The following is a 56253-nucleotide window of genomic DNA, read 5'->3' on the forward strand; positions in this document are numbered from 1 at the left end:
CGGCTTCTCGATCAACGCCGACGCGATGGCCGATATGGTCCATGCGACCATCGTCGGCGAAGGCCCCGCGCCGCGCATCCCGCCGCTGCGCATCATGGGCGGCCTGGAAGCACAGTCCGAGCGGTTGAACGCCCGCATCGAAGTCGAGCACAGCTTCGAACAGGACCGGCTGGCGGCATTCGAGACGCAGACCGACGGCTTCACCTTCGTCAACGCGTCGGTTGCGTGGAGTCCCTGGGGGCCCCGGCACACCAGCTTCACCCTGTCGGCGAACAACCTCTTCGACGTGGAGGCGCGGCGCCATGCCAGCGTGCTGAAGGACTATGCCCCGCTGGCCGGCCGCGACATCCGGCTGACGGCGCGGCTGTCGCTCTAGGCGCCAGGGTGCGGCCGGGGCGCGTCACGAACGCCCCCGGCCCGCCGGACCTTATGGCCGGATGTCGGTCAGCTTGCGCTCCCAGGCCAGCGCATCCTTGACGATCCCGTCCAGGTCGGCGCGCTGCGGCCGCCACGGCAGCGTCGCGAGGATTCGGCTGTTGTCGGCGACGAGCGTGCCCGAATCCCCCGGACGGCGTTCGGCCAGGCGGCGCTCGATGTTCAGGTTGGTGACCCGGTCGACCGCGTCCAGCACTTCCAGCACCGAATAGCCGCGGCCATAGCCGGCGTTCAACGTGTGGCTGTCGCCCGGGCGATCGATCAGCAGGCTCAGCGCGTCGACATGCGCAGCCGCAAGGTCGCTGACATGGATATAGTCGCGAACCCCGGTGCCGTCGGGCGTGTCGTAATCGGTGCCGAAGACGGTGACGTGGTCGCGCTTGCCGATCGCCGCCTCGACCGCGATCTTGATCAGGTGCGTCGCGCCCGCGGTCGACTGGCCCGAACGGCCCTGCGGATCGGCGCCGGCGACGTTGAAGTAGCGCAGCGCGCAATAGTTGAAGTCGTGCGCCGCCGCGACGTCGCGCAGCATCATCTCGGTCATCAGCTTCGACGTGCCATACGGGTTGATCGGCAGCTTCGGCATGTCCTCCGCCACCGGCACGATCTCGGGCATGCCATAGGTCGCGGCGGTCGACGAGAAGATGAAATGCTTCACGCCGGTCGCAACCGCGCTCTCGATCAGCGAGCGGCTGGCGACGGTGTTGTTGCGATAATATTTGAGCGGATCGCTGACCGATTCCGGTACGATGATCGACCCTGCAAAATGCATGATCGCGACCACGCCGTGGTCGCGCAGCGTCGCGCGCATCCGCGCCTCGTCCTCGATCTCGCCCTGGACCAGCGTGGCGCGCGGATCGACCAGGAAGGTGAAGCCGGTCGACAGATTGTCGTACACCACGACACTCCATCCCGCATCGAGCAGCGCGAGTACCGCGTGGCTGCCGATATAGCCCGCACCGCCCGTGACCAGTACCGTACCGCCCTGCATCTTCCGCTCCCCTGTTGCTCCTGCGCCGCCCAACCCTATCTAGGCGGCATTGGCAAGGAGTAGCGCATGGCAATCGAGACCGCGACGCTGGCAGGCGGATGTTTCTGGTGCACCGAGGCGGTGTTCGAAGACGTGATCGGCGTCCAGTCGGTCGAGAGCGGCTATATCGGCGGCGGCAAGGAAAACCCGAGCTACAAGGAAGTGTGTTCGGGCAGCACCGGCCATGCCGAGGCGATCCGCGTCACCTTCGACACCGATCAGCTGAACTATGGCGAGCTGCTCGACATGTTCCTGGCGACGCATGACCCGACCCAGCTCAACCGCCAGGGCAATGATGTCGGCACCCAGTATCGCTCGGCGATCTTCCCGCATTCGGCCGAGCAGGAAGCCGAGGCGAAGGCGGCGATCGCGCGCGCCCAGCCCGACTGGCCCGCACCGATCGTCACGACGATCGAGCCGCTCGGCACCTGGTGGCCGGCCGAGGATTATCACCAGCAATATTGGGAAGGCGAAGGCCAGAGCAATCCCTACTGCCTGGCGGTCATCCCGCCCAAGCTGCAGAAGCTGCGCAAGAGCTTCGCCGCACGCAGCAAGCGCGCCGCCGAGGCGCAGGCCTGAACCGGGCCCGCCTCAGCGCGGGCTGGCGGCGCGGCGCAGACGGTCGTTGATCGCGATGCCGATCCCCTGCCGGGGGATCGGCGCCACCGCGATCGACGGCGCGCCGCTGGCATCGGCGCGGTGCAGCGCGTCGAACAGCCTCGCTGCCGCCTCGATCAGGTCGCCGGTCGCCGACAGCGTGTCGTCACCGGCGATCTCGCCAAAGCCGATCAGCCATTCGCCCCCGCGCGCCTGGACGGCATCCAGCCGCACCGGACTGGCCGGAGCGTAATGGCTTTCTAACTGTCCCGGCGCGATGATCTCGCCCGGCCGCTTCGCCTCCGGCAGGTGGACCGGCCGGTCTTCGTCCGGAAACAGCGTCTCCGCAGTCAGCGGACCCGGCCGCAGGATCTCGTGCTCGCGCACGATCGTCGATTCCAGTCCCGCGGGCGTCGGCCCGTCGTCGATCACCAGCGGGATCCTGCCCGACAGGCTTTTCGCCACATGTTCTGCCCGGGTCGGGCTGATCGACCCGCTGGCATTGGCCGACGGTGCGGCGAGCGGCCGTCCCGCGGCCACGAGCAGCGCCTGCATCGCCCGGTGGCGCGGCACGCGGATGGCCACCGTATCGAGCCCTGCTGTAACCAGCGCCGACAGGCCGGCATCGGCGCGCACCGGCAGGACCAGCGTCAGCGGCCCGGGCCAGAAGCGCAGCGCGAGGTCTCGTGAAATCTCGGAAAATTCCGCAAGCCGCTCGGCCGCGGCAATATCGGTCACATGGACGATCAGCGGGTTGAACGACGGGCGCCCCTTCGCCTGGTAGATTCCCGCGACCGCGCGCGACTCGGTCGCATCGGCGGCCAGGCCATAGACCGTCTCGGTCGGAACCGCGACGCATCCGCCCTCGGCGATCAGCCGCGCGGCTTCCTCGATCGCAGCCGTGCCGTAAGGTAAAATTCGAGGGTTTGTCGCGCTCACCGATCCGGGGCTATAGGGCCGGCGACACGCCGACAAGAGAGAGGACGCATGACCTTTACGCCCGCCATCGCCGAGCAGCGCTTCGTCCTCGAGCATATCGCCCGCATCGCCGAACTTTCCGACGAGGCGACGCCCGATCTGGTCGAAGCCGTGCTGGAGGGCGCCGGCCAGTTCGCGCAGGGCGAATGGGCGCCGCTCGAGCGGATCGGCGACACCGTCGGCGCGAAATGGACCGAGCAGGGCGTGGTGATGCCCGAGGGTTTCGCCGCCGCCTACAAGGCGTATGTCGAGGGCGGCTGGGGCACGATCGGATCGCCGGTCGCATTTGGCGGGCAGGGCCTGCCGGTAAGCCTGGCGACCGCGGTGATCGAGACTCTGGGCACCGCCAATATCGGCTTCGCGCTGGCACCGATGCTGACGGTCGGGGCGATCGAGTCGCTGGTGCATCATGGCAGCGAGGCGCAGCAACAGGCCTATCTGCCCCGGCTCGCGACCGGCGAGTGGACCGGCACGATGAACCTGACCGAGCCGCAGGCCGGATCCGACGTCGGCGCGCTGCGCAGCACCGCGACGCCGCGCGGCGACAGCACCTGGTCGATCAAGGGCACCAAGATCTTCATCTCGTTCGGCGACCACGACATGGCCGACAACATCGTCCACCTCGTGCTGGCGCGCACGCCGGGCGCACCGGCGGGGACCAAGGGCATCTCGCTGTTTCTCGTGCCCAAATACCGGCTGAATGCCGACGGAACCCCGGGCGAGGCCAATGACGTCCGCACCGTCTCGATCGAGCACAAGCTGGGCATCCATGCCTCGCCCACCTGCGTCCTGTCGTTCGGCGACCATGACGACTGCGTCGGCGAACTGATCGGCAAGGAGATGGGTGGGATCGTCGCGATGTTCACGATGATGAACAACGCCCGCCTCAATGTCGGCCTTCAGGGCGTCGAGGTCGCCGAGCGTGCCACCCAGCGCGCCGTCGCCTATGCCCGCGAGCGCGTCCAGTCGGCGCGCGCCGGCGCACCCAGCCGCAATCCGGTCGCGATCATCGAGCATCCCGATGTGCGCCGCATGCTGATTCGGATGAAGGCGCAGACCCAGGCCGCCCGCGCGCTGCTCTATTACGCCTTCGGCCAGCTCGACCGCGCCAACGCCGGCGATGCCGCCGCCAAGGCGCGCGTCGAGCTGCTGACCCCGCTGGCCAAGGCGCACGCGACCGATATCGGCAGCGAGGTCGCCAGCCTGGGCATCCAGGTCCATGGCGGCATGGGCTATATCGAGGAAACCGGCGCCGCGCAGCATTACCGCGACGCACGCATCTTCGCGATCTACGAGGGCACCAACGGCATCCAGGCCGCCGACCTGGTGGGGCGCAAGCTCAGCATGGACAATGGCGCGACGCTGCTCGCGCTGATCGCCGACATGCGCGGCGCCGCAGAGGACGCGAACCTCATCCGGCTGATCGATGCGTGCGAGGAAGTCGCGCAGCATCTGCTCACCGCCTCGACCGACGACCGCCTGGCAGCGAGCTACCCGTTCCTGACCATGCTCTCGACCGCGGTGTGTGGCTGGCTGATGGAGGAATCGGGCCGCATCGCCGCGCGGTCCGATGGCGACCCCGCCTTCCTGGCGATGAAGCAGGCCGCCGCCCGCTTCCATGTCGAGCAGATCGTGCCCGAGGCGCTGGGTCTCAAGGCGGCGGCGCTGGCCAGCGCCGAAGCCCTCTACGCGGTCGCGGCAGAAGCCTTCGCCGCATAGCGCGCCTGCGCTCGGACAGTCACCTCAGTCGTGCGCCGGCCGCAGGCTCAGTCCGGAGCGGCCGCTGCGCAGCGTCGAGACCCAGCTGATCGGGTTCAGCACCGATCCGCCGCCGTCATAGCTGTGGGTGATGAACTCGGCGCGGCCGCCAAGGCTCTCGACCGGCACCGGCCCGCCCAGCCCGCCGCGCGACAGCGGAAAGCGGCTGTCGGCCGACTCGTCGCGATTGTCGCCCATCAGGAACACATGGCCCGCGGGCACCGTCACCGGCGCATACATGTCGGCGACGCTGAAAAAGCCGCCGGGCAGGTCGCCGTCGCCCAGGTCGATCGTATCGTAGCTCGCCCCGCCGGGCAGCGTCTCGCGATAGGTCGGCACGCGGCACACCGCGGTGCCGTCCGCCCGCGCCGTGCGGAACGGTTCCAGCCGCCCCTCGCAGGGCAGGTTGGCGTCGACCGGCAGGTCAAGCATGCGCTTCGGCCCGCGCGGCACCGGCTTGCCGTTCAGGTAGAGGATGCTGTGGCGCACCTCGACCGTATCGCCGGGCAGACCGATCACCCGCTTGATCAGGTCCGCGCCGTCGCTCAGCCGGGCGACGGTGACGATGTCGCCGCGCTCCGGCATGCCGCCGAACAGCCGGCCCGGGATCGGCGTGGCGCCGTGGATCGAGGGCGAGGCATAGGACCAGCCATAGGGATATTTGCTCACCACCAGCCGGTCGCCGGTGCGCAGCGTCGGCATCATCGAGCTGGACGGAATGTAGAAGGGCTTCGCGGCGACGGTCTGGAAGGTGAACACCCCGACCACCAGCAGCACGACGAAGCGGATCGTCGAGGTCCAGGACTCGCCCTGAACCTTGTCCGGGGCTGGCGCTGCGGGCTGCACCGGGTCGCTCACCGCGTCAGGCCAGTTCGCGGTCCAGCAGTTCCTCGACGCTCAGCCCCAGCAGCGCGATGTGATCGCGCACGCGCGGCCAATAGCCGGTCAGGAACCGCTCGCGCTCGGCAACGCGCAACCGCTCGACCGCACCGGGAAGGATGAACATGCCCACGCCGCGGCGCACCTCGACATAATCCTCGTCCTGGAACGTCTGATAGGCCTTTGCCACGGTCAACGGGTTCGCGCCATGCTCGGCGGCAAGCGCGCGAACCGACGGCAGCTGATCCCCGGCGCGGTATTCGCCGCGCAGAATCGCCGCGGCGATCGTCGCGCGGAGCTTCAGATATACCGGGCTGTCGTCATGATCGAGCGCTGTCATGCCTCGATAATACACCGATTCGGATCGAGGTCTAGCCCCGCGGCGACCACACCCGTCCGATTTCGGACAGCGCCGGTCGCGGCCGTTCCTCGAGCGGTCGCGACGGCGTGCCGATGAACATGAATCCCGCGATCTTCTGAGGCGCCTCGCCGAACAGGTCGCGCACCGCATCCGAATAGGCGGCCCAGCCGGTCAGCCAGCCGCCCGCAAAGCCCATCGCATGGACGGCGTGGAGCAGGTTCATGCACGCAGCACCGGCCGACAATTCCTGTTCCCATAGCGGCACCTTGTGCCCGACCACCGGCGTGGACAGCACCACGACCAGCGCGGGGGCCTGGGTCGCGAACTGGCGCGCCGCCTCGACGTCGCGGGGACCGCAGCCTTCCTTCTCCGCCATCAGGATCTCGCCCAGCCGGTCGGCAAGCGCCTCGCGCGCTTCGGGTGGCACGATCACGAAGCGCCAGGGAAACAGCTTGCCATGGTCGGGCGTCCGCGCGGCGATCGCCACCATCTCGTGCAGCTGGTCCAGCGTCGGCCCCGGCCCGGCCAGGTCGCGCGGCTTGCCCGAACGGCGCGTGCGCAGCAGGTCGAGCGGGGTGGTGCGGTCGTTGAAGCTCATGCCCCCCAGCTAGGTCGCCCGGCGCCATTCCACAATGCGCTTGGCATGACGGATTCCCGCGTTAGGGTCCGTCGCCATTCACGGATCCGTCATCGAACGGGCCGACATGCATTTGAGAGGAAGGTCCTTTGAGGACAGAAGACATCATCGCGATGCTGGCGGGCATCGTCCTGCTGGCATTCCTTGGCGGTGGGGCCGCCATCGCTGCCAGCAGCAAGCCCGAGTTCGCCGGGCATCCCAAGGGCCTGTACGTCCTGTTCTTTGCCGAGATGTGGGAACGCTTCTCCTATTACGGCATGCGCGCCCTGCTCATCTTCTACCTGACCAAGCACTGGCTGTTCGGTGATGGACAGTCCAACCTGATCTACGGTGCCTATACGAGCCTGGTGTACATCACCCCCGTGCTCGGCGGCTATCTCGCCGACCGCTATCTGGGCCAGCGCAAGGCCGTGCTGTTCGGCGCGGTCCTGCTGACGCTGGGCCATGTGCTGATGGCGGTGGAGGGCGGCGGCGGCCAGTCCGACCCCGCAATCAACGTCTTCTGGATGGCGCTGTCGCTGATCATCGTCGGATCGGGCTTTTTGAAGGCCAATATCTCGGTGATCGTGGGTCAGCTCTACCCGCTCACCGACGTGCGCCGCGACGGCGCCTATACGATCTTCTACATGGGCATCAACGTCGGCGCCGCGATCGGCACGATCCTGGCCGGCTGGCTCGGTGAAACCTATGGCTGGGCCTATGGGTTCGGCGCAGCGGGCGTCGGCATGCTGCTCGGGCTCGTTGTATTCATCCTGGGCAAACCGCTGCTGCTGGGCAAGGGCGAGGCGCCCGATCCGGCCCGCCTCGCGCGCCCGGTGCTGGGCATCAAGTTCGAATATCTGCTCTACGCACTCGGCTTCGCTTCCGCGTTCGTGATCTGGGCTCTGATCCAGTATCAGGACGTGATCCAGTGGCTGCTGATCGTGGCAGGCGTGGCGATGCTGCTCTATGTGCTGTTCGTCGCCTTCCGCCTCGAGCCGCATGCGCGCGACCGTCTGCTCGTCGTTCTGTTCCTGATCGCGCTGAACCCGGTTTTCTGGGGCCTGTTCGAGCAGGCGGGCGGCAGCCTCAACCTCTACACCGATCGCTTCGTCGACCGCGCCGGGGTACCCGCATCGCTGTTCCAGTCGATCAACCCGATCTACATCGTCCTGCTCGGTCCGATCTTCGCCGGCCTGTGGGTCTGGCTGGGCAAACGCGGGCTGGAACCCTCCGCACCCGCCAAATTCGGCCTCGCGCTGGCGCAGGTCGGCCTGTCGTTCCTGGTCTTCGTCTGGGGGGCGCAAATGGTCGGACCCGAGGTCATGACCCCGGTCATCTTCGTGTTCCTCATCTACTTCCTGCAGACCACCGGCGAACTCTGCCTGTCTCCCGTCGGCCTGTCGGCAATGAACCGGCTGGCGCCTAAGCACCTCGCCAGCCTGATCATGGGCGCGTGGTTCTACATGACCGCAGTCGGCAATTTCGTCGCCGGCAAGATCGGCGAAGCGACCGGTGGCGGCCATGACGGCGAAATGACCAAGGAAGGCACGCTGCAGGTCTACTCGACCATCGGATGGTGGACGATCGGTATCGCCGTCGGCGTCCTGGTCCTTGCGCCCCTGGTCAAGCGGCTGATGCACCTCGACACGTTGAAGGACGAGGAACTCGCCGGTCAGGCCGAACTGGCCGAGCCGCAGGCCGCGGGCCTGAAGCCCGGCGCCGAGACGCGCTGAACGACCGAAAGAGCTGGGCGGCGGGACTCTCCTGCCGCCGGACATGAACGGCGGCCCTGCCACATGGCAGGGCCGCCTTTTCTTTGGCGGCTTCATGGTTAGAAATCGCGCTGAGACACGGAGACGCTGAGAAGTCCCGCCCGGTCTCCACGTCCCCGCGCGAACCAATCTGCGCACCCACGCACAGCTCTCGCGGATTTGTCACCCCGGCCGAAGTGCCGGGTTCCACCCTTCCTCCATCCCGGACGATAGGCGGGCGCCCACGCCGCCTGGAAGCGCGTCCGACACGACGTCGCGAGGCACCCTCGGCTCCGGGATGTGCTGCCCGGTAGATCCCGGCACTTCGGCCGGGATGACGGGTTCATGGGGCAGCGTTGCGGGCCCAACGCGCCGGCCACAAAAGCACCGCCCGTGTCTCCGCCCGCCGCGAGGCCCGATCGTCTCCTGCTCCCACAAATGAAAAACCCCGGCGCGGATCGCTCCGCGCCGGGGCTTTCGAACGCACGCCGTAGAGCGCGTTACCAGATGCGGACGCGCTGTTCCGGCGGCAGGTACAGCTTGTCGCCCGGCTTCACGTTGAACGCGGCGTACCAGGCGTCGACATTGCGGACGATGCCGTTGACCCGGTACTTGGCCGGGCTGTGCGGATCGCTCAGCAGCTGCTGGCGCTGGGCGCCCTCGCGCGCCTTGGACTGCCACGCCTGGGCATAGGACAGGAAGAAGCGCTGGTCGCCGGTCAGGCCGTTGATGACCTTCGCCTTGCCATGCTTCGCCTGATAGCGCTGATAGGCGCCATAGGCCGCTTCGACGCCGCCCAGGTCGCCGATATTCTCGCCCATCGTCAGCGCGCCCTGGATCTTCGTGCCCGGGATCGGCTCATAGCCGTCGAACTGCGCACCCAGTGCCGCGGTCTGCTTCTTGAAAGCCGCCTGCGACGCCTCGGTCCACCAGTTCTCGAACTTGCCGGTCGGCCCGAACTGGCTGCCCTGGTCGTCGAAGCCATGACCCATTTCATGACCGATGATCGCGCCGATCGCGCCATAGTTCACTGCCGGATCCGCGCTGGGATCGAAATAGGGCGGCTGCAGGATCGCGGCGGGGAAAGTGATCTGGTTGGCCAGCGGGTTGTAATAGGCGTTCACTTCCTGCGGGTTCATTTCCCACAGGCTGCGATCGACCGGCTTGGGGAAACGCGTCAGCTGCAGCTGATGCTGGAACTCGGCCGCGCGCATCATGTTGCCGAGCAGGTCGCCCCGATCCACCTTCATCGAGCCATAGTCGATATAGCTGGTCGGATGGCCGATCCGCGGCTCGAACGCGGCAAGCTTCTTCAGCGCCGCCTGGCGCGTCGGCTCGTCCATCCACGACGCCTTGCTGATCCGCTCCTGATAGGAACCGCGCAGATTCTCGATCAGCTCGGTCATCTGCGTCTGGGCCGCCGGCGGGAAGTGCCGCGCGACATAGATCTCGCCGACCGCCTCGCCCATCGATCCGTTGATCAGCTGCACGCCGCGCTTCCAGCGCTCGCGCTGGGTCTTGGTGCCCGACAGCGTCTGCGAATAGAAGCCGAAGCGCGCCTGGTCGAACGCCTTAGGCAGATAGGCGGCATTGTCGCTGATGAAGTGGAAGGCGAGATAGTCCTTCCAGGTCTGCACCGGCGTCGCGGTGAAGATCTTGCCCGACGCGGTCAGCGCGGTGTTGTTCGCCATCAGCACGGTGCGCGACCCGTCGAGTCCCGCGGTCTTCAGCATCAGCGGCCAGTCGAAATCGGGCGCCTTTGCGGTCAGCCCGGCGACCGTCTGCGGATCGTTCAGCTTGGCGATGTCGCGGCTCTGCGCCGGGGTCCAGTGAACCTTGGCGAGCGAGGTTTCGAGCGCGAAGATCGCATCGGCCTTGGCCGGGGCGTCGGCGATGCCGCCCAGCTCCAGCATCTGCTGGATATAGGCGCGATAGGCCTTGCGGATGCCGTCATACTTCTCGCCCTCGAGAAGATAATAGTCGCTGGCCATGCCCAGCCCGCCCTGGCCGGCGATCGCGGTATAGCGCGTCGGATCGGCGAGATCGGGGATCACGCCCAGGCCGACCGGCGAGGCATAGCCGGTGCTGGCGAACAGCGTCTGCAGCGCCGTCTTGTCATTGGCGGCGTCGATGCGCGCCAGATAGGGCTTCAGCGGTGCGGTGCCGCGCGCCTCGATCCCGGCCTCGTCCATCCAGCTGGCATAGAAATCGCCCAGCTGCTTGCCCTTGGGGCCGAACTGCGCCGGGTTCTTGGCCATGTCGTCCAGGATCTTGCGGACGTTGACCTCGGCCTCCTCGACCAGGACCCAGCCATAGCCGGTCGATGCGCGGTCGTCGGGAATCGCCGTCCGCTTGTCCCAGCCGCCATTCACATAGGTCCAGAAATCGTCGCCCGGCTTCACGCTCTTGTCGAGCGTGGTCAGGTCGACGCCGAACGCGCCGTAGCGCGGGTCGCCGGCAACGACATTCGTCAACGCAGGCGCCGCCACCGCCAGCAGCGCGGCGCCGACTGACAGCCGCACCAAGGTCTTGATCTTCATAAGAGAAATGCCCCCGATCTAGTGTATTATGCGAGCATATCGGGTTGGGTTGCGCCGAGCAACGGGATTCGCTGGGAGAGGAGGTGAATTTACCATCGCTCTCCTCCCCGGGAGCCTGCGGCTCCGGGGGAGGGGGACCGCGCCCGAAGGGCGTGGTGGAGGGGGCTGCAACAGACGTGGTGGACCCCCTCCACCATTCGCTGCGCGAATGGTTCCCCTCCCCCGGATGCGCAGCATCCGGGGGAGGAAAGGAGCGGCGTCAAACGGCGCCGAACCGATCCTGCGCCAACGCCTCGACATAGGCCCGGGTCACCTCGTCGCCGAAGGTCGAGAAGATCACCGACAGCTCCGGATCCACTGCCACCGCAGCACGCGCCTCATCCACGGCGATCCGCGTCGCCGCCGCAACCGGATAGCGATAGACGCCGCAACTGATCGCCGGGAAGGCCAGCGTCTCGAAGCCCTGTTCGCGCGCGATCCGGAAGCAGCTGCGATAACAGCTGGCCAGCAATTCGGGCTCTCCCTTGCCGCCGCCTTGCCATACCGGGCCAACCGTATGGATGATGTGCCGCGCCGGCAGCCGATATCCGCCCGTCAGCTTCGCATCGCCCGTCTTGCACCCGCCAAGGCTGCGCAGCTTGCGGCACTCCTCGAGCAGGCCCGGACCGGCGGCGCGATGAATCGCGCCGTCCACCCCGCCGCCGCCCAGCAACGACGAGTTCGCCGCGTTGACGATCGCGTCCACGTCCAGCCGGGTGATGTCGCCCGGCACCAGCTGGATGCGCACCTCGCTCACCCCACCCGGTTCTTCACCAGATCATCGACCACCGACGGATCGGCCAGCGTCGATGTGTCGCCCAGGCTGCCGACATCGTTCTCCGCGATCTTGCGCAGGATGCGGCGCATGATCTTGCCCGATCGGGTCTTGGGCAGGCCCGGCGCGAACTGCAGCGCGTCGGGCGTGGCGATCGGGCCGATCTCCTTGCGCACCCAGTTGCGCAATTCCTGCCGCAGATCCTCGTCGGCGACGCAGTTCGCGTTCAGCGTGACATAGGCATAGATGCCCTGCCCCTTGATGTCGTGCGGCATGCCGACCACCGCCGCCTCGGCCACCTTGGGGTGGAGCACCAGCGCGCTTTCGACCTCGGCGGTGCCCATCCGGTGGCCCGACACGTTGATCACGTCATCGACCCTGCCGGTGATCCAGTAATAGCCGTCCTCGTCGCGGCGGCAGCCGTCGCCGGTGAAATATTTGCCCGGATAGGTGGTGAAATACGTCTGGAAGAACCGCTCGTGATCGCCCCAGACGGTGCGCATCTGTCCCGGCCAGCTGCGTGCGATGCACAGATTGCCTTCGGTCGGGCCGGTCAGCACCTTGCCGTCGGCATCGACGATCTGGGGATCGACGCCGGGAAGCGGGCGCGTCGCGCTGCCCGGCTTGAGCTGGGTCGCTCCGGGAAGCGGCGAGATCAGCATGCCGCCGGTCTCGGTCTGCCACCAAGTATCGACGATCGGGCAGCGCCCCTCGCCGACCACATCATGATACCAGCGCCACGCCTCGGGGTTGATCGGCTCGCCAACCGATCCCAGCAGCCGGAGCGACGCGCGCGACGTGGCGGAGACGTAGGAATCGCCCTCGCGCATCAGCGAGCGCAGCGCGGTCGGCGCGGTGTAGAGGATCTCGACCTTGTGCCGGTCGACGACCTGCCAGATGCGGCTGGCGTCGGGCCAATTGGGCACACCCTCGAACATCAGGGTCGTCGCGCCATTCGCCAGCGGACCATAGACGATATAGCTGTGCCCGGTGACCCAACCGATATCGGCGGCGCACCAATAGATCTCGGCCGGGCGGTAATCGAACACCAGCTCATGGGTATAGCTGGCCCAGAGCAGATAGCCGGCGCTGCTGTGCAGCACGCCCTTGGGCTTGCCGGTCGACCCCGAGGTATAGAGGATGAACAGCGGATCCTCGGCCGCCATCGGCTCGGCCGGGCAGTCGCCGGCGACGGTTTCGGCAGCCTCGTGATACCAGAGGTCGCGCCCGGCCTTCATCTCGACCGCGCCGCCGGTCGCCTGGACGACGATCACCGTCTCCAGGCTCGGCGCATGGGCGGCGGCCATATCGACATTGGCCTTCAGCGGGACCTTCTTGCCCCCGCGACGCCCCTCGTCGGCGGTGATGACGACGCTGCTGTCGCAATCGACGATCCGTCCGGCCAGCGCCTCGGGCGAGAAACCGCCGAACACCACCGAATGCACCGCGCCGATCCGCGCACAGGCAAGCACCGCGAATGCCGCCTCGGGGATCATCGGCATGTAGATGGTGACGCGGTCGCCCTTGGCCACGCCCTGCGCCTTCAGAACATTGGCGAAGCGACACACCTCGGCATGGAGCTGGCGATAGGTGTAGCGGCGCGGTTCCTCCGACGGCTCGTCGGGTTCCCAGAGGATCGCGATCTGATCGCCCCGCGACGCAAGGTGGCGGTCGACGCAGTTGGCGGCCACGTTCAGCTTGCCGTCGGCGAACCAGCTGATGTGGAAATCGGCCTCGTCGAACGACCAGTCGCCCGCCAGTTCGGGACGCTTGACCCAGTCGAGCCGCCGCGCCTGTTCCAGCCAGAAGCTGCCGGGATCCGCCAGCGAGCGGCCATGGAGCTGCTCATATCCTTCCTCGGTCACGCGCGCGCGTCGCGCCCATGCCTCGGGGACGGGATAGACGCTCTCACTCATGCTCTTGCCTCCAGATCGGACCGGTCGGGAATTGCGGCCCTTCTGGTCAAGCGGAGCGACTGGCGCAAGCCACGGTTTCCGTTACGGTGCCGCTCCGATCCCCAATTGTCCCGGAGCTGCGACAAATTGCGACATAGTTTCTCTGGCGCCGCCATGGGCGGGCAGCCATCTTGGCGACCATGATCAACCGTCCGATCGCCTTGCTCCTGATGAGCGCGCTGCCCCTGGCCGCGTGCAGCGTCGGCCCGGACTATCGGCCGAAGGCGGCAGCCGAGCTGGGCGTTCCCGATCGCTACTCGGTCCCCAATCCTGCCGCCGGCGCGCGCGAGGATCTCGGCCGCTGGTGGGACCGGTTCGATGATCCGCTGCTGACGCGCTATGTCGAGCAGGGCCGAACCGCCAATCTCGACGTCGCGCTCGCCACCACGCGCCTGCGCCAGGCCCGCGAGTCGCTGGTCCAGTCGCGCGCGCAATTGCTGCCCCAGCTGAGCGGGTCGGCGGGCTATTCTCGCAACCTCACCATCGCGGGACAGAATTTCAACGTCGGTGGCCAGAACGACAATTTCTCCGCCGGTGCCGACGCCAGCTATCAGGTCGACCTGTTCGGCGGGATCCGGCGCGGCGTCCAGGCGTCGCAGGCCGATCTCGAGGCGACCGGCTACAGCCTCGCCAATGTCCTGATCTCGGTCCAGGCCGAGATTGCCCGCAACTATGTCCTCGCGCGGCTGGCCCAGCTTCAGCTCGCCAATGCCCGCGCCAGCCTGGCGATCCAGGACGACAATCTCGAAATCGCCGGCTTCCGGGTCCAGGCCGGGCTGGTCTCGTCGCTCGACGCCGAACAGGCGCGGGCGTCGCGGGCGCAGACCGCCGCGACGATCCCGACGATCGAGGCGAGCTATAACGGCTTCGTATCGCGCCTCGGCGTGCTGCTCGGCCAGGCGCCGGGCGCGCTCAAGGCGGAGATGGAGGCGGTCAAGCCGATCCCCAAGGGGCCGGAAAGCGTCGCCACCGGCATCCCGGCGGAGACGCTGCGCCAGCGCCCGGATGTCCGCGCCGCCGAACGCGGTCTTGCCGCGGCAACCGCGCGCATCGGCGTCGCCCAGGCGCAGCTCTATCCGGCGCTGTCGATCGGCGGCAGCCTCAGCTCGGGCGGCGGCGTACTGCAGAACGTGTTCGACGCGATCAGCGGCCGGCTGTTCGCCGGCCTGACCCAGGTGATCTTCGACGGCGGCCGGCTGCGCAGCCAGGTCCGTGCCAATGAGGCCGCGGCGGAGGGTGCGTTCGTCACCTATCGCCAGACGATCCTGACCAGTCTCGAGGATGTCGAGAATGCGATCGTGTCGCTCGATGCGGCAAAGCAGCGAGCCCGGCAATTCGCCATCGCGCTCGAGGCGGCGAACAACAGCGCGCTGCTCGCGCGGCTGCAATATCGCAGCGGCCTGACCGACTTCACCACGCTCAACACCACCGAGGCGCAGCTCCTGTCCGCCCGCAACGGGCTGGCACAGGCGCAGGCCGACCAGTCGACCGCGCTGATCCAGCTCTATCTGGCGCTGGGCGGCGGCTGGGACGCGACCTCCATCCCCGAACTGGGCAACGATAATGGCTGATCAGACTCTCGACGACTTCCTGGGCCAGCCCAAGACCGCTGCGTGGCGCCGCTATGTGAAATGGATCGTCGGCGCCGTCGTCATCGTCCTGCTCATCCTGCTCGCGACCCGTCTGTTCGGCGGGAGCGACAAGGTTCAATATGCCACGCAGGAGGTTCAGCGCGGCAACCTGGCGGTGACCGTCTCCGCTACCGGCAAGCTTGCCCCGACCAACCAGGTCGATGTCGGCTCCGAACTCTCGGGCCTGGTCACCACCGTCTATGTCGAGGTCAATGACCGCGTCACCAAGGGCCAGGCACTCGCGCTGATCGATACCGCCCGGCTGGACGACGCCATCGCCCAGAGCCGCGCGGCCTTGGGCGCGGCGCAGGCAACAGTCCAGCAGAACGAGGCGACCGTCGAACAGTCGCGCGCCAACCTGACGCGATTCCGCGAGGTCAGCCGCCTGTCGGGCGGCCGCGTGCCCGCCAAGGTCGAGATGGACCAGGCAGAGGCGGATCTTGCCCGCGCCATCGCCAATCTGCGCGCGGCGCAGGCGAATGTCGTGTCGCAGCGCGCCCAGCTGTCGTCCAACCAGACGCAGCGCGACCGCGCCGTCATCCGGTCGCCCGTGAACGGCGTCGTCCTCGCGCGCCAGATTGATGCCGGCCAGACGGTTGCCGCCTCGTTCAACACGCCCACCCTGTTCGTGATCGCCGAGGATCTGACGAACATGGAGCTCCAGGTCGCGATCGACGAGGCCGATGTGGGCGCGGTCAAGGACGGGCAGCCGGCGACCTTCACCGTCGATGCATTTCCCGGCCAGACCTTCCCGGCCCGCATCACCCGTGTCGATCTGGGCTCGAACCTGTCGGCGCAGACCACGAGCAGCACCAGCACGTCGACGACCCAGTCGCAGGTCGTGTCCTATGCCGCGATCCTCAGCGTCTCGAACCCGGATCAGCAACTGCGTCCGGGCATGACCGCGACCGCGGAGATCACCACCAAGGCGCGCGACAACGTCCTGCTGGTCCCCAATGCGGCGCTGCGTTTCACGCCCGCCGCGACCGATGCGTCTGCCGGCAAGGCGAATGACAAGGGTATCGCCGGCGCGCTGGTCCCGACGCGGCCGCGCCGCGGCGGCGGCGGCGCGGAAAAGAGCGCGACCCGGGGCCGCGGCGCGCAGCAGCAGGTCTATGTGCTGGGCGCCGACGGAACGCCCCAGGCGGTCGCCGTCACCACCGGCGAGACCGACGGCAGCGTGACCGAGGTCACCGGCGGCGATCTGAAGCCGGGCATGAAGGTGATCACCGGCCAGATGGCCAGCGGCGAGGCCGGCAAGAGCAGCCAGGGCGGCGGCCAGCGTCGTCAGGGCAGCGGCGGCGGCCAGCGGCAGGGCGGAGCACCCAGCGGTGGCTGATCCCGATGTGCCGCTGATCCGGCTGCGCGGCGTCACCAAGACCTATGGCGAGGGCGCGACCGCGTTCCAGGCGTTGAAGGGAGTCGATGTCGACATCCAGGCCGGCGACTTCGTCGCGGTGATGGGCCCGTCGGGATCGGGCAAGTCGACCACGATGAACATCCTCGGCTGTCTCGACGTGCCCTCGGGCGGCGAATTCCTGTTCAAGGGCATTCATGTCGAGAGCCTGGGCCGCGACCAGCGCGCGCTGTTGCGGCGCAAATATCTCGGCTTCGTGTTCCAGGGCTTCAACCTGCTCGCCCGCACCAGCGCGCTGGAGAATGTCGAGCTTCCGCTGCTGTATCGCGGCGACGCGAAGCAGGCCCGGCGCGACGCGGCCATGGCTGCGCTCGACAAGGTCGGGCTCAAGAAATGGTGGGACCATACCCCCGCCGAGCTGTCCGGCGGGCAACAGCAGCGCGTCGCGATCGCCCGCGCGATCGTCACCCATCCCGATGTGCTGCTGGCCGACGAACCGACCGGCAATCTCGATTCGGAACGGTCGGTGGAGATCATGGAATTGCTCACCGACCTGAACCGGAACAGCAACATCACCGTTCTGATGGTCACGCACGAGCCTGAAATGGCTGCGTTCGCCCGCACCATCATCCACTTCAAGGACGGACTGGTCGAACGGATCGAACAGGGCCTGGCCGGAGCGCACGCCTGATGTTCGGCACCACCTTCGTCCTCGCCGTCCGGTCGATCTCCCGGCACAAGCTGCGCTCGTTCCTGACGACGCTGGGCATCATCATCGGCGTCGCCGCGGTGGTCACCATGGTGACGCTGGGCAAGGCGACCACCGCCGCGGTCCAGCAGTCGATCTCTGCGCTGGGCACCAACATCCTCCAGATCCGCCCGGGCCAGGGCTTCGGCCGGGGCGGCGGCGGGCCGCGTCCCCCCGATTTCGAACAGAGCGACGTCGATGCGATCGCCGAGCAGATCGAGGGCGTCACCGCGGTCGCGCCGCAGGCGCAGACGACGGCAACGGTCATCTACGAAGGCGCCAACTGGTCGACCACGATCAACGGCACCACCAACGCCTTTTTCGAGGTCCAGCCCTGGACCCTGGTCGAGGGTCGCTACTGGACGCTGGCCGAGGAACAGGCCGGCAAGGGCGTGTGCATCATCGGCAACACGATCCGCACCAACCTGTTTCGCGGCGGCCGGGCAGAGGGGCACCGGCTGCGCGTCAACGGCATCTCGTGCGACGTGATCGGCGTGCTGTCGACCCGGGGCCAGGCGGGCTTCGGCGGCGACCAGGACGACGTGATCATCATGCCGATCAAGCAGGTGCAGCGCCGCTTCACCGGCAATCAGGACATCCGCCTGATGCTGGTCGGGACCGATCCCGCCTATGACAGCGACCAGGTCCAGAACTCGATCAGCGACCTGCTGCGCGAGCGGCGGCGGATCACCGGCGGCAAGCAGGACGACTTCAACATCTTCGACACCGCGCAGATCAGCGCGACGCTGACCAGCACCACGACCCTGCTGACCCAGATCGTCACCGCGGTGGCGGCGATCAGCCTGATCGTCGGCGGCATCGGGATCATGAACATCATGCTGGTGTCGGTGACCGAGCGAACGCGCGAGATCGGGATCCGCCTGGCGATCGGCGCGGTCGCCAGCGAGGTGCTGATGCAGTTCCTGGTCGAAGCGGTGGTGCTGTCGATGCTGGGCGGGGTGATCGGCCTGCTGGTGGGACAGCTTGCCATCGCCGGCCTCTCCTATGCCGGCGGCCTGCCCTTCATCTTCGATCCGCAGATCAACCTCGTCGCGTTCCTCATCTCGGCGGCGATCGGCGTCGTGTTCGGCTATTTCCCTGCGCGGCGCGCCGCCGGGCTCAACCCGATCGACGCGCTGCGCCACGAATAGGGGTCAGTCGCCCGACGGGCTGGCGCCTGTGGCGCCCGCCGCCCCGGCGGGATCGATCGGAAAGCGCGGCGTGACATGGTCGGTCTTCAGCCCGAACGTCTCGCGCAGGTCGCGCAGGTCGTCCTGCGTGTCGATGTCGATCAGTTCGGCGGGACTGGTCACGACATGCTTGCCCCCGCGGATCAGGTCGCGCGCGCCCTGGTCACCGTCCAGCGCCAGCAGTTCCTCGAACCTGCCCTTGCCGAACAGCGCCGGCGGCATCGGCTGCACGCCGTCGCTGGAGGCGACGACCGAGTCGTCGCCAACAAATGCGTCGAACAGGCGATAGACATGGCCCGCCGTGACCCGCGGCATGTCGGCAAGCGCGATCAGCACCGCCTGCGCGCCGCGTTCCTTCGCCCGCTTGACGCCGTGGCACACCGATCGTGCCTGGCCCAGCGTGGGGTCCGGATTTTCGACGACCTCATAGCCGAGTTCGGCGAAGTCGAGCACCGTGTCGGACACGATCGCGATGCGCGTCATGAACGGGATCGCCTCCAATGCGGTGACGACATGATAGGCCAGCGGCTTGTCGAGAAACGGCTCGGCCAGCTTGTCGACCTCGCCGAAGCGATGCGAATGGCCGGCCGCCAGCAGCACGAGCGCGACCTGTTCGGGATCAATCATGAAAACGCCTCACCATGGATGCCGCGATCGACAGGGCGATCTCGGAAGAGCCGATCGCGCCGATCGACAGGCCGGCAGGCCCCTCGATCCGGGCGAGATCGTCATAGGAAATTTCCTGCGCCGCCAGCCGCTCCAGCCGGGCGGCATGGCTGCGCCGCGACCCCAGCGCGGCGATATAGCCGGTCGGGTGTGCCAGCCCGGCGACCAGCGCCGGATCGTCGATCTTGATGTCGTGACTGAGCGTCACCAGCGCGGTCGCGCGGTCGGGTTTCAGGGCGGTCACGGCGTCGTCGGGCCAGCGGTCGTCGAGTGTCACCCCGGGGAAACGCTCGGGCGTCAAAAATCTCCCTCGCGGATCGATCACGACGGTCGAAATGCCCAGTTCGCGCGCCAGTCCGGCCAGCGACTGGGCGATCTGGACCGCACCGACGATCAGCAGCCGGCGCGGCGGGTCGTAGCGGTTGACGAACCCGCCCCCGGCACCGCTGAGCCCCGTCGCCAGGTCGGTCGCCACCTCGAACGGCTCTCCGCGGCTCCGCGCAGCGGCGATCGCGTCGAACAGTTCGGGCGGGAACCCCTGCGGGCCGACCGGCTGGACCAGCACCTCGATCGTGCCGCCACAGGGCAGGCCGACTTCCCAGGCGGAGGCATCGGCGACGCCGTAGGATTTCACGACCGCGGGCGCGCCCGCGACGACCTCGGCGGCGGTTGCCAGGATGTCGTTCTCGACACAGCCGCCCGAGACCGATCCCTCGAACCGGCCGTCCTCGTGCACCAGCATGTGGCTGCCGCGCGGCCGGGGTGCCGATCCCCAGGTCGAGACCACCGTCGCCAGCGCCATGCGAGCGCCCCGCCACGCGGAGGCAGCTGCCAGCACGCCGTCATTCTCCGCCACGCCTCGCTCCTGTCATATCGCGCTTCTATCGGGTTGCTACAGGGAGGTGCCCCGGATGGCGAGACGATTGCTGTTCCCGATCCTATTGTTGATGGCTAGTTGTACGACCGTACAGGATGTGACCATGACTCAAGCTGCCCCTCCCGCCGGAGCGCCGAGCGTCCTGCTGATCGCGCATCGCGGCGCCAGCGGCGAGCGGCCCGAACATACGCTGCTGTCCTATCAGCTGGCGATCGACCAGGGCGCGGACGTGATCGAGCCCGATCTGGTGCCGACGAAGGACGGGCATCTGGTCGCGCGGCACGAGAACAACATCGCCGAGACGACCGACGTCGTCGCACATCCCGAATTCGCCGATCGCAGGACGACGAAGACGATCGACGGCGCGACGATGACCGGCTGGTTCACCGAGGACTTCACCCTGGCGGAACTGAAGACGCTGCGCGCGAAGGAGCGGCTGCCGCAGCTGCGCCCGGGCAATACCGCCTATGACGGCCAGGCGACCATCCCCACGCTGGACGAAGTGATCGCGCTGGCGAAGGCGGCGAGCGAGAAGACCGGGCGGACTATCGGAATCTATCCCGAGACCAAGCACCCCAGCTATTTCGCCTCGATCGGCCTCCCGCTGGAGAAGCGGCTGGTCGACGCGCTGCAGGCCGCCGGCTGGGACAGTGCCGAGGCGCCGGTGTTCATCCAGTCGTTCGAGGTCGAGAATCTCAAGGCGATGCATGCGATGACCCGCATCCGCCTGATCCAGCTGGTCGCGGGAAGCGGCGCACCCGCGGACCATGCCGCGCCCAGCTATGCCGCGATGATGACGCCCGAGGGGCTGAAGGCGATCGCCGCCTATGCCTATGGCATCGGCCCCGAACGCACGATGATCCTGCCCGCGTCGGGCACGCCGACATCGCTGGTCGCCGACGCCCATGCCGCAGGGCTGCGCGTCCACCCCTGGACCTTCCGCGCCGAGAATTTCTTCCTGCTGCCCGCCTGGCGCCGCGGCACCGATCCGGCCGCGCATGGCGATCTCGCTGCCGAAATCCGGACATTCATCGACCTTGGTGTCGACGGATTCTTCACCGATTTCCCGGCGATCGGCTATGAAGCCCGGGAGACGGCCCGGCCGGCCGCGCGGTGAGGAAGTGAGATGCGCCTGATCCTGTTGCCCCTGCTCGCCGTCACGACACTGACGACCGGCGGCTGCGTCGCCAAGACCGCGTTCGATGTCGTGACGCTGCCGGTGAAGGCTGGATCGAAGGCGGTCGACCTGGCGACGACCAGCCAGAGCGAGGCCGATCGCAATTACGGCAAGAAGATGCGCAAGGCCGAGGAGCGCGAAGGTCGCGAGCGGCGCGACTATGAGAAGAAGTGCCGCCGCGACCCCGATTGCGGTCCCTATACCGGGTTCGTCGCCCATCCGGAGGGCGGCAACCGCTATCGCTGATCGGGCGCCTGCCCCGCCAGCACATCTGCGATGGCGAGCAACGTCTCCGGCTTGAGCTGGACGCCCATATGGCTGGAATGGATCTCGATCGCGCGGCAGCTGTCGTCGCGGCAGATCAGCCCGTTCACCAGCCCGTCGCTGCGGCTCCACAGCGCGGTGCTCGGCACCGGCAGCGGCAGCGCCGCCTCGGCGAGCCTCGCCTTCACTGATTCATCGCCGATCTTCTCGCCGGTCAGCAGCTCGAACGCCTTCCACACATTGGTCGCGGTCGGGGAGCCGGCATAGGGCGCGCTGATGGTAATGATCTCGCGCACCAGGTCGGGACGGCGGTGCGCGACGATTCGCGCCATGATCCCGCCCAGCGACACGCCGATCATCGTCACCGTCTCGCCGGTCTCGTCGCGGATCGCCTCGACCCGCTCGATCAGCCGCTCCGCCTCCGCGCCCACCGCTCGGACGCCGAAATTCCTGCCCAGTTCCCAGCCGAAAACGCGGTAGCCCAGCTTCCCGAGAAAGCCGTGCATCACGAAGTTCGAGCGGTCCGAGTTGAACAGCCCGGGCAGCAGCATGATCGGCCGGTCGTCGCCGCGCGGCGCCGCCTTCAGCTGCTGCTGCGACAGCATCAGCTCGGCGACATTCCATGCGGCGCGCGCCGGCTCGGCCATCGCTGCCAGCGGGTGCGGTGCCCGGATCCGTTCGCTGCTTTCCATACCCATCGCATCACTCCGAAGGCGGACCGCGTCCATGCGCGATCCTGAGCCGACCTGATTCAGCGCGCGGCCGGTCCATTGGTTGCACGTGTCCGGTCACGCAGCCGTTTCGCCCCGCAACGCCCGCATGCTATGCCGAAGTCATGGCACAAGAAACGCACGTACTGGATCGTCCGCCCGAGGGGGCATCCGCCGACTGGACGATTCCGCAGAACTGGGACGCCTACACGCCCGAGGAGCATGCGACCTGGGACACGCTGTTCGCCCGCCAGGCGAAGCTGCTCCCCGGGCGCGCGTCGAACGCGTATCTCAAGGGCCTCGAGGCGCTGCGCCTGTCCGAGTCGGGCATTCCGAATTTCGAGGAATTGTCAGAACGGCTGATGAAGCTGACCGGGTGGCAGGTGATCGCGGTGCCGGGGCTGGTCCCCGACGACGTGTTCTTCGACCATATGGCCAATCGCCGCTTCGTCGCCGGCAACTTCATCCGCCGGCCCGACCAGCTCGACTATATCCAGGAGCCTGACGTCTTCCATGACGTGTTCGGCCATGTGCCGATGCTGGCCGACCCGGTGTTCGCCGACTATCTCGAGGCCTATGGCCGCGGCGGCAACCGCGCGCTGGAGCTTGGCGCGCTCAAGCATCTCGGCCGCCTCTACTGGTACACGGTCGAGTTCGGCCTGATCGCCGAGCCCGAGGGGCTGCGCATCTACGGATCGGGCATCGTGTCGAGCAGCGCGGAGAGCATCTTCGCGCTCGACGACCCCAGCCCCAACCGCATCGGCTTCGATCTGAAGCGGGTGATGCGCACCGATTACCGGATCGACGATTTCCAGCAGAATTACTTCGTCATCCCCAGCTTCGAGGCGCTGCTGCGCGCGACGGTCGAGACCGATTTCGCCCCGCTCTACGGAGAGATCATGGCACAGCCGGACATCCCGATCGCCGAGATCCTGCCGACCGACACGGTCATTACCCGCGGCACCCAGGCCTATGCGAGGTCGAAGGGCTGAGAAACCGTTTGAGAATACGCCTGTCGGGCATTGCGGCGCCTGAAAATCGCTCTACCGCGATTTTTCAAATGGTCTCTGAGCGCGTCCCGGCCGCGGCCGGGACGGTTCACCAGCTGCCGAAGCCCGGCGCCTCGCCGACGCCGCCCGGTCCCGGGCGGGTGACGCGATCGGCGCCGTAGCGGGCGCGCTTGACCAGCCGCAGCGCCGGCCAGGCGCCATTGTCGATCCGGCCGGCCAGCCGCAGCCCCTGCCGCCGATAGGCGCGCGCGACGGTATCGGCCTGGTCCTGCAGCAACCCGGCAAGGACCAGGGTCCCGCCCTCGGCCAGCGCCATGCTGACCGTCGGCGCCAGTTCGACCAGCGGCCCGGCCAGGATGTTGGCGATGATCAGGTCATAGGGCGCGCGGCCGATCAGCAGCGGATGCTGCATCCCCGGCGCGACCGCGAGGGCAAGCTGGCCCATGCCTTCGCCCAGCGCGACGTGGTTGAGCCCGGCATTTTCCGCGGTCACCTCGATCGAACGCGGATCGATGTCGGACGCGGTCGCATAGGCGCCGGGCCACAGGTGCAGCGCGGCGAAGGCGAGCAGCCCGGTGCCGGTGCCGAGATCGAGCAGGTTGCGCACCCGCTTGCCCGAGACCTTCAGCTCGTCGAGCGTCCGCAGGCATCCCGCCGTGGTCTCGTGCGTGCCGGTCCCGAAAGCGAGGCCCGCATCGATGCGGAAGGCGCGCGCGCCGGGCGGGACGATTCCGCGATTATGCTCGGTATGGACATAGAAGCGACCGGCGTGGACAGGCTCGATCCCCGCCTGGCTCATCGTCACCCAATCCTCGTCGCGCAGCTTTTCCAGCGCCGGGCGGACGCCGTCGCTGCTCGGGGCCAGCGCCTGCACCGCGGCGATCGCGGCGCTGTTCGGCTTTCCGTCGAAATAGGCCTCGAGCTGCCAGCTGGCAGGATCGTCGGGGATCGTCTCGCTGGTGAGCAGCACCGGCGCGGGATCGATGTCGAGCAGCGCCGCGCCTTCGAAGTCGATCGCCTCGGCTTCGTCGCGGGTGCAGGGGAAGGTGACTTTCCAGCTTGCCATCAGTCTATCGCCACAGGGTGTTGCGCGACGATCTTCAGATCGGGGATCTCGATCGCGCGATAATGAAGCTTGCGGCCCTGGCGCATCAGCACGCCCATCCGCGTCGCGCTCTGCATCCAGACCCGCTCGACGCCGTCGATACCCTTCAGCAGGATCGCCTGCCGCCCGGTGTTCAGATCGCCCACCAGCACGTCCTGCGACTTCGCGTCCGCGGCCTGGACCCGGATGACATAATAAGCGAGCGGCGGCTTGGGCGTCGCGGCGGTCTCGACCGCATAGCCCTCGTCGTTCGTCTCGCCGTCACGCCCCGCCACTGCCGGCAGATAGTCGCGCCCGACGATCCGGCGCGTGTTGTCGGGCAACAGCTTGCGACTCGTTCCGCTGGTCGAATCGAGCAGGATCACATTGCGTTCGTCGGCTTCCTTGCCGCGCGAGGAATAGGAAGCGCTGCCGCCATCCCCCGCATCGCCCCTGGCGATCACGATCTCGTCGAAACGGGTGCCGCGCAGCGGCGTGATCGCGCCGACGCTGAAGATCTCCGTCGCATCGGCACCCGCCTGCACCGGAGCTGCCTCGCGGCGTTCCCGATGTTCCCACCCCAGGACGGTGACGGCGAGGAAGATCACCGCCGCGGCGGCCAGCAGGCCGATCCCCGCGAACACCCCCAGCAGGATGCGGCCGGGAATGCGCGATGCCAGGGGCGTCGCAGGTCTATCGGACATAGCTGGCACCATTCACGTCGAGCACCGCGCCGGTCATCGACGCCGGCGCCTCCAGCGCGCAGAATTTCGCCATCGTCGCCACCTCCTCCGGCATCGCCACCCGCCCAAGCGGGATGTCGGCGAGCAGCTTGTCGCCGCCGCGGCTCGCCAGATAGTCCTCGGCCATCCCGGTCATGGTGAAGCCGGGGCAGATGGCGAAGGCCAGAACCTCCTGAGCCGCATAGCCGCGGGCGATCGACTTGGTCATGCCGACCATGCCCGCCTTCGACGCGGCATAATGCCAGTGCGCCGGGCTGTCGCCGCGATAGGCGGCGCGGCTGGCGATGTTGACGATCCGGCCGCCGCGCGATCCCGCCTGCCAATGCCGGACGGCGAAGCGGCAGAGCTGCGCCGAGGCGGTGAGATTGACCTGCATCGTGCGGCCCCAGGCCTCTGCCCAGTCATCGTCGTCGAGGTCGATCGGCGCCGCCTCGAAGATTCCGGCATTGTTGACCAGCACGTCGATCCGCCCGTCGAGCTGGTCGAGCGCCGCGTCCCACAGCGCACGGGGCGCCATGGGATCGGTGAAGTCGGCGGCGATGCCCGAACGGGTACCCTGGCCGACGACGCGCGCGCCTGCAGCGGTCAGCGCGTCGAGAATCGCAGCACCGATGCCGCGGCTCGATCCGGTGACGAGAATATGGGGAACGGTCATCCGCCCCCACTAGCCGCTGTCGGGTCAGGCCGCCACCAAGGAAGAGAAATTCTCGGCCGCGTCGCGAAGCTGGTGCAGGCGATCATCGACCTGGGTGACGTCGCGCTGCAACTCGTCGATCTCGCTGGTGACCGACCGGCTGTCCTCGCGGATCGCGCCGATCGTCGCCGACATCGAATCCGCCGCCAGCGCGGTCTCGTCGACCGCGGCCGTGATCGCGGTGACGGTCTGCGCCTGGCGTTCCATCGCACTGCGGATCCGGTCGGCGCTCGCCTGGACCTCGCTGACGGTGTCGCGGATCGACGCATTGGTCTCGACGGTCGATCGGGTGGCCGACTGGATCGCCGCGATCTTCGAGGCGATGTCGTCGGTCGCGCGTGCGGTCTGGCTGGCGAGGCTCTTCACTTCCTGCGCCACCACCGCGAAGCCGCGCCCCGCATCGCCGGCGCGCGCCGCCTCGATCGTCGCATTGAGCGCAAGCAAGTTGGTCTGCCCGGCAATGTCACGGATCAGGCCCAGGATCGATTCGATCGACTTGGCATGGTCGGACAGCATCTCCGACATGCCGACGGCAGCGCCCGCCTGGCTGGAGGCGCGGTTGGCGATCTCCGCCGCTGCCTCGACCTCGCCGCGCGCATCCTCGATCGCGCGGGTCAGGCCGGCGGCGGTGTACGCCGCCTCGCGCATCACGACCGCGGACTGCTCGGCAGCAGCCGCAACCTCGCTGGTCTTGCCCAGCATGCCGCGTGCCGAGGTCGAGGCACCCTGCGCCTGGATGCAAATGCGGTTGCCGAGTTCGGCCGCACCGCCGATCGTGCCTGCGATCGCATCGCGGAAATGGGTGCTGCGTTCGCGCCGCTCGGTCCGGGCGACGTCCTGTTCCAGTTCGGAGGTGCGCGCGAACAACAGGTCGGACTCGGCCAGCGCCAGACGCTGGACCGTATCGCCCAGCATCACCAGCTTCGCCGCGTCGCCCGCGAAATGTTCGGCGATCACCTGGACCGTGGCCTGATGCGAGCAGGACAGGGCCGCGAGCTGGGCAGAGAGCGAAATGCCGGACTGATAGGCCTTTTCGGCATGGCTGCAGGCCATGCGCATCCATTCGGGATCGAGCGGCCGGCTGAACTTGGCGCAGGCATAGCGTGCGCTCCTGGCGATCTGGCGCGTGCGGCGCTCGTCGGTGACGTCGGCGCGCAGATGGGCGAAGGCAGGATCGTCGAGATAGCGATCCCAGAACACGGTCGCGAGATGCTCGTACTTGCCCTCGAGGGCGGCGGCAATCTCCGTCGCCCCCGCCGCAAGCTGGCCGTCCCAGTCATAGCGCGCCAGCAATTCCGACGAGACGTCCTGCACGCTCCGCTTCATCATCCTCTCCATTCGATCGTCATGCGGCGACCTTGGCGATGAAGTCGCCGGCGCTGGTCTTGAGCGTGCCGAGCTGGCCGTCGAGCGCGGCAAAGCCCTGCCCGACCCGGTCGATCTCGCTCGCCACCGCCTCGGTATCCTCGCGGATCGCCCCGATCGTCGCCGACATCGAATCCGCCGCCAGCGCGGTCTCGTCGACCGCGGCCGTGATCGCGGTGACGGTCTGCGCCTGGATTTCCATCGCGCCGCGAATGCGGTTGGCGCTGTCCTGAACCTCGCTGACGGTGTCGCGAATCGACGCATTGGTCTCGACGGTCGATCGGGTGGCCGACTGGATCGCCGCGATCTTCGAGGCGATGTCGTCGGTCGCGCGTGCGGTCTGGCTTGCAAGGCTCTTCACTTCCTGCGCCACCACCGCGAAGCCGCGCCCCGCATCGCCGGCGCGCGCCGCCTCGATCGTCGCATTGAGCGCAAGCAAGTTGGTTTGCCCGGCAATGTCGCGGATCAGGCCCAGGATCGATTCGATCGACTTGGCATGGTCGGACAGCATCTCCGACATGCCGACGGCAGCGCCCGCCTGGCTGGAGGCGCGGTTGGCGATCTCCGCCGCTGCCTCGACCTCGCCGCGCGCATCCTCGATCGCGCGGATCAGGCCGGCCGCGGTCTGCGCCGCCTCGCGCATCGCGACCGCCGACTGCTCCGCAGCGGCGGCGACCTCGCTGGCCTTGCCCAGCATGCCGCGCGCCGACGCCGAGGTATGGACCGCCTGGACGCGCAGCTGGTCGCCCTCGCGCGACGCACGCTCGACCGTCGAGCCGATCGAATCGCGGAAATCGGTCGCGAGCCGGTCGCGCGCGACCTGTGCGCTGTGCTCGCGGCACATGTTGTAGAGCTCGACCATGATGTCGCCCTCCAGCGCCGACAGCCGCATCAGCGTGTCGATCAGCTTGGGCAGGCGAGGATCGTCGGCCCCGACCCGACGCATCAACGCGTCGAGCGCAGCCCGGTCGCTGGCGTTGATCATCGACAGCAGCGCCAGCGGCGGCACCTCTGCGGCATAGGCAGCGGCAACCGACCGCTCGATCGAGTCGATCCAGGCATGGCCGGCCGTGTCGAGAAAGCGATTGCGCAGGAACACGATGCCGACATCGACCATCTTCTGCGTTTCCTGCGGCGCCCAGGCGCGCTGGTCGGCGAAGCAGCGCAGCCATTGCTGCCAATAGGCATCGCTGACCTGGCGCATCTCGGGCTCGAGCACGTCCCAGACCTCGCGCGCGGATGCCACCAGCGAGTTGTCGAAATCGAAGATCGCGAGTCGCGCGCGGACGTCGATGCGGGCGGCCAGCGTTCCCGGTGCGGGCAAGGATGCGATGTTCGCAGGCGTGGTCACGGACTGGTTTCCCCATGGCTGCGGCGGATGCGCCGCGATCATGCGCCCTTGTCGTCCGAAACCTTTAAGGCTCGGTTAGCCATCGGCGAGCGTCGTGGCGCACAAGCGATGCGGCTTGCATCATCGGCAGGCCGGACTAAGGGATGCCCCATTGACTCTTGGGGAGCCCGACTTGGCCAACGTCCGCAACAAGGAGCGTCCGCTCTCGCCGCACCTCGGCATCTGGAAATGGGGACCGGGGATGCTCGTGTCGATCGTCCACCGCGCCACCGGCAGCGGGATGGCGACGGTCGGGGCCGCATTGCTGGTCTGGTGGCTGGTCGCGCTGGCGGCGGGCGAAAAGGCCTATGAGCGCTTCGTCGACACCTTCACGGTCTCGTCCGGCGCGCTCAACATCGCCGGCTATGTGGTCGGCATCGGCCTGACCTTCGCGCTGTTCCAGCACATGGCCAGCGGCGTGCGCCACCTCTTCCTCGACGTCGGCGCCAATTTCGAACTCAAGTCGAACAAGACCAGCGCGACCCTGACCTTCCTCTTCTCGGTCGTCGCCACCATCGGGTTCTGGTTCGTCATCCTGGAGACGATCTGATGACTAGCGGCACTGCCATCGGCCGGGTCCGCGGCCTGGGCCCCTCGAACGAGGGCACCCATCACTGGCTGCACCAGCGGATCACCGCGGGCTCGAACCTGGCGCTGATGCTATGGTTCATGGTCAGCATCGCGCTGCTGCCGGGCTACAGCCTCGAGATCGCGCGCGACTGGATCGCCTCGACCTGGGTCGCGGTGCCGCTGATCCTGCTGATCATCTCGGTCGTCTATCATTTCCGCCTGGGGCTCCAGGTGGTGATCGAGGATTATCAGCAGGGCGAAAGCCGCGTCATCCTGCTGGTGCTGCTGAACTATTTCTCGGCCGCAGTCGCCGTGACCGCCATCTTCTCGATCCTCAAGATCGCCTTCACTCCCGGGGCCGCATAATGCCTGCTGCTTACAAGATCATCGATCACACCTATGACGCCGTCGTCGTCGGCGCCGGCGGTTCGGGCCTGCGCGCGACGATGGGCATCGCCGAGAGCGGCCTGAAGACCGCCTGCATCACCAAGGTGTTCCCGACGCGCAGCCACACCGTCGCGGCGCAGGGCGGCATCGCCGCCAGCCTGGGCAACATGGGTCCGGATCACTGGACCTGGCACATGTTCGACACGGTCAAGGGGTCCGACTGGCTCGGCGACCAGGACGCGATCGAATATATGGTGCGCGAGGCGCCGGCCGCGGTCTACGAGCTGGAACATGCCGGCGTGCCGTTCAGCCGCACCGAGGAAGGCAAGATCTACCAGCGGCCGTTCGGCGGCCATATGCAGAATATGGGCGCGGGCCCGCCCGTGCAGCGCACCTGCGCCGCGGCGGACCGTACCGGCCATGCCATGCTGCACGCGCTGTACCAGCAGAGCCTGAAGTATGACGCCGACTTCTATGTCGAGTATTTCGCGCTCGACCTGATCATGGAAAATGGCGCGTGCCGCGGCGTGATCGCGCTGTGCATGGAAGACGGATCGATCCACCGCTTCCGCAGCCATGCCGTGGTGCTCGCCACCGGCGGCGGCGGCCGCGTCTATCAGTCGGCCACCTCGGCGCACACCTGCACCGGCGACGGCAACGGCATGGCGCTGCGCGCCGGCCTGGCGCTGCAGGACATGGAGTTCGTCCAGTTCCACCCGACCGGCATCTATGGCGCCGGCGTGCTGATCACCGAGGGCGCGCGCGGCGAAGGCGGCTACCTGACCAACGCCGAGGGCGAGCGCTTCATGGAGCGCTATGCGCCCAGCGCGAAGGACCTGGCCAGCCGCGACGTGGTCGCCCGGTCGATGGCGATGGAAATCCGCGAGGGCCGCGGCGTGGGCAAGGAGAAGGACCATATCTTCCTTCACCTGAACCATATCGACCCCGCGGTTCTGGCCGAGCGGCTTCCCGGCATCACCGAGACCGGCAAGATCTTCGCCGGCGTAGACCTGACCCGCCAGCCGCTGCCGGTGGTGCCGACGGTCCATTACAATATGGGCGGCATCCCGACCAATTATCACGGCGAGGTCGTCTTCCCGAAGGACGGTGATCCCGACGCGAAGGTCCCCGGCCTGTTCGCGGTCGGCGAAGCGGCCTGCGTGTCGGTGCACGGCGCCAACCGCCTGGGCTCCAACTCGCTGATCGACCTGGTGGTGTTCGGCCGCGCAACCGGCCTGCGCCTGAAGGAAACGCTGAAGCCGAATACGCCGCACAACCCGCTGCCGGCGAATTCGGAGGAGTATGCGCTCACCCGGCTCGACCATTTCCGCAATGCCAAGGGCGGCACGACGACGGCGCAGATCCGCGCCGACATGCAGAAGACGATGCAGCGCCACTGCGCCGTGTTCCGCGACAGCGCGCTGCTGGCTGAGGGCGTCGGCCATATGGACCAGGTCTATCAGGGCTTCCAGGACGTGGGCGTGACCGATCGCTCGCTGATCTGGAACACCGATCTGGTCGAGACGCTGGAACTCGACAATCTGATCGGCCAGGCGCTGGTGACGATCAAGGGCGCCGAGAACCGCAAGGAAAGCCGCGGCGCGCACATGCACGAGGACTTCCCCGATCGCGACGACGCGAACTGGATGAAGCACACCATCGCCACCTTCGAGGGCTGGGGCGGCAAGGGCGGCAAGACCGACCTGAGCTTCCGCCCGGTTCACGAATATACGCTGACGGATGACGTAGAGTATATCGAGCCGAAGAAGCGAGTGTACTGAGACGAGCAATGCGGCCCGGAAGCTGACGCTTCCGGGCCGTTTTATTTTGGTGAGCCGGGACGGTCGTGCCAACGCTTTTCTATCATGCATTGATCTCGGAACGACCGCCCAAACCACCCGTCACCCCGGCCGCAGTGCCGAGGTCCACCCCTTATCCTCCCGAACGTTGAGGCTGCCTCAGCGATCGCCCCACTGCTGGCTGGGTTCCAATCGCGCGCATGACCTCATCTCCGGGATGTGCCGCACCGTGGCCCCCGGCACTGCGGCCGGGGTGACGATGTGGGTGCGGTGATGTAAGCTCCCCTCCCGGGATGAGCTGCAGACGCGCCCCGCTTGACTTCCCATCTCCTGCAGCGAGACTGTCGCCTCACCGTTTAGGGGGGCGTGCATGCGTTTGGCCGGTTTCGCGTGGATCGTTGGGCTGGCTGCCGCGGCCATCGGTGCCCCACTTGCCTCGGCCCAGCCCTACCAGGCACCGCAGCATGTCTCCGGCTGGCCTGGCATGGTTTCGGGTCAGACGCCCGAGGAAAACACCGCCAGCCTCGACCAGGGCCCCGAGCTGCAGCGCGGGCGGCCGCCGCGCTGGTCGCTGGCCGAGCATCGCCGGCTCGACCGGGCGCTCGCCGCGATCCAGCCGCAGCGCAAGGGGGTGGTCGACGTCTATGTCGTCGCGGTCGCGCTCGACAGCGATCCCGTCTTCGGGCGCGAAACGCGCGAGGCGGGCAAGGTGCTCGAGCGGCGCTATGGCGCGAAGGGTCGGTCTATCGTGCTGGCGGGGTCGACCGGCAAGGCGCCTAGCGAGCTTCCGGTCGGCAGCCTGAGTTCGCTGACGCTGGCGCTGGCGCGGATCGCCGAGGTGATGGACCCGGCCGAGGACGTGCTGGTGCTCTATTCGACCAGCCACGGCGCGAAGATCGGGCTTGCCTATCACGACGGCGACGAAGGGTTCGGGCTGCTGACGCCGCGACGATTCGCCGGGCTGCTGGACGACCTCGGGATCCGGCGGCGGGTGCTGGTCCTGTCGGCCTGTTATTCGGGCATCTTCGTGCCTGCCCTCGCCAGCCCGGACACCGCGCTGTTCACCGCGGCGTCGGACAGCCGCCCGTCCTTCGGATGCATGGCGGAGAATGACTGGACCTTCTTCGGCGACGCGATGATCAATCACGCGCTTCGCAAGCCGCAGCCGCTGGGCAGCGCCGCGACCGAGGCGCACGCGCTGATCGGCCGGTGGGAATCGGGGGCGAACCTTCAGCCGTCGGATCCCCAGATCAGCATCGGTGCGAATGTCGCAAGCTGGTTGAATCCGATCGAGGCGAAGATGCCGAAACAGGCAACCGAGCCTGTCGGCAGGCCGGCGACGGCCGCGTTGAACCAATAGGGTCAGGGAACCACAGCCGGGCGTGGCGGTTTCGCCCGCAATGACCGACGCACCGATCGACCCGACGACGTCCGCACTCGAACCGATTGCGGAACACGACCAGAACCGCGCCATCCGCTACCCGTTGCTGTGCCAGCCGCATGTCCTGCTGTCCGGAACGGTCGACCACGCGATGTACCGCAGCTTCCGCGAACAGCTTGCCGCCGCGCCTGCGACGGGCACGCTGGTGATCGCGATCTCGACGCTGGGGGGCGATCCCGAGGTCGCGCGACTGATGGCCGACGACGTCCGGCTGATGCGCCACTATGACGACCGCGAGATCCTGTTCCTGGGCAAGGTGGCGGTCTATTCGGCGGGGGCGACATTCATGGCAGCCTTTGCCGCCGACAAGCGCTTCCTGACGCGCGGCACGCGGATCATGATCCATGAGCGGATCCTGACCAAGACGGTCGAACTCTCGGGTCCCTTGGCGAGCTGCACGGCCGGATTGAAGGCGGTGCTGCACGAGATCGAGGAGTCGATGCGGATCGAGGAGGAAGGGTTTCGCGGCCTGATCGCGGGCACCCGGATCGCGCTGGACGAGGTGCGGCGGCGCGCGCCGGAGAACTGGTATGTCGAGGCCGAGGAGGCGCGTTCGCTGGGCCTGGTGCTCGACGTGATCTGAACGCCTGAGCGGATTCGGCACGCGCGGGGTTGCGCTGCGGGTGCGAAAGGCATAGCCCGCCCGGGCGCACCCCCAGGCTTCGGTGCGCGCGCAAGGGACGAGTGGAATGGCCGAATTTCGCCTGCCGAAGAACAGTCGCATCGACAGCAAGCAGGGCACGACCCACAAGGCGCCGGGCGGCGCCAAGCGGGTGAAGAAGTTCAAGATCTACCGCTACGATCCCGACAGCGGCCAGAACCCCTATTATGATTCGTTCGAGCTCGACCTGGACGATTGCGGTCCGATGGTCCTCGACGCCCTGCTGAAGATCAAGAACGAGGTGGACAGCACCCTCACCTTCCGCCGCTCGTGCCGCGAGGGCATCTGCGGATCGTGTTCGATGAACATGGACGGCCGCAACGGCCTGGCCTGCACGACCGCGATCGAGGACATCAAGGGCGATATCCGCATCACGCCCCTGCCGCACATGGACGTGATCAAGGACCTGGTCCCCGACTTCACCCATTTCTATGCACAATATTCGTCGATCAAGCCGTGGCTGCAGACGGTGTCGACCACCCCTTCGGGCAAGGAGCGGCTCCAGTCGCCGGAACAGCGCGCGAAGCTGGACGGACTGTACGAGTGCATCCTGTGCGCCTGCTGCTCGACCTCGTGCCCCAGCTATTGGTGGAATTCGGACAAGTTCCTGGGTCCGGCGATCCTGCTCCAGGCCTATCGCTGGCTGGCCGACAGCCGCGACGAGATGACCGGCGAGCGGCTGGATGCGCTGGAGGATCCGTTCCGCCTGTATCGCTGCCACACGATCATGAACTGCGCGAACGTGTGCCCCAAGGGCCTGTCGCCGGCCAAGGCGATCGCTGAGATCAAGATCATGGAAGCCGAGCGCACGCTGTAATGCGGTCGGGCGGAGCGACGGTAGCACCGGGCCGCCGCGCGGCATGAAGGACGGCCTCTTTGTCTACGAGGACGATCCCGATGCGCCCGGCTGGAAACGCTATGCGCTGCGTGAAAGCGGGCGATTCAACGATTTTCTGGGCCCGCTGCGCATCCGGGTCGAGGACGGCGTCGCCCGGATCCGGATGCAGCCGCTCGCGCAGCATTCGAACCTGAAGGACAATGTCCATGGCGGCGTGGTGCTGGGGTTCATCGACCTGGCGCTGTTCGCCGCGGCGCGCGCGTTCGAGATCCTGAACGGCCCGGCACTGACGCTGGACCTGTCGACCCAGTTCATCGGCGGCAGCCGGATCGACGAACCGCTGGAGGCGCGGGTCGAATTGCTGCGCGAGACCGGCCGGCTGATCTTCCTGCGGGGGCTGATCGTGCAGGAGCCAGAGGCGCTGGTCGCCAGCTTCAGCGGGACGATCCGCAAGCCGAGCGCGCCCGCGACATGAGCCGGGTCCTCGAACGCTACCGCGCGCTGGTCGACGCGGGCGAGCTGCGCGCCGATCCCGAACAGGGTGCGGCGGCCGAGCGTCTCGACCTGCTGGCGCAGGCGCTGGAGGCGGTGCCGAAAAAGGGCAGCATCCTGTGGCGGGCGCTGGGCCGACGCCCCGAGCCGCCACGCGGCGTCTATCTGTGGGGCGGTGTCGGGCGCGGCAAGTCGATGCTGATGGACCTGTTCTTCGACAGCCTGGCGATCCGCCGCAAACGCCGCGTCCATTTCCACGAATTCATGCTCGAAGTGCATGAGCGGCTGGAGGTCGAGCGGCGCAAGGACACGCGCGATCCCGTCGTGGCGGTGGCGGCGTCGATGGTCGAGGATGTCCGCCTGCTGGCGTTCGACGAGATGGTGGTGAACAATCCGCCCGACGCGATGATCCTGTCGCGGCTGTTCACCGAGATGATGCGCCACGGCGTGACGATGGTCGCGACGTCGAACCGCGCGCCGGACGAGCTCTACAAGGACGGGCTCAACCGCCAGCTGTTCCTGCCGTTCATCGCGCTGATCGAGGAGCAGATGGACGTCCTGGCGCTGAACGGCCCCGTCGATTACCGGCGCGACCGGCTGGGCCAGGTCGATACGTGGCTGGTGCCCAACGGCGACGAGTCGACACGGGCGCTGTCCGCGGCCTTTTTCCGCCTGACCGATTACCCGCCCGAGGATCGCGAGCATGTCCCCGGATGCGACATCGCGGTGCAGGGCGGGCGCGAACTCCATGTGCCCAAATGCCTGAAGGGCGTGGCGGTGTTCTCGTTCAAGCGGCTGTGCGGCGAGGCGCGCGGCGCGGCCGACTATCTGGCGATCGCGCGGCGCTTCCACACCGTGATCCTGGTCGGCATTCCCAAGCTGGGTCCCGACAACCGTAACGAAGCGGCGCGCTTCGTGACGCTGGTCGATGCGCTGTACGAGCACAAGGTGAAGCTGCTGGCCGCCGCCGATGCCGAGCCCGAGCATCTCTATGAGGCCGGCGATGGCCGCTTCGAGTTCGACCGGACGATCAGCCGGCTGATGGAGATGCGGTCGGACGACTATCTGGCGCAGGGCCACGGCGAGGTCTGAGCCCGCGCTTTTCGGGCGACACGCGCTCGAGATGCGGTAGATTCCCTGTCCGAAGCGGCGCGCGACTCCGCCGGATCGAGGGGATGAGGATGCGGCCGGACCTGTGGCTCGTTGCGATACTCTGCGCGCTGCTGCCGGTTGCCGCCGCCGCGCAGCCCGACCGCAGGGCGATGCTGACCGGCGCCGAACTGCGGCCGGCGCAGAGCCTGGACGGGGCGTGGCACTGGTCGATCGATCCCTATCGCGACGGGATCGCCGGCTTTCATGGCGGCCCGCCCAATGCGAGCACGCGGCGTTGGAGCGACGTGATCGTCGCCGAGGTAGCGGAGCGCGATCCCGCCGCACTGTTCGAATTCGACATGCAGCGCTCGCCGGTCACCCACCTGCCCGGCAGCTGGATCGGCCATGCGCCGGAGATGCGGCTGTACCAGGGACTGGTCTGGTATCAGCGCGACTTCGATTTCACGTCTGCCGGTCCGGGCAGGCGTACCTATCTGCGCTTCGGCGCGGTGGATTACCGCGCCGACGTCTATCTGAACGGCAAGCTAGTGGGATCGCATGAAGGCGGCTTCACCCCCTTCGCCTTCGACGTGACCGACCTGCTCCGACCGGGCCGCAACCAGATCACGGTCGGCGCCGACTCGGCGCGAACCAACGACGATGTTCCGCCGCCGGTGACCGACTGGGAAACCTATGGCGGCATCACCCGATTGGTGTCGCTGATCTCCGTACCCGAAACGCATATCGAGGATTATTGGGTACGCCTGACCCGCGACGGACGGATCGCGGCGACGATACGCGTGGCCGGCGGCGGCGCGGACGCGCCCCGCGTGCGCATTCCGGCGTTGGGCACCACCATCCTCCTGCGTTGCGACGCGCAGGCGTGCACCGGCAGCATCGCCGCGCCCCGCCGGCTGAAGCGCTGGTCGCCCGAGACCCCGACGCTGTACGCGGTCGAGATCGAGGCCGGTGGCGACGTCATCCACGAGCGGATCGGCTTCCGCACGATCGAGGTACGCGGCACCGACATCCTGCTGAACGGCAAGCCGATCTTCCTGCGCGGCATCTCGATGCACGAGGAGGAACTGGGCAGCGATCCAGTGCGAGCGATGACACCCGCCGCGGCCCGCGCGCTGCTGACCGAGATCCGCGACGGGCTGAACGGCAATTTCGTCCGGCTCGCCCATTATCCGCACAGCGAGGTGACGACCCGCATGGCCGACGAACTGGGCCTGCTCGTGTGGAGCGAGGTGCAGGTTTATTGGCGGGTGAACTGGTCCAATCCCGCCACGCTGGCCACCGCCCAGGCGATGATGACCGAGACGATCCAGCGCGACCGCAACCGGGCGTCGATCATCCTGTGGAGCGTCGCCAACGAGACGCCGGTGAGCGAGGCCCGCAACGCCTTCCTGCGCGCGCTGATCGGTACCGTCCGGGCGCAGGACGATACGAGGCTGGTCACCGCCGCGCTGCTGAGCAAACGCGAGGGCAAGGTCTCGACGATCGACGACCCGCTGGCCGGAGACCTCGATGTGCTTGCGATCAACACCTATAATGGCTGGTATTCGGGCGATCCGCTGGCGAGCCTTCCGTCGCTCGAATGGCGGTCCGAGTCGGGCAAGCCGATGATCTTCTCCGAATTCGGCGCCGATGCGCAGGCGGGCTATCACGACGCCGCACCGAGTCCCCACAAGTTCAGCGAGGACTATCAGGCCGACTATTACCGCCAGACGCTGGCGATGGCGCGGCGCGTGCCGTTCCTGCGCGGAATGAGCCCGTGGATCCTCAAGGACTTCCGCTCGCCGCGGCGCCAGCACCCGGTCTATCAGCAGGGCTGGAACCGCAAGGGCCTGCTCTCGCCGACCGGTGAGCGCAAACAGGCGTTCGAGGTGCTGGCGCAGGAATATGCCCGGATCCGCGACTCGCGCTGATCCTCAGCCCGCCATCGCCCCCGCCAGGTCCTGCCCCCTGCCGGTGAGCGCATAGAGCGGCAACGGCGGGAAGCGATCCTCCAGCCGCCGCGCGATCAGGTCGTGGCCGATCATCGTCTGCAGCGTGAGCGACAGCGCGCGCGGCGTGACCGGCGCCAACCGGGACTGCAGCGCGCCGAACCGGGTCCAGTCTTCCCCAATGCCGGCCACCACCGGCAGCCCCCAACGGGGCAGATCGCCCGCTGCCAGTCCGAGTCGCGCACGCGCAGCCATGATCCGCTCGCACGCCCAGCCGACCACCCTGCCGGCATCGGTCAGCACATATTCGGGACGTAGCGGATGCCCGTGGCCGGGATTGGGAACAACCCAGCCGGCATCGCGCAGATGCTGAAGACAGCGGGTCAGGCTGTGGCTCGACAGACCGAACCGCGCCGCGATCATCGCGAAGCGCGCGCCCGACCGCTCGCTCAGCAGCGCCAGTACCGGCAGCGCCCAGCGAGTCGCGGTCAGCAGGCGGAGCGTTTCGGGATCGAGCACTGGTTGACAGCTAGTCCAAATTGATATCGACTATATAAACGGAACCATAGAGTCGGGAACCCCGCATGACAAGCATCGCCCAGCCCCATCCGGTCGCAAAGACGGCGGTATCGCCCATTCCCTATGACGGCGGCCTCGCCTGCGCGCTCTCGGTCACCGACCTCGACGCATCGCTCGCCTGGTACCGCGACGTGCTGGGCATGGCGCTGCTCTATCGCCGCAACGACATCGCGTGGTGCGAGTTCGCGACCAGCGTGGCGCGCGTGACGGTCGGACTGTCGCAAACCGAAACCGCCGGCGGGCCGGGCGGCGCCACGCTGACCTTCGGTGTCACTGATATCGACGCGGCCAAGGCGGCGCTCGACGCTGCCGGCGTGCGTCAGGACGGTGGGATCGACGAAGTTCCCGACATGGTCCGGTTGCTGACCTTCTATGATCCCGACGGCAATGCGCTGATGTTCTATCAGGACCTCTCCGCAACGTGATGCGTTAGGAACGGGACGCTCCAGCTTCCAGGCGTGGCGCCCGAATGGCCGCCCTGCGGGGAGCCGGCCGACCCCAGCTATTGCACTTGCGAATTACTTGCAAAGATAATGGCCTGCCCGGGACTCCTTTGGGTTGCGGCACGCGAGCAATGCGCCTAAGCGACGCTCGTTTTTCCGCGGTTTCGCGCCACAGTCGCGCACTCTACAGACCCAAGGAGTTTCCATGGCCCGCAAGAAGATCGCCCTTATCGGCGCAGGCAATATCGGCGGCACGCTCGCCCATCTCGCCGCGCTCAAGGGCCTTGGCGATATCGTGTTGTTCGACGTGGTCGAGGGCGTGCCCCAGGGCAAGGCGCTGGACCTGAGCCAGTGCGGCCCGGTCGAGGGCTTCGACGCGAAGATCACCGGTTCGAACGACTATGCCGACATTGCAGGCGCGGACGTCATCATCGTCACCGCCGGCGTCGCCCGCAAGCCGGGCATGAGCCGCGACGACCTGCTGGGCATCAACCTGAAGGTCATGAAGGCCGTCGGCGAGGGCATCGCCGCCAACGCACCCGATGCGTTCGTCATCTGCATCACCAACCCGCTCGACGCGATGGTGTGGGCGCTGCGCGAATTCTCGGGCCTGCCGCACCAGAAGGTCGTCGGCATGGCCGGCGTGCTCGACTCGGCACGCTTCAGCCACTTCCTCGCCGAGGAATTCAACGTCTCGGTCAAGGACGTCACCAGCTTCGTGCTGGGCGGACACGGCGACACGATGGTGCCGGTGATCGAATATTCGACCGTTTCGGGCATCCCCGTTCCCGACCTGATCGAGATGGGCTTCTCGACCCAGGAGCGCATCGACGAGATCGTCAAGCGCACCCGCGGCGGCGGCGGCGAGATCGTCGCGCTGCTGAAGACCGGTTCGGCCTTCTACGCACCCGCCACCAGTGCGATCGCGATGGCGGAGAGCTATCTGTACGACCAGAAGCGCCTGCTTCCGGCGGCGGTCCACCTGACCGGCCAGTACGGCATCGACGACCTGTATGTCGGCGTGCCGGTGATCATCGGCGCCGGCGGCGCCGAGAAGGTCGTCGAGATCAAGCTGACCGACGAAGCCAAGGCCAACCTCACCGTGTCGGTCGACGCGGTCAAGGAACTGCTGGTCGCCTGCAAGGGCATCGACAGCTCGCTGGTCTGATGTCCGCGCTGGCCGCCTTGCTGCTGATCGGCAGCGCCTCGCCCGAGGCGCCGCTGCTCGACGCATTCAAGGCGGCCTGCACGCGGATCGACGATTTCGCCGGCGCCCAGGCCGACATCCCCAAGGCGGGATGGCAGCCGGTCGCCGAGGATGTCGAACCGCGGCTTGCCGGCCTGCTGAAGCTGGGCCGCGAGGCGATCGGCGATATCGGCAAGATCAGCGGCAGCACCTATCGCGCCACCTTCGAAGGGCGACCGGTCTATCTGGTGCTCTCGCGGTTCGAGGACACGTCGGGCTTCTGGGGCAATGGCTGCCGCGCCTATGACTTCGACGCGACCACGCCGATCGCGACCGAGGCGCTCGACGCCTGGGTCGGCCGGGCCGCCACCGACAGTCGGGACCAGGCCGGGATCGTGAAGCGCCAGTGGGAACCGGGCTGGCGCGACGGCATGTCGGTCGAGGCCGCCTATATCCCCGCCGGCCATCCCGGCGTGGGCAAGACCGGCCTTCAGGGCCGGGTGCTGGTCGCCGAGGCGAACGGCGGGTCCAAATGAACACACAGTCTTTCACCTTCCTTTCGGGGGTTTCCGAATGAGCATTCTCGTCGACAAGAACACCAAGGTCATCACTCAGGGGATGACCGGCAAGACCGGCACGTTCCACACCAAGGCGGCGCTCGATTATGGCACGCAGATGGTCGGCGGCGTGACCCCGGGCAAGGGCGGCACGACGCATGAGGAACTGGGCCTGCCCAATTTCGACACCGTCGCCGAGGCGGTCGAGAAGACCGGCGCGACCGCCAGCGTGATCTACGTCCCGCCCCCCTTCGCCGCCGATTCGATCCTCGAGGCGATCGACGCCGAGGTTCCGCTGATCGTCGCGATCACCGAGGGCATCCCGGTGCTCGACATGGTCAAGGTGAAGCGCGCGCTGTCGGGTTCGAAGTCGCGCCTGATCGGTCCGAACTGCCCGGGCGTGCTGACGCCGGGCCAGTGCAAGATCGGCATCATGCCGGGCAGCATCTTCTCCCAGGGTTCGGTCGGCGTCGTGTCGCGTTCGGGCACGCTGACCTATGAGGCGGTGTTCCAGACGACCAATGCCGGCCTGGGCCAGACCACCGCGGTCGGCATCGGCGGCGATCCGGTCAACGGCACCAACTTCATCGACGTACTCGAGCTGTTCCTGGCGGACGACGCGACCCAGTCGATCATCATGATCGGCGAGATCGGCGGATCGGCCGAGGAAGAGGCCGCGCAGTTCCTGATCGACGAGGCCAAGCGCGGCCGCAAGAAGCCGATGGCCGGCTTCATCGCGGGCCGCACCGCACCTCCGGGCCGCCGCATGGGCCATGCCGGCGCGATCGTGTCGGGCGGCCAGGGCGGCGCCGAGGACAAGATCGCGGCGATGGAAGCGGCCGGGATCAAGGTCGCCGCCAGCCCGTCCGAACTGGGCTCGACGCTGGTCGAGGTTCTGAAGGGCTGAATTTAGACGTGCGCCGCCCCATATCGGGGCGGCTGCACGCTCCGAGCGTGAGCGCTAACACTAGGTGGTGATACCATGGGCTATGAGGGCCTGGACTTCGACGAGATCGCCGGCGGCGTAAGCCCCGCCTTCGTCGAGACTCTGTACCGGAAGTACAAGGCGGATCCGGCATCCGTCGAAGCGGGCTGGCGCGGCTGGTTCGAGGGACTCGAGAGCACCGCCTCCGGCCCCAGCTGGGCGAATCCCGCCTGGCCGCCCAAGGACACCGACGCGCTCACCGCGGCCCTCGATCCCACCCAGATGGAGCCGGCGCCGGCGAAGCCCAAGGGCGGCGCGGCGAAGCCTGCCCCCGCCCCGGCCGCATCGGCCGAGGACATTGCCCGCGCCGCGGCGGACTCGATCCGCGCGATGCTGCTGATCCGCACCTATCGGGTGCGCGGCCACCTGGCCGCCAATCTCGATCCGCTGGGCCTGGCCCGCGCGGACCTGCCCGCGGACATGACGCCGGAATATCACGGTTTCTCGGGCGCCGATCTCGACCGTCCGGTCTATCTGGGCGGCACGATGGGCCTGGAAAAGGCGACGGTGCGCGAGCTGGTCGCGATCCTGCAGGCCAATTACTGCGGCAATGTCGGCCTCGAATACATGCACATCGCCGATGTCGAGGAGCGCCGCTTCCTCCAGGAGCGCATGGAGGGCAAGGACAAGGCGATCGAGTTCAGCGCCAACGGCAAGAAGGCGATCCTGAACAAGGTCATCGAGGCCGAGCAGTGGGAGAAGTTCCTGGGCCGCAAATATGTCGGCACCAAGCGCTTCGGCCTGGACGGCGGCGAGGCGATGATCCCCGCGCTCGAGGCGATCATCAAATATGGCGGCCAGCAGGGCGTGCGCGAGATCGTGTACGGCATGGCGCATCGCGGTCGGCTGAACGTGCTCGCCAACGTGCTGGAAAAGCCGTTCCGCGTGATCTTCCACGAATTCTCGGGCGGCTCGGCCAACCCCGAGGACGTCGGTGGATCGGGCGACGTGAAATACCATCTCGGCACCAGCACCGACCGTGAGTTCGACGGCATCAACGTCCATATGTCGCTGGTGGCCAACCCCTCGCATCTCGAGGCGGTCGATCCGGTCGTGCTCGGCAAGGTCCGCGCGCAGCAGACCTTCCGCGGCGACCTGGAAAAGCACGAGCAGGTCCTGCCGGTGCTGATCCACGGCGACGCCGCCTTTGCCGGCCAGGGTATCGTCTGGGAATGCCTCGGCTTCTCGGGCATCCGCGGCTACAACACCGGCGGCTGCGTCCACTTCATCATCAACAACCAGATCGGCTTCACGACCAGCCCGCAATTCGCGCGCTCGTCGCCCTATCCGTCGGACGTCGCCAAGGGCGTCCAGGCGCCGATCTTCCACGTCAATGGCGACGATCCCGAGGCGGTGACCTTCGCCTGCAAGATGGCGATCGAGTTCCGCCAGACCTTCGGCCGCGACATCGTGATCGACATGTGGTGCTATCGCCGCTTCGGCCACAACGAAGGCGACGAGCCGAGCTTCACCCAGCCGCTGATGTATGCCCGGATCAAGCAGCATCCGCCGGTCAGCGAAGTCTATGGCAAGCGCCTGGCCGAGGAAGGCGTGATCGACGGCGGCTTCGTCGATGCCAAGGTGAAGGAATTCACCGAGCTGCTCGAAGGCGAGTTCGAGGCGGGCGCGACCTATCTGCCGAACAAGGCGGACTGGTTCGCGGGTCGCTGGTCCGGCCTGTCGGCGCCTGCCGATGGCGAGGGATCGCGCCGCAATCTCGAAACCGGGCTGGACAAGAAGTTGTTCGACAGCCTGGGCCGCACGCTGACCGAGGTCCCCGAGGACCTGACGATCCACAAGACGCTGGCGCGCGTGCTCGACGCGAAGCGCGAGATGTTCAAGTCGGGCGTGAATTTCGACTGGGCGACCGGCGAGGCACTGGCCTTCGGCTCGCTGCTGTCGGAGGGCTATGGCGTCCGCCTGTCGGGCCAGGATTCGGGTCGCGGCACGTTCAGCCAGCGTCACGCCGTCTGGGTCGACCAGAAGGACGAGCGCAAATATATCCCGCTGGCGGAAATCCCGCACGGCCGGTTCGAGGTGCTCGACAGCCCGCTGTCCGAATATGGCGTGCTCGGTTTCGAATATGGCTATGCGCTGGCCGATCCCAAGTCGCTGGTGCTGTGGGAAGCCCAGTTCGGCGACTTCGTGAACGGCGCGCAGATCATGATCGACCAGTTCATCGCGTCGGGCGAGGCCAAGTGGCTTCGCGCCAATGGCCTGGTGATGTTGCTGCCGCACGGCTATGAAGGCCAGGGCCCCGAGCACAGCTCGGCGCGTCCGGAGCGCTTCCTCCAGCTGTGCGCGCAGGACAATATCCAGGTCGTGAACATCACCACGCCGGCGAACTATTTCCACCTGCTGCGCCGCCAGATGCATCGCAACTTCCGCAAGCCGCTGATCCAGATGACGCCCAAGTCGCTGCTGCGGCACAAGATGGCGGTATCGAAGGCCGAGGAGTTCCAGGGCGACACCCATTTCCGTCGCATCCTGTCCGATCCGTCGGCCCCGGCCGACGCCGATGTGAAGCGGCTGGTCCTGTGCACCGGCAAGGTCGCCTATGACCTGATCGAGGCACGCGACGCCGCCGGCGACAAGAACACCGCGATCGTTCGCATCGAGCAGCTCTATCCCTTCCCCGGCGAACCGCTGACCGAGCGCCTCAAGCACATGGTCAATGTCGAGGAAGTGATCTGGGCGCAGGAAGAACCCCGCAACAATGGATACTGGTTCTTCGTCGAGCCGTTCATCGAGGAATGCCTGAAGGACGCGGGCGTCAGGCCGCAGCGTGCCCGCTATGCCGGTCGCGCCGCCGCCGCCTCTCCGGCGACCGGCCTGATGAAGCGTCACCAGGCCGAGCAGGGCGCGCTGATCGCCGACGCGCTCGGCCACAGCGTTCGTGAAGAAATCCGCAGGACCCGGAAAGGCTGATCTGCACATGACCGAAGTGAAGGTGCCCACGCTGGGCGAATCGATCACCGAAGCAACCCTTGGCGAGTGGCTGAAGAAGCCCGGCGAGCCGGTGAAGGCCGACGAGCCGATCGCCAGCCTCGAGACCGACAAGGTCTCGGTCGAGGTGCCGAGCCCCGTCGCAGGCGTGATGGGCCAGCAGCTGTTCGCCGTGGGCGACACGGTGAATGTCGACGCGGTGATCGCGACGATCGAGGCAGGCGACGGCGCAGCCGCCGCACCCGCCCCGACCCCGGCCGCAGCGCCTGCGCCCGCCCCTGCAGCCAGCCCTGCCCCGGCGCCCTCGGGCGATGCCGGTCCGGCCGCGCTGTCGCCGTCGGTGCGCCGCGCGGTGCTGGAACATGGCGTCGATCCGTCGTCGATCCAGGGCACCGGCCGTGACGGCCGCATCACCAAGGACGATGTCGTCGCGGCGGCCAGCGCCAAGCCGACCGCGCCCGCCTCGGCCCCTGCGCCTGCCGCAGCGCCCGCACCGGCCTCGACCGGCGGCGACCGTGCGGAAGAACGCGTCCGCATGACGCGCGTGCGCCAGACGATCGCCAAGCGCCTGAAGGATGCGCAGAACACCGCCGCGCTGCTGACGACGTTCAACGATGTCGACATGACCGCGGTCATCGAGGCGCGCACCAAGTACAAGGACCTGTTCGAGAAGAAGCATGGCGTCCGGCTTGGCTTCATGGGCTTCTTCGTGAAGGCCGCGTGCCAGGCGCTGAAGGACATCCCCTCGGTCAACGCCCGCATCGACGGCGAAGAGATCGTCTATCACGATTATGCCGACATCTCGGTCGCGGTGTCCGCGCCGCAGGGCCTGGTCGTGCCGGTGATCCGCGATGCCGACCAGATGTCGGTGGCGCAGGTCGAGAAGACGATCGGCGACTTCGGCAAGCGCGCCAAGGACGGCTCGCTGAAGATGGACGAGATGAAGGGCGGTACCTTCACCATCTCGAACGGCGGCGTGTTCGGGTCGCTGATGTCGACCCCGATCATCAACCCGCCGCAGTCGGCCGTGCTCGGCCTGCACCGCATCGAGGATCGCCCGGTCGTCCGTGACGGCCAGGTCGTGGTCCGCCCGATGATGTATCTGGCGCTGAGCTACGACCATCGCCTGATCGACGGCCGCGAAGCCGTGACCTTCCTGGTCGCGCTGAAGAACGCGATCGAGGATCCGACCCGCCTGCTGATCGACCTGTAAGATCGATCATGGGAATGGTCGTCTATCTTCGCCGCCTGACCGCGGAGCAGCTGAAAGGAATTCAGGAGAACCCTGAAGACCTTGAGCGCTTCGTTTTCAGCGGCGAGGATGGCACCGAGGTGATTGATTTCGACAAGGCTTGGCACGCGCTGCACTTTATGATGACGGGCAACGCGGGCATGACCTCCCATCCGTTAAGCGTCCTTGTCGCTGATGACCGCAACATGATCGGGACAGATGAATTGGGGCTGGGCGGTTACTGGTTGCTTGATCCCCAACGGGTTGATCAGTTTGCGCGGACGCTTGAGCAATTGAGCGACGACGACTTGATCAAGACCTTCGACCCCACTCGAATGGTTGCGGATAACGTTTATCTCAGCGAGTTCTTCGTCGAAGAAGCGGAGGAAGCGCTCCCTTATATCATGCAGGGCGTCCCACGCTTTCGGGCTTTCGCGGAAGCAGCCTCGCGCGATGGCGACCACGTCATCGGTATATTGAGCTAGTATCAGAAGGCAGGAACATGGCTGAATACGACTTCGACGTCCTCGTGATCGGTGCCGGACCCGGCGGTTATGTCGCGGCGATCCGCGCGGCGCAGCTGGGTCTGAAGACCGCCTGCGCCGAATCGCGCGAGACGCTGGGCGGCACCTGCCTGAATGTCGGGTGCATCCCGTCCAAGACGCTGCTGAACGCGTCGGAGAAGTTCGACGAGGCGGTGTCCGGCGTGCTGGCCAAGCATGGCGTCAAGCTGTCGGGCGTCGAGCTCGACCTGACCGCGATGATGGCGGACAAGGCCAAGGCCGTGTCGGGCCTGACCGGCGGCATCGAGTTCCTGTTCAAGAAGAACAAGGTCGAATGGCTGAAGGGCCTGGCGACGTTCAAGGACGCGCACAGTGTCGAGATCGCCGGCAAGACCGTCACCGCGAAGAACATCGTCATCGCCACCGGATCGTCGGTGACCCCGCTTCCGGGCGTCGAGATCGACCAGAAGGTCGTGGTCGATTCGACCGGCGCGATCGCGCTGGAGAAGGTGCCCGAGCATCTGGTGGTGATCGGCGGCGGCGTCATCGGCCTCGAACTCGGCTCGGTGTGGAAGCGCCTGGGCGCGAAGGTCACGGTGGTCGAGTATCTCGACCAGCTGCTGCCCGGCATGGACGGCGATGTCCGCAAGGAAGCCGCCAAGATCTTCAAGAAGCAGGGCATGGAGCTCAAGCTGTCGACCAAGGTCACCGGCGTGAAGGTCGATGGCGGCAAGGCAAGCGTGACGGTCGAGCCGTCCGCCGGCGGCGCAGCCGAGACGATCGAGGCGGACGTGGTGCTGGTGTCGATCGGCCGCCGGCCGAACACCGAGGGGCTGGGGCTCGACAAGATCGGGCTGGAAACCAACCAGCGCGGCCAGATCGAGACCGACCATGACTTCCGCACCAAGGTGGACGGCGTGTGGGCGATCGGCGACGTGATCCCCGGCCCCATGCTGGCGCACAAGGCCGAGGACGAAGGCATTGCCGTGGCCGAGAATATCGCGGGCCTGACCGGCATCGTGAACCATGACGTGATCCCCAGCGTGGTCTACACCCATCCCGAGATCGCCGGCGTCGGCCTGACCGAGGAACAGGCCAGGGAGCGCGGCGAGATCAAGGTCGGCAAGTTCCCGATGGCCGGCAACAGCCGCGCCAAGGCGATCGACGACACCACCGGCTGGGTGAAGGTGATCGCCGACGCGAAGACCGATCGCGTGCTGGGTGCGTGGATCATCACCTCGCTGGCGGGCACGATGATCGCCCAGGTCGCGCAGGCGATGGAATTCGGCGCGACCAGCGAGGACATCGCCTATACCTGCCACGCGCACCCGACGCACAGCGAAGCGATCAAGGAAGCGGCGATGGGCGTGACGGGCAAGCCGATCCACGTCTGATCGGTCATCCGTCCGATTGATCGATAAAAGGGGCGGCCGCGGGGTCGCCCCTTTTTTGTCTTCGGCCTGACGTTCGCGGCGAGCGCGGCAGGAAGCACGACGAGCCGAGCCGCGTCGTCCTCACACGAACGCGACGACGTCGTTCCCCGCGGCTAGAGCACTGGTTCGAGCACGCGATGCGCCGGACGGGCGCGTAAAGGAGAGTGACGATGCGTTTTCCCGCAGCGCTGATGGCAATCGGCCTCGCGCTTGCCCTGCCCCTGCCGGCGCTGGCCCAGCGCCCGCAGGCCGACCCGACCGTCGATGTCGCCCGGGGCGACCCCGAGATGGCCCGCGCCATCGCCCGCGCCCGTGCCGAGCTGCCGATCTTCTTCGGCCATGCCTCGTCGCCCAGCCCGGGCGAGCGCTATTTCCTGGTGAAATACAATATCAACCCGGCCGGCCGCGCCGAATTCATCTGGGCCGAGGTGATCTCGCACAAGGGCGATACGACGCTGGCGCGGCTGATCAACACGCCGCGCGTCGCCGGGTTCGCCAAGGGGCAGCAGGTCACGATCCGCAGTTCCGAGGTCATCGACTGGAGCTATCTGAAGGACGGCGTGATGCAGGGCAACTACACCACCCGCATCGTCCTGCCGCACATGAAGCCTGCCGATGCCGCGGCGCTGCGCAAGGCCTATGGCTGGTAGGCGCGACGGCTGACGCGCGCCACCAGCAGCGTCAGCACCGCAGCGGCGCCGGCGGCGAACCACAGCGCCTGCAGCCCGAAGCGGAACTGTGCGCCGGTGCCGAGGACGACGCCGGCGACGAAGCCGGTCCACAGCAGCAGATAGGGGACCCAGCCCCAGCGGTCGGCGTCTCCCATCAGCGCGCCTGCAAGGTTCTGGCCCAGCCGGACCAGCGAGCCGGTCATATAGGTCAGTCCGATCGCGACCTCTCCGTCGCGCTGGATGGTGCCATTCTCCGCGCCCATCGCCATGGCGAGCAGCAGCACGATGATCGTGCCGGGCAGCCAGGGCGCAAAGGCAGCCGCGGCGAGCAGCAGGATCGTGACCAGCGCCATCACCATCGGCCGGTCGTGGCGCGGCCGGGCGCGGCCGACGATGCTGGCCAGGATCACGCCGCTGACGAAGCTGAACACCAATGCGATCGAGATTGCGGCAACGTCCCAGCCCCCGCGGCCCAGCCCGACGCCGAGCCGGGTCGAGTTGCCGCTCATGAAGGACGCGAAGAAGCCGCCCAGGCTGGTGAAGGCGAGCGCGTCGACGAACCCGGCCAGCGCCGCGAGGCAGACTGCGGTGGCGGCGAGCGTCGGTTCGGTACGGTGCATGGCGCCCTTCTGCCCCAGCCGCCCGCCGCTCGCCAGAGGCGGTTTGACGTTGCGGCTCCGCGGTGGAACAGATTGGCGCATGGATCCGCTCGAAGCCGCCACCCGTATCGGCCCCCTCCTCCCCTGGCTCGACCTGTTCGGGATCGCGGTGTTCGCCGCGACCGGCGCGATCGCCGCCGCGCGGCGCGGGCAGACCTTCGTGACGCTTGCCTTTTTCGCGCTGATCACCGGCATCGGCGGCGGCGCGATCCGCGACCTGCTGATCGACGCACCGGTCTTCTGGGTCCACGACCGTCGCGTTGCCGCCCTGTGCCTGGTCGTCGCGCTGGCGGTGTGGTTCACCCCGCATCGCTGGTGGAGCGACAGCGCGTTCGACTGGATGGATGCCGCCGGGCTCGGCGCCTATGCCGCGTTCGGCGCGGCCAAGGCGCTCACCTATGGCATTCCCCCCGTGCCCGCGGCGTTCATGGGCGTGATCACCGCCTGTTCGGGCGGGATCATCCGCGACATCCTGGCCGGCGAACCGTCGATCCTGATGCGGCCCGAACTCTATGTGACCGCGGCGGCGCTGGCTGCGGCGACGCATGTCTCGCTGACATTGCTGGGGCTAGACCAGCTTGCCGCCGGGCTGATCGCGGCTGTCGCGGGGTTCGCGCTGCGCGGCGCGGCGATCCACTGGAAGCTTGCGCTCCCCGCCTATCGCCACCCCGCCGACTGAGCGCGATCAGCCTTCCAGCAGCCAGGCGATCGCCGTCTCGCGATCGTCGAACAGGCCGAGGTCCGGCCGCACCTCGCGCAGCCGCTGCGCCTGCAGCCGGGCGAGCGCGGTGTTGGTGACGAAGGCGACCTTGCGCGCCCACAGCGCCCGCACCTGGGGATTGTCGAAGGTCTGCTTCAGCAGTTCGACCGTCGCCGGCGGCACGACCTGGACCCCGCTCGCGTCATACAGGGTGACGTGCCGACCGACCTTGTCGCCCAGCGAGCGGATCGCGGCGCGCACCTCCTCGCCGATCCAGCCGGCATCCTCGGGGGTGACCAGCCCGCTCAGGCGGACGTCGACGAACAGACGGTCCAGGTCGACCTGGACACCATGGGAAACTGTGTGCGTCACGCTTGAGGCATCCTCCAACGCCCGGCCGGATAGCCGCCGCAGGCGCGGGCCCTCAACCCCGCACGACACCCGTTTCGGTGAACTTGCGCGGTTCGACGGGCGGAGTCTGCGGCTCGTTCAGCTCGCACTGCCAGATGCCGACGTCGATCCACTGGCCCTGCTTGTAGCCGACCTCGCGATAGACGCCGGCGCGGCGGAACCCGACCGCCTCGTGCAGCGAGATCGAGGTGCCGTTGGGCAGCGCCAGCGCCGCGATGGCGTGGACGAATCCCTGGGCCCGCAGCGTGTCGACGAGCGCCTCGTACAACAGCCGCCCGGCGCCCTGCCGCATCGCGGTGTCGGCGACATAGATCGAGGTCTCGACGACGTAGCGATAGGCCGGACGCTCGCGAAAGCGGGTGGCATAGGCATAGCCGATCACCCCGCCCTCGTCCCCGCTGGTCGCGACCAGCCAGGGATAGAGGCCGTCGCTGGCCGCCATGCGCGTCCGCATCTGGCGCGCGTCGGGCGGATCGGTCTCGAAGCTCGCCGTGCCGGTCAGCACATGCGGTGCATAGATAGCGGCGATCGATGCGGCATCCTCGGGCGCCGCAGCCCGGATGACGATCATCCGAACAACCGCGCGACGAGCAGCTGATAGAGCGACTGTTCGGCTGCGCCCTGCGGCGCGACCGGGACCAGCCCGGTGCATTCCAGGCACCGCGCCTGGACCTGCCCCGACATCGCCAGCCGCCGCGCATCGCCCAGCGCCATCGCGAAGCCCGTCCGCTGGCCCGCGGCGATCCGGGCAAATGCGTCGGGGCCACCGGGCGAGTCGACCCAGTCGCTGTCGCTGTCGTCCGTCTGCGACAGGCTGGCGAGGAAGGTGCGCCAGGCGTCGGGCGCCTTGGTGAAGAACACCGGATAATAGGCGTCACCCTGGATCTTCGCGAGCTTCGCCGCCTCGGCGATCGCCGCATCCAGCCCGCCGAACCGGTCGACCAGCTTGAGCTGATGCGCGACGCCGCCGACCCAGACGCGGCCCTGGGCGATCTCGTCGACGCGCTCGGGCGTCATCTTGCGCGATTGGGCGACCAGCCCGACGAAGCGGCCATAGCCCTGCTCGATCGCCGACTGGAGCACGCGGTCGGTAACCGGATTGATCCCGCCCAGCACGTCGGGCTGGCCCGACATCGGCGTCGTCTGCGTGCCGTCGCTGGTCACGCCGATCTTGGCGAGCGTGTTCTCGAAGGTCGGCAGGATGCCGAAGATGCCGATCGAGCCGGTGATGGTGTTGGGCTCGGCGAAGATCACCTGGCCCGGCGTCGAGACCCAATAGCCGCCGCTGGCGGCGAGGCTGCCCATCGAAACCACCACCGGAATGCCCTGGCCCTTGGCCTGGAGGATCGCCTGGCGGATCTGTTCGGACGCCATCACCGATCCGCCGGGGGAGTCGACCCGGACGACCAGTGCCTTGATCTTGTGCTTGTCGAGCCCCTCGAGCAGCAGCTTGGACACGGTAGCGCCGCCCGCGGTGCCCGGCCCGGCCTCGCCATCGACGATTTCGCCGGCGACGGTGATGACGCCGATCTTGTCGCCGGTCGCCTTGACCGGATTGGCCTGCATCCAGTCGGCGAAGCGGATCGCGTTGAAATTGCCGGCGGGCTTGCCGGCCCTGGCACCGACGATCTCGGCGACGCGCTTGCCGAAGGCCAGCCGGTCGCCCTTGCGATCGACGATGCCCAGCGACAGGTTCGCCTCGGCGATGTCGCCCTTGGCCTGGGTGACGACCTCGTCCGGCCTGGTCAGATAGTCGGCGAGCCGGGCCTTGGGCCGGGCCTTGGCAACCGCAGCCTTCCACTGGTCGAACAGGTTGCCGTACAGCGCCTGGTTCGCCTCGCGCGCCTCGGGCGACATGTCGGCGCGGGTATAGGGTTCGACCGCCGACTTGAACTTGCCGACCTTGTAGACGTGGACGTTGACGCCCAGCTTGTCCATCAGGCCCTTGTAATAGCTCTGGTTTCCGCCCGGCCCCGCGAACAATGTGCCGCCAAAGGGATGGACCCACACCTCGCTGGCATTGGCCGCGATCAGGTAGCTGCTGTCGGTATAGGCGGTGGCATAGGCGAGCACCGGCTTGCCGCTGGCCTTCACCCGACCGACGGCTGCGGCGACTTCGGAGACGGCGGCGGGATAGCCGCCGACATAGCGATCGAGGTCGAGCACCACCGCCTTGACCCGGGCGTCCTTCACGGCCGCGTCCAGGCCGCGGACGATATCGCGCAGCGAATGCTCTTTTGTCACGTCGGAGGCACTGCCGAAGGCGGCCAGCGGATCGGGATCCTGCGGCTGCTCGGTGATGGTCCCGTCCAGCGTCACGAGCAGCGCGCCGTCGCGGATCGCGGCCTGGTTGGGCCGGACCGACAGCGCGGCGAACAGGAAGATGAAGAACAGCAGCATGAAGATCAGGACGAGACCGTCCTTGATCCCGACCAGAATCTTCCAGGCACCCTTGACCAGCTTCACTCAGTCGCTCCTCGACGCGGGACTCCGCCCACCCTTGGTAGGAGAGTGCTTCACAAGAGTAAACGGGGTGTATTACGCCCGCACGACAGGTGCCAAACCGCGCGGCATTACCGGTTTTGCCCGTCGCGGATTTGTTCCGATCCGGCGAAAAATGGTTGCGCTCGGGCGTTGACGCGGCAGGGGTGCGACCGCATATGGGCCGCAGTTAGCACTCGGGTCTGCTGAGTGCCAACGACTCGAATTTCACATTACTGGAAGGATCAGGCAATGAGCTTTCGTCCGTTGCACGACCGCGTTCTCGTTCGCCGCGTAGAGGCTGAAGAGAAGACCGCCGGCGGCATCATCATCCCCGACACCGCCAAGGAAAAGCCGCAGGAAGGCGAAGTCGTCGCCGCCGGCGCCGGCACCAAGGACGAGAAGGGCAATGTGACCCCGCTCGACGTCAAGGCCGGCGATCGCATCCTGTTCGGCAAGTGGTCGGGCACCGAGGTCAAGCTGAACGGCGAAGACCTGCTGATCATGAAGGAAAGCGACATCCTGGGGATCGTCGGCTGAACCGACCCCGGACGCGAATTTCCAACCACCAATTCAACTGAAAGGGTAGCCCCATGGCAGCCAAGGACGTCAAATTCTCGCGCGACGCGCGCGAGCGCATTCTCAAGGGCGTGGACATCCTCGCCGACGCGGTGAAGGTCACGCTGGGCCCGAAGGGCCGCAACGTCGTCATCGACAAGTCGTTCGGTGCGCCCCGCATCACCAAGGACGGTGTCACCGTCGCCAAGGAAATCGAACTCAAGGACAAGTTCGAGAACATGGGCGCGCAGATGATCCGCGAAGTCGCGTCGAAGACGAACGACCTCGCCGGTGACGGCACGACCACCGCGACCGTTCTCGCCCAGGCGATCGTTCGCGAAGGCATGAAGTCGGTTGCGGCCGGCATGAACCCGATGGACCTGAAGCGCGGCATCGATCTCGCCGTCACCAAGGTCGTCGAGGACATCAAGGCCCGCTCGAAGCCGGTTTCGGGTTCGAACGAGGTCGCCCAGGTCGGCATCATCTCGGCCAATGGCGATCGTGAAGTCGGCGAGAAGATCGCCGAGGCGATGGACAAGGTCGGCAAGGAAGGCGTGATCACCGTCGAAGAGGCGAAGGGTCTCGATTTCGAGCTCGACGTCGTCGAGGGCATGCAGTTCGACCGCGGCTATCTGTCGCCCTATTTCATCACCAACCCGGAGAAGATGACGGTCGAACTCGCCGATCCGTACATCCTGATCCACGAGAAGAAGCTGTCGAACCTGCAGGCGATGCTCCCGATCCTGGAAGCGGTCGTCCAGTCGGGCCGTCCGCTGCTGATCATCGCCGAGGACATCGAGGGCGAGGCCCTGGCCACGCTCGTCGTCAACAAGCTGCGCGGCGGCCTGAAGGTCGCAGCGGTCAAGGCGCCGGGCTTCGGCGATCGCCGCAAGGCGATGCTCGAGGACATCGCCGTCCTGACCAAAGGCGAAGTCGTCTCGGAAGACCTCGGCATCAAGCTCGAGAGCGTCACGCTGGGCATGCTCGGCACCGCCAAGCGCGTCACGATCGACAAGGACAACACCACCATCGTCGACGGTGCGGGTGAAGCCGAGTCGATCAAGGGCCGCACCGACGCGATCCGTCAGCAGATCGAAGTCACGACCAGCGACTATGACCGCGAGAAGCTCCAGGAGCGCCTCGCCAAGCTGGCCGGCGGCGTTGCCGTGATCAAGGTCGGCGGTGCTTCGGAAGTCGAGGTGAAGGAGCGCAAGGATCGCGTCGACGACGCGCTGCACGCGACCCGCGCTGCGGTCGAAGAGGGCATCGTTCCCGGCGGCGGTACGGCTCTGCTGTACGCGACGAAGGCGATCGAGGGCCTCAAGGGCGCCAATGACGACCAGACCCGCGGCGTCGACATCATCCGCAAGGCGCTCTACGCGCCGGTCCGCCAGATCGCGCAGAATGCCGGTCATGACGGTGCGGTGATCTCGGGCAAGCTGCTGGACGGCAACGATCCGAACCTGGGCTTCAACGCACAGACCGACGTTTACGAGAACCTCGTCGCCGCCGGCGTGATCGACCCGACCAAGGTCGTTCGCACCGCGCTGCAGGACGCGGCCTCGGTCGCCGGCCTGCTCATCACCACCGAAGCGGCGGTGAGCGAGCTGCCGGAAGACAAGCCGGCCCCCGCAATGGGCGGCGGCGGCATGGGCGGCATGGGCGGCATGGACTTCTAAGTCCGTACCGCTCGACCGACCGGTCGAAGCAACAACAAGGGGTCGGAAGCATCGCTTCCGGCCCCTTTTTGCTTGCACGTGCAACTATTAACCACGTTCCTGGCTTTACTTGCGCACAGGCACGCGCCACGGGGCCAGCCGTGCAACAGGTCCATTCCTACGCCGTGAAAAATCACTTCGCAGTCGCGGAGCGAGGTCACGTGCGCACGATCTGAGTGCACCCCTGCCGCGCTCCGTCCTCGATGACGGCGCGGCATCCAGATCCACCCATCATCGTCGACGAACCGGCTCCCCTCAATGGAGACCCTCGATGACCAACACCCCACATTATGCCCGCACCATCGGCTTCGACCAGCTGGTCGCGGAGCTTCATGCCGCGCGCGCCGAACGCGCGGTCTATTCGCGACGCGACGGCCCGCTGCAGCTGTGGTGCTACACCTCGAAGGCGGTCTATGATCGGCTCTGGTCGCCGGCGACGCTGGCCGCGCGCGGGCTGATCCTCGATCTCGAGGAACGGCGCGTTGTCGCGACTGCCTTCCCCAAGTTCTTCAACCTGGGCGAGGCGAGCGCGCCGGTTCCGGACGGGCCGTGCGAGGCGTTCGAGAAGGTCGATGGGAGCCTGATCGTGATCTTCCATCACGGCGGCCGCTGGCGCGCCGCGACCAAGGGTGCGCTCGATTCGAGCCAGGCGCTCTGGGCCGAGGCGCGGCTGCAGGAACAGGACCTGTCCGCGCTTGTCCCCGGCACCACCTATCTCGCCGAGGCGCTCTATGCCGAGAACCGCATCGTCGTGCGCTATGACGAGAGCGGGCTCGTGCTGCTGGCCGCCTATGACGAGCAGGGGCACGAGTTCGACTTCGACCGGATCGAGGCGACCGCGCGGGCGCTGGGCTGGCGGGCGGCGGGTCGAATCCGCTTCGAAGGGATCGAGGACCTGATCGCACGCGCGGGAACGCTGCCGGCGGATGCCGAGGGTTATGTCCTTCGCTTCGCCGATGGCCAGCGGGTGAAGCTGAAGGGCGCCGAGTACAGCCGGATCCACGCGATCCTGTCGCGCGTGACGCCGCTCGGCATCTGGGACGCGATGGTCGCGGGCGACTCGCTGGACGAGATGCGTCGGGTCATTCCGGAGGAGTTCTGGTGGGACTTCGACGAGATCGTCCGGCTGCTGCGGGGCGCGATGCAGGCACGGATCGACCGGGTCGCCGAAATCGCGGCAGAGGTTGCCGGCCTGTCCGACAGGGAGGTCGGGCTTCGACTGGCGACGCTGCCGAAGGACGTTGCCCGGTACCTGTTCACCTACCGTCGCAACCCCGACCTGACTGCGGACGGCAAGGCGCGGTCGATGCTGCTTCGCGACGTCCGGCCGGTGGGCAACG

Annotated in this window: 54 protein-coding genes (2 of these 54 cut by a window edge); 33 read left to right on the top strand and 21 right to left on the bottom strand. The window is 67.4% G+C overall.

Annotation, left to right across the window (positions count from 1 at the left end):
* Window positions 1-376, top strand: the 3' portion of a protein-coding gene (locus TPR58_RS07975; RefSeq protein ID WP_346246108.1) for a TonB-dependent receptor. The gene continues 1742 nt to the left of window position 1, outside the view; 376 of the gene's 2118 nt are visible here — the last part of the coding sequence; its start codon lies beyond the left edge, outside the window; it ends in the stop codon at window positions 374-376.
* A 51-nt stretch (window positions 377-427) separates the two neighbouring features.
* On the opposite strand, the gene galE is transcribed toward TPR58_RS07975, so the two are convergent.
* Entirely contained in the window at window positions 428-1426 is a 999-nt protein-coding gene (galE, locus tag TPR58_RS07980; protein WP_346246109.1) for a UDP-glucose 4-epimerase GalE, read from the bottom strand.
* A 66-nt stretch (window positions 1427-1492) separates the two neighbouring features.
* Between galE and msrA the strand changes: the two genes are divergently transcribed.
* Window positions 1493-2044, top strand: a complete 552-nt coding sequence (gene msrA, locus TPR58_RS07985) for a peptide-methionine (S)-S-oxide reductase MsrA (protein WP_346246110.1) — start codon at window positions 1493-1495, stop codon at window positions 2042-2044.
* Between the two features lie 12 nt (window positions 2045-2056).
* Here the strand turns inward: msrA and TPR58_RS07990 are convergent, their stop codons facing one another.
* Window positions 2057-3001 (bottom strand): L-threonylcarbamoyladenylate synthase, encoded by a 945-nt coding sequence (locus TPR58_RS07990; protein ID WP_346246111.1) that lies wholly within the window; start codon window positions 2999-3001, stop codon window positions 2057-2059.
* A gap of 48 nt (window positions 3002-3049) precedes the next feature.
* Here TPR58_RS07990 and TPR58_RS07995 point away from each other — a divergent pair, with 48 nt between their 5' ends.
* Window positions 3050-4759 (top strand): acyl-CoA dehydrogenase family protein, encoded by a 1710-nt coding sequence (locus TPR58_RS07995; protein ID WP_346246112.1) that lies wholly within the window; start codon window positions 3050-3052, stop codon window positions 4757-4759.
* Window positions 4760-4783: 24 nt separating this feature from the next.
* Here the strand turns inward: TPR58_RS07995 and lepB are convergent, their stop codons facing one another.
* From lepB to TPR58_RS08010, 3 genes are read right to left on the bottom strand one after another with little or no spacing between them, the layout of a single operon-like run.
* Entirely contained in the window at window positions 4784-5656 is an 873-nt protein-coding gene (lepB, locus tag TPR58_RS08000) for a signal peptidase I (RefSeq protein WP_346246113.1), read from the bottom strand.
* A 4-nt stretch (window positions 5657-5660) separates the two neighbouring features.
* Entirely contained in the window at window positions 5661-6017 is a 357-nt protein-coding gene (locus TPR58_RS08005) for a GntR family transcriptional regulator (RefSeq protein WP_346246114.1), read from the bottom strand.
* Between the two features lie 31 nt (window positions 6018-6048).
* Entirely contained in the window at window positions 6049-6636 is a 588-nt protein-coding gene (locus tag TPR58_RS08010) for a nitroreductase family protein (protein ID WP_346246115.1), read from the bottom strand.
* Window positions 6637-6788: 152 nt separating this feature from the next.
* On the opposite strand from TPR58_RS08010, the gene TPR58_RS08015 reads away from it, so the two are divergent.
* Complete coding sequence (locus TPR58_RS08015) at window positions 6789-8390, top strand: peptide MFS transporter (RefSeq protein ID WP_346246377.1); 1602 nt, start codon at window positions 6789-6791, stop codon at window positions 8388-8390.
* Between the two features lie 518 nt (window positions 8391-8908).
* Here TPR58_RS08015 and TPR58_RS08020 read toward each other — a convergent pair.
* From TPR58_RS08020 to acs, 3 genes are all read right to left on the bottom strand, one after another.
* Window positions 8909-10948: a M13 family metallopeptidase gene (locus TPR58_RS08020; RefSeq protein WP_346246116.1), complete on the bottom strand. Its 2040-nt coding sequence runs from the start codon at window positions 10946-10948 to the stop codon at window positions 8909-8911.
* Window positions 10949-11207: 259 nt separating this feature from the next.
* Window positions 11208-11744 carry an O-acetyl-ADP-ribose deacetylase gene (locus TPR58_RS08025; RefSeq protein ID WP_346246117.1) on the bottom strand — a complete coding sequence of 179 codons (537 nt, stop codon included), beginning with the start codon at window positions 11742-11744 and terminating at the stop codon, window positions 11208-11210.
* The gene (gene acs, locus TPR58_RS08030) at window positions 11741-13678 is read right to left on the bottom strand and encodes an acetate--CoA ligase (protein ID WP_346246118.1); all 1938 of its coding nucleotides are present in this window, start codon (window positions 13676-13678) and stop codon (window positions 11741-11743) included. Before acs ends, TPR58_RS08025 begins: the two co-directional genes overlap by 4 nt.
* A gap of 179 nt (window positions 13679-13857) precedes the next feature.
* Between acs and TPR58_RS08035 the strand changes: the two genes are divergently transcribed.
* From TPR58_RS08035 to TPR58_RS08050, 4 genes are read left to right on the top strand one after another with little or no spacing between them, the layout of a single operon-like run.
* A complete protein-coding gene (locus tag TPR58_RS08035; RefSeq protein WP_346246378.1) occupies window positions 13858-15288 on the top strand; it encodes an efflux transporter outer membrane subunit in 1431 nt (476 codons plus the stop codon).
* On the top strand, window positions 15281-16687 hold the full coding sequence (locus tag TPR58_RS08040) for an efflux RND transporter periplasmic adaptor subunit (protein ID WP_346246119.1): 1407 nt from the start codon (window positions 15281-15283) through the stop codon (window positions 16685-16687). The genes TPR58_RS08035 and TPR58_RS08040 overlap by 8 nt, the downstream gene beginning before the upstream one ends.
* A complete protein-coding gene (locus TPR58_RS08045; protein WP_346246120.1) occupies window positions 16680-17396 on the top strand; it encodes an ABC transporter ATP-binding protein in 717 nt (238 codons plus the stop codon). Before TPR58_RS08040 ends, TPR58_RS08045 begins: the two co-directional genes overlap by 8 nt.
* A complete protein-coding gene (locus tag TPR58_RS08050; RefSeq protein ID WP_346246121.1) occupies window positions 17396-18604 on the top strand; it encodes an ABC transporter permease in 1209 nt (402 codons plus the stop codon). Before TPR58_RS08045 ends, TPR58_RS08050 begins: the two co-directional genes overlap by 1 nt.
* Before the next feature lie 3 nt (window positions 18605-18607).
* On the opposite strand, the gene TPR58_RS08055 is transcribed toward TPR58_RS08050, so the two are convergent.
* Window positions 18608-19270, bottom strand: coding sequence for a nucleotidyltransferase family protein (locus tag TPR58_RS08055; protein ID WP_346246122.1), 663 nt, complete (start codon window positions 19268-19270; stop codon window positions 18608-18610).
* Window positions 19263-20165, bottom strand: coding sequence for an XdhC family protein (locus tag TPR58_RS08060; RefSeq protein ID WP_346246123.1), 903 nt, complete (start codon window positions 20163-20165; stop codon window positions 19263-19265). The genes TPR58_RS08055 and TPR58_RS08060 overlap by 8 nt, the downstream gene beginning before the upstream one ends.
* Before the next feature lie 124 nt (window positions 20166-20289).
* Between TPR58_RS08060 and TPR58_RS08065 the strand changes: the two genes are divergently transcribed.
* Both TPR58_RS08065 and TPR58_RS08070 read left to right on the top strand, forming a co-directional pair.
* Window positions 20290-21303 carry a glycerophosphodiester phosphodiesterase gene (locus TPR58_RS08065; RefSeq protein WP_346246124.1) on the top strand — a complete coding sequence of 338 codons (1014 nt, stop codon included), beginning with the start codon at window positions 20290-20292 and terminating at the stop codon, window positions 21301-21303.
* Window positions 21304-21312: 9 nt separating this feature from the next.
* Window positions 21313-21609 carry a hypothetical protein gene (locus tag TPR58_RS08070; protein ID WP_346246125.1) on the top strand — a complete coding sequence of 99 codons (297 nt, stop codon included), beginning with the start codon at window positions 21313-21315 and terminating at the stop codon, window positions 21607-21609.
* Here the strand turns inward: TPR58_RS08070 and TPR58_RS08075 are convergent.
* Window positions 21600-22325 (bottom strand): esterase/lipase family protein, encoded by a 726-nt coding sequence (locus TPR58_RS08075; protein WP_346246126.1) that lies wholly within the window; start codon window positions 22323-22325, stop codon window positions 21600-21602. The two genes, TPR58_RS08070 and TPR58_RS08075, sit on opposite strands and share 10 nt — an antisense overlap.
* 137 nt (window positions 22326-22462) lie before the next feature.
* On the opposite strand from TPR58_RS08075, the gene phhA reads away from it, so the two are divergent.
* Window positions 22463-23329: a phenylalanine 4-monooxygenase gene (phhA, locus tag TPR58_RS08080; protein ID WP_346246127.1), complete on the top strand. Its 867-nt coding sequence runs from the start codon at window positions 22463-22465 to the stop codon at window positions 23327-23329.
* Between the two features lie 106 nt (window positions 23330-23435).
* Here the strand turns inward: phhA and TPR58_RS08085 are convergent, their stop codons facing one another.
* Genes TPR58_RS08085 through TPR58_RS08105 form a run of 5 tightly spaced genes read right to left on the bottom strand, consistent with a single transcriptional unit; the run spans window position 23436 to window position 28557 of the window.
* On the bottom strand, window positions 23436-24413 hold the full coding sequence (locus TPR58_RS08085) for a 50S ribosomal protein L11 methyltransferase (protein ID WP_346246128.1): 978 nt from the start codon (window positions 24411-24413) through the stop codon (window positions 23436-23438).
* A complete protein-coding gene (locus TPR58_RS08090) occupies window positions 24413-25135 on the bottom strand; it encodes a hypothetical protein (RefSeq protein WP_346246129.1) in 723 nt (240 codons plus the stop codon). The genes TPR58_RS08085 and TPR58_RS08090 overlap by 1 nt, the downstream gene beginning before the upstream one ends.
* Window positions 25125-25829 carry an SDR family NAD(P)-dependent oxidoreductase gene (locus TPR58_RS08095; RefSeq protein ID WP_346246130.1) on the bottom strand — a complete coding sequence of 235 codons (705 nt, stop codon included), beginning with the start codon at window positions 25827-25829 and terminating at the stop codon, window positions 25125-25127. Before TPR58_RS08095 ends, TPR58_RS08090 begins: the two co-directional genes overlap by 11 nt.
* 24 nt (window positions 25830-25853) lie before the next feature.
* Window positions 25854-27194: a methyl-accepting chemotaxis protein gene (locus TPR58_RS08100; protein WP_346246131.1), complete on the bottom strand. Its 1341-nt coding sequence runs from the start codon at window positions 27192-27194 to the stop codon at window positions 25854-25856.
* A gap of 19 nt (window positions 27195-27213) precedes the next feature.
* Window positions 27214-28557: a methyl-accepting chemotaxis protein gene (locus TPR58_RS08105; protein ID WP_346246379.1), complete on the bottom strand. Its 1344-nt coding sequence runs from the start codon at window positions 28555-28557 to the stop codon at window positions 27214-27216.
* Between the two features lie 199 nt (window positions 28558-28756).
* Here TPR58_RS08105 and sdhC point away from each other — a divergent pair, with 199 nt between their 5' ends.
* The 9 genes from sdhC (at window position 28757) to TPR58_RS08150 (ending at window position 37834) form a co-directional block, all read left to right on the top strand.
* A complete protein-coding gene (gene sdhC, locus TPR58_RS08110) occupies window positions 28757-29173 on the top strand; it encodes a succinate dehydrogenase, cytochrome b556 subunit (protein ID WP_346246132.1) in 417 nt (138 codons plus the stop codon).
* A complete protein-coding gene (gene sdhD, locus TPR58_RS08115) occupies window positions 29173-29559 on the top strand; it encodes a succinate dehydrogenase, hydrophobic membrane anchor protein (RefSeq protein WP_346246133.1) in 387 nt (128 codons plus the stop codon). Before sdhC ends, sdhD begins: the two co-directional genes overlap by 1 nt.
* The gene (gene sdhA / locus TPR58_RS08120; protein ID WP_346246134.1) at window positions 29559-31361 is read left to right on the top strand and encodes a succinate dehydrogenase flavoprotein subunit; all 1803 of its coding nucleotides are present in this window, start codon (window positions 29559-29561) and stop codon (window positions 31359-31361) included. The genes sdhD and sdhA overlap by 1 nt, the downstream gene beginning before the upstream one ends.
* A gap of 388 nt (window positions 31362-31749) precedes the next feature.
* Window positions 31750-32739, top strand: a complete 990-nt coding sequence (locus TPR58_RS08125) for a C13 family peptidase (RefSeq protein WP_346246135.1) — start codon at window positions 31750-31752, stop codon at window positions 32737-32739.
* A gap of 40 nt (window positions 32740-32779) precedes the next feature.
* Window positions 32780-33403 carry an ATP-dependent Clp protease proteolytic subunit gene (locus tag TPR58_RS08130; protein ID WP_346246136.1) on the top strand — a complete coding sequence of 208 codons (624 nt, stop codon included), beginning with the start codon at window positions 32780-32782 and terminating at the stop codon, window positions 33401-33403.
* A gap of 106 nt (window positions 33404-33509) precedes the next feature.
* Window positions 33510-34298, top strand: coding sequence for a succinate dehydrogenase iron-sulfur subunit (locus TPR58_RS08135; protein WP_346246137.1), 789 nt, complete (start codon window positions 33510-33512; stop codon window positions 34296-34298).
* Between the two features lie 43 nt (window positions 34299-34341).
* On the top strand, window positions 34342-34794 hold the full coding sequence (locus TPR58_RS08140) for a PaaI family thioesterase (RefSeq protein ID WP_346246138.1): 453 nt from the start codon (window positions 34342-34344) through the stop codon (window positions 34792-34794).
* Window positions 34791-35903 carry a cell division protein ZapE gene (gene zapE / locus TPR58_RS08145; RefSeq protein WP_346246139.1) on the top strand — a complete coding sequence of 371 codons (1113 nt, stop codon included), beginning with the start codon at window positions 34791-34793 and terminating at the stop codon, window positions 35901-35903. The genes TPR58_RS08140 and zapE overlap by 4 nt, the downstream gene beginning before the upstream one ends.
* 83 nt (window positions 35904-35986) lie before the next feature.
* Window positions 35987-37834 carry a glycoside hydrolase family 2 protein gene (locus TPR58_RS08150; protein WP_346246140.1) on the top strand — a complete coding sequence of 616 codons (1848 nt, stop codon included), beginning with the start codon at window positions 35987-35989 and terminating at the stop codon, window positions 37832-37834.
* Window positions 37835-37837: 3 nt separating this feature from the next.
* Here the strand turns inward: TPR58_RS08150 and TPR58_RS08155 are convergent, their stop codons facing one another.
* The gene (locus TPR58_RS08155; protein ID WP_346246141.1) at window positions 37838-38371 is read right to left on the bottom strand and encodes a winged helix-turn-helix transcriptional regulator; all 534 of its coding nucleotides are present in this window, start codon (window positions 38369-38371) and stop codon (window positions 37838-37840) included.
* A gap of 65 nt (window positions 38372-38436) precedes the next feature.
* Between TPR58_RS08155 and TPR58_RS08160 the strand changes: the two genes are divergently transcribed.
* From TPR58_RS08160 to TPR58_RS08200, 9 genes are all read left to right on the top strand, one after another.
* A complete protein-coding gene (locus tag TPR58_RS08160; RefSeq protein ID WP_346246142.1) occupies window positions 38437-38856 on the top strand; it encodes a VOC family protein in 420 nt (139 codons plus the stop codon).
* A 223-nt stretch (window positions 38857-39079) separates the two neighbouring features.
* The gene (gene mdh, locus TPR58_RS08165; RefSeq protein WP_346246143.1) at window positions 39080-40042 is read left to right on the top strand and encodes a malate dehydrogenase; all 963 of its coding nucleotides are present in this window, start codon (window positions 39080-39082) and stop codon (window positions 40040-40042) included.
* Complete coding sequence (locus TPR58_RS08170; RefSeq protein WP_346246144.1) at window positions 40042-40596, top strand: hypothetical protein; 555 nt, start codon at window positions 40042-40044, stop codon at window positions 40594-40596. Before mdh ends, TPR58_RS08170 begins: the two co-directional genes overlap by 1 nt.
* Window positions 40597-40633: 37 nt before the next feature.
* Window positions 40634-41524 (top strand): succinate--CoA ligase subunit alpha, encoded by an 891-nt coding sequence (gene sucD / locus TPR58_RS08175; RefSeq protein ID WP_346246145.1) that lies wholly within the window; start codon window positions 40634-40636, stop codon window positions 41522-41524.
* Between the two features lie 75 nt (window positions 41525-41599).
* Complete coding sequence (locus TPR58_RS08180; protein WP_346246146.1) at window positions 41600-44530, top strand: 2-oxoglutarate dehydrogenase E1 component; 2931 nt, start codon at window positions 41600-41602, stop codon at window positions 44528-44530.
* Between the two features lie 7 nt (window positions 44531-44537).
* Entirely contained in the window at window positions 44538-45761 is a 1224-nt protein-coding gene (gene odhB, locus TPR58_RS08185) for a 2-oxoglutarate dehydrogenase complex dihydrolipoyllysine-residue succinyltransferase (protein ID WP_346246147.1), read from the top strand.
* A gap of 8 nt (window positions 45762-45769) precedes the next feature.
* The gene (locus TPR58_RS08190; protein ID WP_346246148.1) at window positions 45770-46264 is read left to right on the top strand and encodes a YfbM family protein; all 495 of its coding nucleotides are present in this window, start codon (window positions 45770-45772) and stop codon (window positions 46262-46264) included.
* 17 nt (window positions 46265-46281) lie between these two features.
* Entirely contained in the window at window positions 46282-47676 is a 1395-nt protein-coding gene (gene lpdA / locus TPR58_RS08195; protein ID WP_346246149.1) for a dihydrolipoyl dehydrogenase, read from the top strand.
* A 209-nt stretch (window positions 47677-47885) separates the two neighbouring features.
* On the top strand, window positions 47886-48365 hold the full coding sequence (locus TPR58_RS08200) for a DUF2314 domain-containing protein (RefSeq protein WP_346246150.1): 480 nt from the start codon (window positions 47886-47888) through the stop codon (window positions 48363-48365).
* Here TPR58_RS08200 and TPR58_RS08205 read toward each other — a convergent pair.
* Window positions 48353-49006 (bottom strand): YoaK family protein, encoded by a 654-nt coding sequence (locus TPR58_RS08205; protein ID WP_346246151.1) that lies wholly within the window; start codon window positions 49004-49006, stop codon window positions 48353-48355. The genes TPR58_RS08200 and TPR58_RS08205 overlap by 13 nt on opposite strands.
* A 79-nt stretch (window positions 49007-49085) precedes the next feature.
* Here TPR58_RS08205 and TPR58_RS08210 point away from each other — a divergent pair, with 79 nt between their 5' ends.
* Window positions 49086-49724 (top strand): trimeric intracellular cation channel family protein, encoded by a 639-nt coding sequence (locus tag TPR58_RS08210; RefSeq protein ID WP_346246152.1) that lies wholly within the window; start codon window positions 49086-49088, stop codon window positions 49722-49724.
* A gap of 6 nt (window positions 49725-49730) precedes the next feature.
* On the opposite strand, the gene TPR58_RS08215 is transcribed toward TPR58_RS08210, so the two are convergent.
* From TPR58_RS08215 to sppA, 3 genes are read right to left on the bottom strand one after another with little or no spacing between them, the layout of a single operon-like run.
* Window positions 49731-50117, bottom strand: coding sequence for a hypothetical protein (locus TPR58_RS08215; RefSeq protein ID WP_346246153.1), 387 nt, complete (start codon window positions 50115-50117; stop codon window positions 49731-49733).
* Between the two features lie 52 nt (window positions 50118-50169).
* Window positions 50170-50727 carry a GNAT family N-acetyltransferase gene (locus tag TPR58_RS08220; protein WP_346246154.1) on the bottom strand — a complete coding sequence of 186 codons (558 nt, stop codon included), beginning with the start codon at window positions 50725-50727 and terminating at the stop codon, window positions 50170-50172.
* Window positions 50724-52622 carry a signal peptide peptidase SppA gene (sppA, locus tag TPR58_RS08225; RefSeq protein ID WP_346246155.1) on the bottom strand — a complete coding sequence of 633 codons (1899 nt, stop codon included), beginning with the start codon at window positions 52620-52622 and terminating at the stop codon, window positions 50724-50726. The genes TPR58_RS08220 and sppA overlap by 4 nt, the downstream gene beginning before the upstream one ends.
* 267 nt (window positions 52623-52889) lie before the next feature.
* Between sppA and groES the strand changes: the two genes are divergently transcribed.
* The 3 genes from groES to TPR58_RS08240 form a co-directional block, all read left to right on the top strand.
* A complete protein-coding gene (gene groES / locus TPR58_RS08230; protein WP_110151162.1) occupies window positions 52890-53177 on the top strand; it encodes a co-chaperone GroES in 288 nt (95 codons plus the stop codon).
* Window positions 53178-53230: 53 nt separating this feature from the next.
* Window positions 53231-54874 (top strand): chaperonin GroEL, encoded by a 1644-nt coding sequence (gene groL / locus TPR58_RS08235; RefSeq protein WP_346246156.1) that lies wholly within the window; start codon window positions 53231-53233, stop codon window positions 54872-54874.
* Window positions 54875-55184: 310 nt separating this feature from the next.
* On the top strand, window positions 55185-56253 hold the 5' portion of the coding sequence (locus TPR58_RS08240; protein WP_346246157.1) for an RNA ligase. It continues 56 nt past the right edge of the window; the window shows 1069 of its 1125 coding nt (coding positions 1-1069); it begins with the start codon at window positions 55185-55187; its stop codon lies beyond the right edge, outside the window.

This window comes from Sphingomonas rustica (assembly GCF_039652585.1).
Taxonomy (GTDB): domain Bacteria; phylum Pseudomonadota; class Alphaproteobacteria; order Sphingomonadales; family Sphingomonadaceae; genus Sphingomonas; species Sphingomonas rustica.

Excerpts from the sequence above, each read along its gene's own strand:
- TPR58_RS08190 (WP_346246148.1), top strand. The coding sequence starts at position 45,770 with ATGGGAATGGTCGTCTATCTTCGCCGCCTGACCGCGGAGCAGCTGAAA.
- TPR58_RS08085 (WP_346246128.1), bottom strand. The coding sequence starts at position 24,413 with ATGGCAAGCTGGAAAGTCACCTTCCCCTGCACCCGCGACGAAGCCGAG.
- TPR58_RS08005 (WP_346246114.1), bottom strand. The coding sequence starts at position 6,017 with ATGACAGCGCTCGATCATGACGACAGCCCGGTATATCTGAAGCTCCGC.
- TPR58_RS08160 (WP_346246142.1), top strand. The coding sequence starts at position 38,437 with ATGACAAGCATCGCCCAGCCCCATCCGGTCGCAAAGACGGCGGTATCG.
- mdh (WP_346246143.1), top strand. The coding sequence starts at position 39,080 with ATGGCCCGCAAGAAGATCGCCCTTATCGGCGCAGGCAATATCGGCGGC.
- lpdA (WP_346246149.1), top strand. The coding sequence starts at position 46,282 with ATGGCTGAATACGACTTCGACGTCCTCGTGATCGGTGCCGGACCCGGC.
- TPR58_RS08200 (WP_346246150.1), top strand. The coding sequence starts at position 47,886 with ATGCGTTTTCCCGCAGCGCTGATGGCAATCGGCCTCGCGCTTGCCCTG.
- TPR58_RS08070 (WP_346246125.1), top strand. The coding sequence starts at position 21,313 with ATGCGCCTGATCCTGTTGCCCCTGCTCGCCGTCACGACACTGACGACC.
- sucD (WP_346246145.1), top strand. The coding sequence starts at position 40,634 with ATGAGCATTCTCGTCGACAAGAACACCAAGGTCATCACTCAGGGGATG.
- TPR58_RS08095 (WP_346246130.1), bottom strand. The coding sequence starts at position 25,829 with ATGACCGTTCCCCATATTCTCGTCACCGGATCGAGCCGCGGCATCGGT.
- TPR58_RS08090 (WP_346246129.1), bottom strand. The coding sequence starts at position 25,135 with ATGTCCGATAGACCTGCGACGCCCCTGGCATCGCGCATTCCCGGCCGC.
- TPR58_RS08100 (WP_346246131.1), bottom strand. The coding sequence starts at position 27,194 with ATGAAGCGGAGCGTGCAGGACGTCTCGTCGGAATTGCTGGCGCGCTAT.
- TPR58_RS08050 (WP_346246121.1), top strand. The coding sequence starts at position 17,396 with ATGTTCGGCACCACCTTCGTCCTCGCCGTCCGGTCGATCTCCCGGCAC.
- acs (WP_346246118.1), bottom strand. The coding sequence starts at position 13,678 with ATGAGTGAGAGCGTCTATCCCGTCCCCGAGGCATGGGCGCGACGCGCG.
- TPR58_RS08015 (WP_346246377.1), top strand. The coding sequence starts at position 6,789 with ATGCTGGCGGGCATCGTCCTGCTGGCATTCCTTGGCGGTGGGGCCGCC.
- TPR58_RS08140 (WP_346246138.1), top strand. The coding sequence starts at position 34,342 with ATGAAGGACGGCCTCTTTGTCTACGAGGACGATCCCGATGCGCCCGGC.
- TPR58_RS07995 (WP_346246112.1), top strand. The coding sequence starts at position 3,050 with ATGACCTTTACGCCCGCCATCGCCGAGCAGCGCTTCGTCCTCGAGCAT.
- TPR58_RS08135 (WP_346246137.1), top strand. The coding sequence starts at position 33,510 with ATGGCCGAATTTCGCCTGCCGAAGAACAGTCGCATCGACAGCAAGCAG.
- TPR58_RS08040 (WP_346246119.1), top strand. The coding sequence starts at position 15,281 with ATGGCTGATCAGACTCTCGACGACTTCCTGGGCCAGCCCAAGACCGCT.
- TPR58_RS08055 (WP_346246122.1), bottom strand. The coding sequence starts at position 19,270 with ATGATTGATCCCGAACAGGTCGCGCTCGTGCTGCTGGCGGCCGGCCAT.
- TPR58_RS08020 (WP_346246116.1), bottom strand. The coding sequence starts at position 10,948 with ATGAAGATCAAGACCTTGGTGCGGCTGTCAGTCGGCGCCGCGCTGCTG.
- msrA (WP_346246110.1), top strand. The coding sequence starts at position 1,493 with ATGGCAATCGAGACCGCGACGCTGGCAGGCGGATGTTTCTGGTGCACC.
- galE (WP_346246109.1), bottom strand. The coding sequence starts at position 1,426 with ATGCAGGGCGGTACGGTACTGGTCACGGGCGGTGCGGGCTATATCGGC.
- TPR58_RS08125 (WP_346246135.1), top strand. The coding sequence starts at position 31,750 with ATGCGTTTGGCCGGTTTCGCGTGGATCGTTGGGCTGGCTGCCGCGGCC.
- TPR58_RS08220 (WP_346246154.1), bottom strand. The coding sequence starts at position 50,727 with ATGATCGTCATCCGGGCTGCGGCGCCCGAGGATGCCGCATCGATCGCC.
- TPR58_RS08150 (WP_346246140.1), top strand. The coding sequence starts at position 35,987 with ATGAGGATGCGGCCGGACCTGTGGCTCGTTGCGATACTCTGCGCGCTG.
- sdhD (WP_346246133.1), top strand. The coding sequence starts at position 29,173 with ATGACTAGCGGCACTGCCATCGGCCGGGTCCGCGGCCTGGGCCCCTCG.
- TPR58_RS08210 (WP_346246152.1), top strand. The coding sequence starts at position 49,086 with ATGGATCCGCTCGAAGCCGCCACCCGTATCGGCCCCCTCCTCCCCTGG.
- TPR58_RS08010 (WP_346246115.1), bottom strand. The coding sequence starts at position 6,636 with ATGAGCTTCAACGACCGCACCACCCCGCTCGACCTGCTGCGCACGCGC.
- TPR58_RS08065 (WP_346246124.1), top strand. The coding sequence starts at position 20,290 with ATGACTCAAGCTGCCCCTCCCGCCGGAGCGCCGAGCGTCCTGCTGATC.
- groES (WP_110151162.1), top strand. The coding sequence starts at position 52,890 with ATGAGCTTTCGTCCGTTGCACGACCGCGTTCTCGTTCGCCGCGTAGAG.
- TPR58_RS08035 (WP_346246378.1), top strand. The coding sequence starts at position 13,858 with ATGATCAACCGTCCGATCGCCTTGCTCCTGATGAGCGCGCTGCCCCTG.
- TPR58_RS08180 (WP_346246146.1), top strand. The coding sequence starts at position 41,600 with ATGGGCTATGAGGGCCTGGACTTCGACGAGATCGCCGGCGGCGTAAGC.
- TPR58_RS08205 (WP_346246151.1), bottom strand. The coding sequence starts at position 49,006 with ATGCACCGTACCGAACCGACGCTCGCCGCCACCGCAGTCTGCCTCGCG.
- odhB (WP_346246147.1), top strand. The coding sequence starts at position 44,538 with ATGACCGAAGTGAAGGTGCCCACGCTGGGCGAATCGATCACCGAAGCA.
- zapE (WP_346246139.1), top strand. The coding sequence starts at position 34,791 with ATGAGCCGGGTCCTCGAACGCTACCGCGCGCTGGTCGACGCGGGCGAG.
- groL (WP_346246156.1), top strand. The coding sequence starts at position 53,231 with ATGGCAGCCAAGGACGTCAAATTCTCGCGCGACGCGCGCGAGCGCATT.
- TPR58_RS08075 (WP_346246126.1), bottom strand. The coding sequence starts at position 22,325 with ATGGGTATGGAAAGCAGCGAACGGATCCGGGCACCGCACCCGCTGGCA.
- phhA (WP_346246127.1), top strand. The coding sequence starts at position 22,463 with ATGGCACAAGAAACGCACGTACTGGATCGTCCGCCCGAGGGGGCATCC.
- sdhA (WP_346246134.1), top strand. The coding sequence starts at position 29,559 with ATGCCTGCTGCTTACAAGATCATCGATCACACCTATGACGCCGTCGTC.
- TPR58_RS08130 (WP_346246136.1), top strand. The coding sequence starts at position 32,780 with ATGACCGACGCACCGATCGACCCGACGACGTCCGCACTCGAACCGATT.
- TPR58_RS08170 (WP_346246144.1), top strand. The coding sequence starts at position 40,042 with ATGTCCGCGCTGGCCGCCTTGCTGCTGATCGGCAGCGCCTCGCCCGAG.